49 protein-coding genes and 2 tRNA genes (1 of these 51 only partly in view) are annotated in these 56631 nt (G+C 72.1%); 33 read left to right on the forward strand and 18 right to left on the reverse strand.

What is annotated here, in order from left to right; genetic code table 11:
• Both AB0F15_RS03935 and AB0F15_RS03940 read left to right on the forward strand, forming a co-directional pair.
• On the forward strand, positions 1-7005 hold a 7005-nt coding region (locus tag AB0F15_RS03935; RefSeq protein ID WP_360264780.1), incomplete at its 5' end, for an SDR family NAD(P)-dependent oxidoreductase.
• Between the two features lie 108 nt (positions 7006-7113).
• A complete protein-coding gene (locus AB0F15_RS03940; RefSeq protein WP_360264783.1) occupies positions 7114-8682 on the forward strand; it encodes a carbohydrate-binding protein in 1569 nt (522 codons plus the stop codon).
• 17 nt (positions 8683-8699) lie between these two features.
• Here AB0F15_RS03940 and AB0F15_RS03945 read toward each other — a convergent pair whose 3' ends face one another.
• Positions 8700-9065: a helix-turn-helix domain-containing protein gene (locus AB0F15_RS03945; protein WP_360264785.1), complete on the reverse strand. Its 366-nt coding sequence runs from the start codon at positions 9063-9065 to the stop codon at positions 8700-8702.
• A 66-nt stretch (positions 9066-9131) separates the two neighbouring features.
• Here AB0F15_RS03945 and AB0F15_RS03950 point away from each other — a divergent pair, with 66 nt between their 5' ends.
• Complete coding sequence (locus tag AB0F15_RS03950) at positions 9132-9929, forward strand: NAD(P)H-binding protein (RefSeq protein WP_360264788.1); 798 nt, start codon at positions 9132-9134, stop codon at positions 9927-9929.
• Entirely contained in the window at positions 9926-10984 is a 1059-nt protein-coding gene (locus tag AB0F15_RS03955) for a hypothetical protein (protein ID WP_360264790.1), read from the forward strand. Before AB0F15_RS03950 ends, AB0F15_RS03955 begins: the two co-directional genes overlap by 4 nt.
• 1141 nt (positions 10985-12125) lie before the next feature.
• Here AB0F15_RS03955 and AB0F15_RS03960 read toward each other — a convergent pair.
• A tRNA-Pro gene (locus tag AB0F15_RS03960) sits at positions 12126-12199 on the reverse strand.
• A 78-nt stretch (positions 12200-12277) separates the two neighbouring features.
• Here AB0F15_RS03960 and AB0F15_RS03965 point away from each other — a divergent pair.
• Positions 12278-12351, forward strand: a tRNA-Gly gene (locus AB0F15_RS03965).
• On the opposite strand, the gene AB0F15_RS03970 is transcribed toward AB0F15_RS03965, so the two are convergent.
• The gene (locus AB0F15_RS03970; protein ID WP_360265562.1) at positions 12303-16988 is read right to left on the reverse strand and encodes a HAMP domain-containing protein; all 4686 of its coding nucleotides are present in this window, start codon (positions 16986-16988) and stop codon (positions 12303-12305) included. The two genes, AB0F15_RS03965 and AB0F15_RS03970, sit on opposite strands and share 49 nt — an antisense overlap.
• A 138-nt stretch (positions 16989-17126) precedes the next feature.
• On the opposite strand from AB0F15_RS03970, the gene AB0F15_RS03975 reads away from it, so the two are divergent.
• The 3 genes from AB0F15_RS03975 to AB0F15_RS03985 all read left to right on the forward strand — a co-directional run bounded on the left by AB0F15_RS03975 (position 17127) and on the right by AB0F15_RS03985 (position 19643).
• The gene (locus AB0F15_RS03975; RefSeq protein ID WP_360264793.1) at positions 17127-18710 is read left to right on the forward strand and encodes a SpoIIE family protein phosphatase; all 1584 of its coding nucleotides are present in this window, start codon (positions 17127-17129) and stop codon (positions 18708-18710) included.
• A gap of 86 nt (positions 18711-18796) precedes the next feature.
• Positions 18797-19339, forward strand: coding sequence for a type 1 glutamine amidotransferase domain-containing protein (locus AB0F15_RS03980; protein ID WP_360264796.1), 543 nt, complete (start codon positions 18797-18799; stop codon positions 19337-19339).
• Between the two features lie 139 nt (positions 19340-19478).
• A complete protein-coding gene (locus tag AB0F15_RS03985) occupies positions 19479-19643 on the forward strand; it encodes a hypothetical protein (protein ID WP_360264799.1) in 165 nt (54 codons plus the stop codon).
• A gap of 234 nt (positions 19644-19877) precedes the next feature.
• On the opposite strand, the gene AB0F15_RS03990 is transcribed toward AB0F15_RS03985, so the two are convergent.
• A complete protein-coding gene (locus AB0F15_RS03990; protein WP_360264801.1) occupies positions 19878-20288 on the reverse strand; it encodes a hypothetical protein in 411 nt (136 codons plus the stop codon).
• A 155-nt stretch (positions 20289-20443) separates the two neighbouring features.
• Between AB0F15_RS03990 and AB0F15_RS03995 the strand changes: the two genes are divergently transcribed.
• From AB0F15_RS03995 to AB0F15_RS04015, 5 genes are all read left to right on the forward strand, one after another.
• Complete coding sequence (locus AB0F15_RS03995; RefSeq protein WP_360264804.1) at positions 20444-20869, forward strand: helix-turn-helix domain-containing protein; 426 nt, start codon at positions 20444-20446, stop codon at positions 20867-20869.
• A complete protein-coding gene (locus tag AB0F15_RS04000) occupies positions 20866-21720 on the forward strand; it encodes an alpha/beta fold hydrolase (RefSeq protein WP_360264807.1) in 855 nt (284 codons plus the stop codon). Before AB0F15_RS03995 ends, AB0F15_RS04000 begins: the two co-directional genes overlap by 4 nt.
• Entirely contained in the window at positions 21717-22079 is a 363-nt protein-coding gene (locus AB0F15_RS04005) for a DUF4180 domain-containing protein (RefSeq protein WP_360264810.1), read from the forward strand. Before AB0F15_RS04000 ends, AB0F15_RS04005 begins: the two co-directional genes overlap by 4 nt.
• 58 nt (positions 22080-22137) lie before the next feature.
• Positions 22138-23244, forward strand: a complete 1107-nt coding sequence (locus AB0F15_RS04010) for a hypothetical protein (protein ID WP_360264813.1) — start codon at positions 22138-22140, stop codon at positions 23242-23244.
• A 140-nt stretch (positions 23245-23384) separates the two neighbouring features.
• Positions 23385-24224: an SAM-dependent methyltransferase gene (locus AB0F15_RS04015; RefSeq protein ID WP_360264816.1), complete on the forward strand. Its 840-nt coding sequence runs from the start codon at positions 23385-23387 to the stop codon at positions 24222-24224.
• A 39-nt stretch (positions 24225-24263) separates the two neighbouring features.
• Here AB0F15_RS04015 and AB0F15_RS04020 read toward each other — a convergent pair whose 3' ends face one another.
• On the reverse strand, positions 24264-25097 hold the full coding sequence (locus AB0F15_RS04020) for an aldo/keto reductase (protein WP_360264819.1): 834 nt from the start codon (positions 25095-25097) through the stop codon (positions 24264-24266).
• A gap of 447 nt (positions 25098-25544) precedes the next feature.
• Here AB0F15_RS04020 and AB0F15_RS04025 point away from each other — a divergent pair, with 447 nt between their 5' ends.
• Genes AB0F15_RS04025 through AB0F15_RS04055 form a run of 7 tightly spaced genes read left to right on the forward strand, consistent with a single transcriptional unit; the run spans position 25545 to position 32201 of the window.
• A complete protein-coding gene (locus AB0F15_RS04025) occupies positions 25545-26666 on the forward strand; it encodes an inositol-3-phosphate synthase (protein WP_360264821.1) in 1122 nt (373 codons plus the stop codon).
• A complete protein-coding gene (locus AB0F15_RS04030; RefSeq protein ID WP_360265565.1) occupies positions 26663-27490 on the forward strand; it encodes an SCO3242 family prenyltransferase in 828 nt (275 codons plus the stop codon). Before AB0F15_RS04025 ends, AB0F15_RS04030 begins: the two co-directional genes overlap by 4 nt.
• Entirely contained in the window at positions 27487-28308 is an 822-nt protein-coding gene (locus AB0F15_RS04035) for a sugar phosphate isomerase/epimerase family protein (RefSeq protein WP_360264824.1), read from the forward strand. Before AB0F15_RS04030 ends, AB0F15_RS04035 begins: the two co-directional genes overlap by 4 nt.
• Complete coding sequence (locus tag AB0F15_RS04040) at positions 28305-28850, forward strand: EboA domain-containing protein (RefSeq protein ID WP_360264827.1); 546 nt, start codon at positions 28305-28307, stop codon at positions 28848-28850. Before AB0F15_RS04035 ends, AB0F15_RS04040 begins: the two co-directional genes overlap by 4 nt.
• Positions 28850-29701, forward strand: coding sequence for a TatD family hydrolase (locus AB0F15_RS04045; protein WP_360264830.1), 852 nt, complete (start codon positions 28850-28852; stop codon positions 29699-29701). The genes AB0F15_RS04040 and AB0F15_RS04045 overlap by 1 nt, the downstream gene beginning before the upstream one ends.
• The gene (gene eboE / locus AB0F15_RS04050) at positions 29698-30825 is read left to right on the forward strand and encodes a metabolite traffic protein EboE (RefSeq protein ID WP_360264833.1); all 1128 of its coding nucleotides are present in this window, start codon (positions 29698-29700) and stop codon (positions 30823-30825) included. Before AB0F15_RS04045 ends, eboE begins: the two co-directional genes overlap by 4 nt.
• A complete protein-coding gene (locus AB0F15_RS04055; protein ID WP_360264836.1) occupies positions 30822-32201 on the forward strand; it encodes a nucleotide pyrophosphatase/phosphodiesterase family protein in 1380 nt (459 codons plus the stop codon). The genes eboE and AB0F15_RS04055 overlap by 4 nt, the downstream gene beginning before the upstream one ends.
• Before the next feature lie 57 nt (positions 32202-32258).
• On the opposite strand, the gene xylA is transcribed toward AB0F15_RS04055, so the two are convergent.
• Positions 32259-33407: a xylose isomerase gene (gene xylA, locus AB0F15_RS04060; RefSeq protein WP_360264839.1), complete on the reverse strand. Its 1149-nt coding sequence runs from the start codon at positions 33405-33407 to the stop codon at positions 32259-32261.
• Positions 33408-33506: 99 nt separating this feature from the next.
• Between xylA and AB0F15_RS04065 the strand changes: the two genes are divergently transcribed.
• Positions 33507-34664: an ROK family transcriptional regulator gene (locus AB0F15_RS04065; protein WP_360264842.1), complete on the forward strand. Its 1158-nt coding sequence runs from the start codon at positions 33507-33509 to the stop codon at positions 34662-34664.
• A 76-nt stretch (positions 34665-34740) separates the two neighbouring features.
• Here the strand turns inward: AB0F15_RS04065 and AB0F15_RS04070 are convergent, their stop codons facing one another.
• Complete coding sequence (locus AB0F15_RS04070) at positions 34741-37974, reverse strand: S8 family serine peptidase (RefSeq protein ID WP_360264845.1); 3234 nt, start codon at positions 37972-37974, stop codon at positions 34741-34743.
• Positions 37975-38512: 538 nt separating this feature from the next.
• Here AB0F15_RS04070 and AB0F15_RS04075 point away from each other — a divergent pair.
• Positions 38513-39961 (forward strand): amidohydrolase family protein, encoded by a 1449-nt coding sequence (locus tag AB0F15_RS04075; RefSeq protein ID WP_360264848.1) that lies wholly within the window; start codon positions 38513-38515, stop codon positions 39959-39961.
• On the opposite strand, the gene AB0F15_RS04080 is transcribed toward AB0F15_RS04075, so the two are convergent.
• Positions 39945-40412: a MarR family transcriptional regulator gene (locus tag AB0F15_RS04080; RefSeq protein WP_360264850.1), complete on the reverse strand. Its 468-nt coding sequence runs from the start codon at positions 40410-40412 to the stop codon at positions 39945-39947. The two genes, AB0F15_RS04075 and AB0F15_RS04080, sit on opposite strands and share 17 nt — an antisense overlap.
• A gap of 63 nt (positions 40413-40475) precedes the next feature.
• Between AB0F15_RS04080 and AB0F15_RS04085 the strand changes: the two genes are divergently transcribed.
• The 4 genes from AB0F15_RS04085 to AB0F15_RS04100 all read left to right on the forward strand — a co-directional run bounded on the left by AB0F15_RS04085 (position 40476) and on the right by AB0F15_RS04100 (position 42892).
• Positions 40476-40844, forward strand: a complete 369-nt coding sequence (locus tag AB0F15_RS04085; protein ID WP_360264853.1) for a VOC family protein — start codon at positions 40476-40478, stop codon at positions 40842-40844.
• An 86-nt stretch (positions 40845-40930) separates the two neighbouring features.
• Positions 40931-41410, forward strand: a complete 480-nt coding sequence (locus AB0F15_RS04090; RefSeq protein WP_360264855.1) for a DUF2127 domain-containing protein — start codon at positions 40931-40933, stop codon at positions 41408-41410.
• Positions 41411-41462: 52 nt separating this feature from the next.
• Positions 41463-42443, forward strand: a complete 981-nt coding sequence (locus AB0F15_RS04095; protein ID WP_360264857.1) for a helix-turn-helix domain-containing protein — start codon at positions 41463-41465, stop codon at positions 42441-42443.
• The gene (locus AB0F15_RS04100; RefSeq protein ID WP_360264859.1) at positions 42431-42892 is read left to right on the forward strand and encodes a cupin domain-containing protein; all 462 of its coding nucleotides are present in this window, start codon (positions 42431-42433) and stop codon (positions 42890-42892) included. Before AB0F15_RS04095 ends, AB0F15_RS04100 begins: the two co-directional genes overlap by 13 nt.
• 341 nt (positions 42893-43233) lie before the next feature.
• On the opposite strand, the gene AB0F15_RS04105 is transcribed toward AB0F15_RS04100, so the two are convergent.
• Entirely contained in the window at positions 43234-43977 is a 744-nt protein-coding gene (locus AB0F15_RS04105; RefSeq protein ID WP_360264862.1) for a serine/threonine protein phosphatase, read from the reverse strand.
• A gap of 111 nt (positions 43978-44088) precedes the next feature.
• Here AB0F15_RS04105 and AB0F15_RS04110 point away from each other — a divergent pair, with 111 nt between their 5' ends.
• The gene (locus AB0F15_RS04110) at positions 44089-44823 is read left to right on the forward strand and encodes an AfsR/SARP family transcriptional regulator (RefSeq protein ID WP_360264865.1); all 735 of its coding nucleotides are present in this window, start codon (positions 44089-44091) and stop codon (positions 44821-44823) included.
• Here AB0F15_RS04110 and AB0F15_RS04115 read toward each other — a convergent pair.
• A complete protein-coding gene (locus AB0F15_RS04115; RefSeq protein ID WP_360264868.1) occupies positions 44811-45584 on the reverse strand; it encodes a hypothetical protein in 774 nt (257 codons plus the stop codon). The two genes, AB0F15_RS04110 and AB0F15_RS04115, sit on opposite strands and share 13 nt — an antisense overlap.
• Positions 45585-45749: 165 nt before the next feature.
• On the reverse strand, positions 45750-46469 hold the full coding sequence (locus tag AB0F15_RS04120; RefSeq protein WP_360264871.1) for a FadR/GntR family transcriptional regulator: 720 nt from the start codon (positions 46467-46469) through the stop codon (positions 45750-45752).
• 81 nt (positions 46470-46550) lie between these two features.
• On the opposite strand from AB0F15_RS04120, the gene AB0F15_RS04125 reads away from it, so the two are divergent.
• Genes AB0F15_RS04125 through AB0F15_RS04135 form a run of 3 tightly spaced genes read left to right on the forward strand, consistent with a single transcriptional unit; the run spans position 46551 to position 48729 of the window.
• A complete protein-coding gene (locus AB0F15_RS04125; RefSeq protein WP_360264874.1) occupies positions 46551-46901 on the forward strand; it encodes an L-rhamnose mutarotase in 351 nt (116 codons plus the stop codon).
• A 5-nt stretch (positions 46902-46906) separates the two neighbouring features.
• Entirely contained in the window at positions 46907-47875 is a 969-nt protein-coding gene (locus AB0F15_RS04130; protein WP_360264876.1) for an aldo/keto reductase, read from the forward strand.
• Entirely contained in the window at positions 47872-48729 is an 858-nt protein-coding gene (locus AB0F15_RS04135) for an amidohydrolase family protein (RefSeq protein WP_360264879.1), read from the forward strand. The genes AB0F15_RS04130 and AB0F15_RS04135 overlap by 4 nt, the downstream gene beginning before the upstream one ends.
• A 34-nt stretch (positions 48730-48763) precedes the next feature.
• Here the strand turns inward: AB0F15_RS04135 and shbA are convergent, their stop codons facing one another.
• The 4 genes from shbA to AB0F15_RS04155 form a co-directional block, all read right to left on the reverse strand.
• Entirely contained in the window at positions 48764-49417 is a 654-nt protein-coding gene (gene shbA / locus AB0F15_RS04140; RefSeq protein ID WP_360264882.1) for an RNA polymerase sigma factor ShbA, read from the reverse strand.
• A gap of 253 nt (positions 49418-49670) precedes the next feature.
• Positions 49671-49967, reverse strand: coding sequence for a DUF202 domain-containing protein (locus AB0F15_RS04145; RefSeq protein ID WP_360264885.1), 297 nt, complete (start codon positions 49965-49967; stop codon positions 49671-49673).
• Between the two features lie 172 nt (positions 49968-50139).
• Positions 50140-50493, reverse strand: a complete 354-nt coding sequence (locus AB0F15_RS04150; protein ID WP_360264888.1) for a DUF202 domain-containing protein — start codon at positions 50491-50493, stop codon at positions 50140-50142.
• A gap of 11 nt (positions 50494-50504) precedes the next feature.
• Positions 50505-50984: a GtrA family protein gene (locus AB0F15_RS04155; protein WP_360264891.1), complete on the reverse strand. Its 480-nt coding sequence runs from the start codon at positions 50982-50984 to the stop codon at positions 50505-50507.
• 148 nt (positions 50985-51132) lie between these two features.
• Between AB0F15_RS04155 and AB0F15_RS04160 the strand changes: the two genes are divergently transcribed.
• Positions 51133-51543, forward strand: coding sequence for a hypothetical protein (locus AB0F15_RS04160; protein WP_360264894.1), 411 nt, complete (start codon positions 51133-51135; stop codon positions 51541-51543).
• Positions 51544-51624: 81 nt separating this feature from the next.
• Entirely contained in the window at positions 51625-51918 is a 294-nt protein-coding gene (locus AB0F15_RS04165; RefSeq protein WP_360264897.1) for an iron-sulfur cluster biosynthesis family protein, read from the forward strand.
• A gap of 275 nt (positions 51919-52193) precedes the next feature.
• Here AB0F15_RS04165 and AB0F15_RS04170 read toward each other — a convergent pair whose 3' ends face one another.
• From AB0F15_RS04170 to AB0F15_RS04180, 3 genes are read right to left on the reverse strand one after another with little or no spacing between them, the layout of a single operon-like run.
• The gene (locus AB0F15_RS04170) at positions 52194-53318 is read right to left on the reverse strand and encodes a glycerate kinase (protein WP_360264900.1); all 1125 of its coding nucleotides are present in this window, start codon (positions 53316-53318) and stop codon (positions 52194-52196) included.
• Positions 53315-54259 carry a D-glycerate dehydrogenase gene (locus AB0F15_RS04175; protein WP_360264903.1) on the reverse strand — a complete coding sequence of 315 codons (945 nt, stop codon included), beginning with the start codon at positions 54257-54259 and terminating at the stop codon, positions 53315-53317. The genes AB0F15_RS04170 and AB0F15_RS04175 overlap by 4 nt, the downstream gene beginning before the upstream one ends.
• Positions 54260-54289: 30 nt before the next feature.
• The gene (locus AB0F15_RS04180) at positions 54290-56380 is read right to left on the reverse strand and encodes an alpha-galactosidase (RefSeq protein ID WP_360264906.1); all 2091 of its coding nucleotides are present in this window, start codon (positions 56378-56380) and stop codon (positions 54290-54292) included.
• Positions 56381-56604: 224 nt separating this feature from the next.
• Here AB0F15_RS04180 and AB0F15_RS04185 point away from each other — a divergent pair, with 224 nt between their 5' ends.
• Positions 56605-56631: the start of an SRPBCC family protein gene (locus AB0F15_RS04185; RefSeq protein ID WP_360264909.1), read on the forward strand. Its footprint extends 432 nt past the window's final position; 27 of the gene's 459 nt are visible here — the first part of the coding sequence; it begins with the start codon at positions 56605-56607; the stop codon falls past the right edge of the window.

Here is a 56631-nt window from a genome sequence, read left to right on the forward strand (position 1 = left end):
GGCGGCCTGCGCGCGCAGAGCTTCGGGCGACCGGGCCGACAGCACCCAGGGCACGACCCGGCCGGGCTCGCGGCGCTGGCCGGGGACGTCCCGGCGGCCGCCGTCGTCAAGGGGACGGCCGCCGCGGGCAAGGTCGCGATGGTGTTCCCCGGGCAGGGTTCGCAGTGGGCCGGCATGGCCGTGGACCTCCTCGCCGAGGCCCCGGTCTTCGCCGGGCGGATGGCCGAGTGCGCGGTGGCTTTGTCGTCCTTTGTGGACTGGTCGCTGACCGACGTCCTCCGCGACGCCGCGATGCTGGAGCGCGTCGACGTCGTGCAGCCCGCGCTGTTCGCGGTGATGGTCTCCCTCGCGGAGCTCTGGCGGTCGTACGGGGTCGAGCCCGCCGCGGTCGTCGGGCACTCGCAAGGCGAGATCGCCGCGGCCGTCGTGTCGGGTGCCCTGTCGCTCGAGGACGGTGCCCGGGTCGTTGCCCTGCGCAGCCAGGCGATTCTGGCGCTGGCGGGCCAAGGCGGCATGGTCTCGATCGCCGAATCCGCCGATGCGGCGGCGATCCGGATCGCGCCATGGGGCGAGCGGCTGGCGATCGCCGCGATCAACGGCCCGGCCGCGGTGGTCGTCTCCGGGACACCGGACGCGCTCGACGAGCTGGTGGCGGCGTGCACCGATGTCCGCGCGAAGCGGGTCCCGGTCGACTACGCCTCGCACTCCCCGCAGGTGGAACGGATCCGCGAACGCCTCCTCGACGTCCTGGCCCCGGTCCGGCCCCGGGCCGCCACCACCGGCTTCTTCTCCACCGTCACCGGGACCTGGATCGACGGCACCGAACTGGACGCCGGGTACTGGTACACCAACCTCCGCCGTCCGGTCCGGCTCGACACCGCCGTGGCCGCCCTGACCGGCCAGGGCTTCCGCACCTTCGTCGAGGCGTCGCCGCACCCCGTGCTCACCATGGCGATCGGCGGCGGCGAGGTGACCGCCCTCGGCTCGCTGCGCCGCGACGAAGGCGGTCTCGCCCGGTTCCACACCTCCCTGGCCGAAGCCTGGGTGCACGGCGTCGACGTCCGGTGGACCGACGCGTTTCCCGGCGCCCGCACCACCGAGCTGCCCACCTACGCGTTCCAGCGCGCACCCTACTGGCCGCGCCTGGTCGCCGTCGGCGACGCGGGCGGCCTCGGCCTGGCCGCGGCCGAGCACCCGCTGCTCGGTGCCGTCGTCGCACTGGCCGATTCGGGCGGCACGGTGCTCACCGGCAAGCTCTCGCTGACCGGCCTGCCGTGGCTGGCCGACCACCGCGTCGGCGGGGAAGTCCTGCTGCCGGGCACGGCGTTCGTCGAGCTCGCGCTGCGCGCCGGTGACCAGGCGGGCCGCCGCACCCTGGACGAACTCACGCTCGAGACGCCGTTGGTGCTCCCGCCCACGGGCGGGGTGCAGCTCCAGGTTTCGGTGGCCGCCGGCGGTGACCTCGCCATCCACTCGCGTCCGGACGAGTTCACCCCGTGGACCCGCCACGCGACCGGCCTCCTGACCGAAGCGCCGCTTTCACGTGAAAGCTACGGTCCCGAGTGGCCGCCCGCGGGGGCCGAGCGTGCCTCGCTGGACGGCTTTTACCCCGCCATGGCGGCGACTGGTGTCGACTACGGTCCCGCGTTCCGCGGCCTGCGCGCGGTGTGGACCCGGGGGAGCGAAGTCTTCGCCGAGGTCGAGCTGCCCGCGGCCCTGCGTGCCGAGGCGCCCCGGTTCGGCCTGCACCCGGCGCTGCTCGACGCGGCGCTGCACGCGGCCGGGTTCGGTGCCCCGGCACCGGCGGAGGCCGGACCGAAGCTGCCGTTCGCCTGGAGCGGCGTCTCCGTCACCGCGTCCGGCGCGACCGTGCTTCGGGCGGCGTTGACGCGGGCGTCCGGGGACGCCGTCGCGCTGACCTTGGCCGACGAAACGGGCGCCCCGGTCGGCGTGGTCCGGTCGCTGACGCTGCGGACGCCCGCCAAGACCGGGCCCACGCGTGACGCGCTCTTCGCCGTCACCTGGCCCGAGCTGACCGTCACCGACGTGACCACCGGCTTCACGGTGTTCCGGGTGCCGGACGGTTCGGTGCGGGAAACGACCGCGGCGGTCCTGGCGCGCCTTCAGGAATCGCTCGCTTCCGACGAGCTCCTGGTCGTCGTGACGTCGGGGGCGGTCTCGGTCGGCGGCGAGGACGTGCCGAACCTCGCCGCCGCGGCCGTGACCGGCCTGGTGCGGTCGGCCCAGGCCGAAAACCCCGGCCGGTTCGTGCTCCTGGACGCCGGCGACGTCCCGGCGGAACTGCCGGCCGCGGAACCCCAGCTCGCCCTGCGGGCCGGGAAGTGGCACGCACCCCGGCTGGTGCGGGCGTCCACTTCGGACAGCCCACCCGCGTGGGGTACCGGCGCGGTGCTGATCACCGGCGCCTCCGGCCTGCTCGGTGGCCTGGTCGCCCGGCACCTCGTCACCCACCACGGCGTCCGGCGGCTCCTCCTGCTGTCCCGCCGCGGACCCGCGCCCGAGCTCATCGCCGAACTCGCCGAGCTCGGCGCCACGGCGACAGCGGTGGCCTGCGACGCCGCCGACCGCGCGCAGCTGGCGGTGGTCCTCGCCGAGCACGACGTCTCGGCCGTCGTGCACGCGGCCGGCGTCCTCGACGACGGCGTCGTCGAGTCCCTCACCCCGGACCGCCTGGACACCGTCCTGCGGCCGAAAGCCGACGCGGCGCTCAACCTGCACGAACTCACCTCGGACCTGGCGGCGTTCGTCCTGTTCTCCTCCTTCGCCGCCACCATGGGCGGCGCGGGCCAGGCCAACTACGCCGCGGCGAACGCCTACCTCGACGCGCTCGCCCAGCACCGCCGCGCGCGGGGCCTGCCCGCCGTCTCGCTGGCGTGGGGGCTCTGGGCCGAGGCCAGCGCGATGACCGGGCACCTCGCCGAGGCCGACCGGCACCGCATGGCCGGCGCGGGCATGACCCCGCTGGCCACCGAACTCGGCCTGGCGCTGTTCGACCGGGCCGTCGCCGCGGACCAGGCCGTGCTCGCGCCGGTCCGGCTGGACCTCGCGGCCCTGCGACGGCAGCCGGTGACGCCCGCGCTGCTCCACGGCCTGCTGCCCCCGCCGCGTCGGCAGGCCGGTGTCGCCGTCGCCCCGGCTTCGTTCGCCCACCGCCTGGCCGCGCTCGGTGCGGACGACCGCGCCCGGCAGGTCCTCGAGCTCGTCCGGGGGCTCGTCGCGGGGGTGCTCGGGTACGCGTCGGGAGCCGCCGTCGAACCGGCACGCGCGTTCCGAGACCTCGGCTTCGACTCGCTGACCGCCCTCGAACTGCGCAACCGGCTCGCCGCCGAGACCGGGCTGCGGCTGCCGGCGACGCTGGTCTTCGACCACCCGACGCCGCAGGCGCTCACCGGGTACGTGGTCGAGCGGGTTTCCGGGGAGCGGGCGCCGGTGGTGGTGCGGGAGCGCCGGGTGGACGGTGACCCGATCGTCGTCGTCGGCATCGGCTGCCGCTACCCCGGCGGGGTCCGGAGCCCGGAAGACCTCTGGGGCCTGGTCGCCGCGGGCCGCGACGCGATCGCCGGTCTCCCGGACGACCGCGGCTGGGACGCCGACGCGCTGTACGACCCCGACCCGGACCACCCCGGCACCAGCTACGCCAACGAAGGCGGGTTCCTCTACGACGCCGCCGACTTCGACGCGGGCTTCTTCGGCATCGCACCCCGCGAGGCCCTCGCCATGGACCCCCAGCAGCGGCTGCTGCTGGAGACGTCCTGGGAGGCACTGGAACGCGCGGGCATCGACCCGGAGTCGCTGCGCGGCAGCCGGACCGGTGTCTTCGCCGGCGTCATGTACTCCGACTACGCGTCCCGGCCGCTCGCGGTGCCCGAGGGCGTCGAGGGCTTCCTCGGCACCGGCAGCTCGGCGAGCGTGGTGTCCGGCCGCATCGCGTACGCGTTCGGCCTGGAAGGCCCGGCGATCACCGTGGACACGGCGTGCTCGTCGTCGCTGGTCGCGTTGCACCTGGCGAGCCAGGCGCTGCGGCAGGGCGAGTGCGACCTCGCGCTGGCGGGCGGTGTGACGGTGCTTTCGACGCCGGGTGTGTTCCTCGACTTCAGCCGGCAGCGCGGCCTCGCCGCCGACGGCCGGTGCAAGTCGTTCGCCGACGCGGCGGACGGCACCGGCTGGGGCGAAGGAGCCGGGATCCTCGCGGTGGAACGGCTTTCCGACGCCCGGCGGCTCGGGCACCCGGTGCTCGCGGTGGTCCGCGGCACGGCGGTCAACTCGGACGGCGCGTCGAACGGCCTGACCGCCCCGAACGGCCCGGCCCAGCAGCGGGTGATCCGCGCCGCGCTGGCCGCGGCCGGGCTGGAACCGTCCGAAGTGGACGTCGTGGAGGGGCACGGCACCGGCACGACCCTGGGCGACCCGATCGAGGCGCAGGCGATCCTGGCGACCTACGGCCAGGACCGGCCGGCCCCGTTGTGGCTCGGCTCGCTGAAGTCGAACATCGGCCACACGCAGGCCGCGGCCGGGGTGGCGGGCGTCATCAAGATGATCATGGCCATGCGCCACGGCGTCCTGCCGCCGACGTTGCACGTCGACGAGCCGTCGTCCCATGTGGACTGGTCGGCCGGGTCGGTCGAGCTGCTGACCGAGGCTCGGGAGTGGGCTTCCGGCCGGCCGCGGCGGACCGGTGTCTCGTCGTTCGGCGTCAGCGGGACCAACGCGCACGCGATCCTCGAACAAGCCCCGCCGGTGCCGTCGGTCGTCGCCGAGCGTGGCGAAACCGGCGTGCTGCCGTGGGTGCTGTCCGGCCGCAGCGAAGCGGCGCTGCGGGCGCAGGCCGCTCGGTTGCGGGACGTCACCGGGCACCCGGCCGACATCGGGTTGTCCCTGGTTTCCTCGCGGAGCCGGTTCGCGCACCGTGCCGTCGTCCACGGTGGCACCGACGGCGAATTGCTGAGCGGGCTCGCCGCACTGGCGGACGGGCGCTCCGCGCCGAACGTGGTCGCCGGCCGCGAACGGCCCGGCCGGCTCGCGGCGCTGTTCACCGGTCAAGGGGCGCAGCGCGTGGGGATGGGCCGGGAGCTGTCCGCGCGGTTCCCGGTGTACGCCTCGGCCTTCGATGCGGTGCTCGCGCACTTCGGCCCGGAACTGCGCACGGCCTTCGACGACGCCGAACTGCTGAACCGCACGGAGTTCACCCAGCCCGCCTTGTTCGCGATCGAGGTCGCGCTGTTCCGCCTCGTCGCCTCCTTCGGCGTCCGCCCGGACTTCGTGGCAGGCCACTCGATCGGGGAGATCGCGGCTGCGCACGTGGCCGGGGTGTTGTCGCTCGAGGACGCTTGCCGTCTCGTGTCGGCCCGGGCCTCGCTGATGCAGGCCCTGCCGCCGGGCGGGGCGATGGTCTCGATCGCCGCTCCGGAGACCGAGATCGTCCTGACCGGAGGCGTGTCGCTCGCGGCGGTCAACGGCCCGGAGTCGGTGGTCGTCTCCGGCGCCGAGGCCGAGGTACTGGCGATCGCGGCCCGGTTCCCCAAGACCAAGCGGCTGAAGGTGAGTCACGCCTTCCACTCGCCGCTGATGGACCCGATGCTCGAGGACTTCCGCGCGGTCGCCGAGACCTTGACCTACCACCCGGCGGAAATCCCGGTGCTCTCCAACGTGAGCGGTGCTCTCGCCGAGCCGTTCACCGCGGACTACTGGGTGCGGCACGTGCGGGAGGCCGTCCGGTTCGCCGACGCCGTGCGCACCCTCGAAGCCGAGGACGTGACCACGTTCCTGGAGCTGGGCCCCGACGGCGTGCTCAGCGCGATGGCCGAGGAAACCTTCGGCGGGCACTGCGTCGCCGTCCCGGTGCTGCGGCGTGACCGCGGCGAAGAGAGAGCACTGCTCTCCGCGTTGAGCACTGTTCACGTCCACGGCACCGACGTCGGCTGGGCGCCGTTCTTCCCCGGCGCCACCCGCGTCGACCTGCCCACCTACGCCTTCCAGCGGAGCCGCTACTGGCTCGACGCCGTGCTGCCGGAAACGGTGGCACCCGAGGCGAGTGCGGCGCCGGAGGCCGAGCCGATCACCGGGCGGCTGGCGGCCCTCCCGGCCGCCGACCGCCCCGCGTGGCTCCTCGAGTGGGTCCGCGCGGAGGTCGCGGCCACCCTGGGGCATCCGTCGGTCGAGGCGGTCGAGGCGGAGTCGGCCTTCGCCGGACTGGGGTTCACCTCCCTCGGCGTCGTCGAACTGCGCACCCGGATCAGCGCCGCGACCGGGCTCGACCTGCCCGCCGCGCTGGTCTGGGACTACCCGACGGTCGCCGAGCTGACCGAGCACCTCCTGGCGTCGGTCTCCCTGGCGCCGTCGGATCCGGGCGGCGCGCTGGGGACGCTGCTCCGCACGGCCCGGGAAACCGGCCGCACGGCCGAGTTCCGGACGTTCCTGAGCACCGCCGCGCAGTTCCTGCCCGCGTCCCCGTGGACGCCCCGGCTCCGGCGGGCGACGACGGGCGCGTCCCGGCCGCTGCTGTTCGCGTTCGGCACGCTCACCGGCTCGACCCGGTGGTGCGAAGACGTCACCGCGCGGTTCGACGGCGTCCGCGAGACGTGGCTGGTACCCGCGCCGGGCTTCGACGGGGAGACCCCCGCTCCCACCGACCTGGACACGCTGGTCGCGACGGCGGCCGCGGCGATCCGCGCCCGGTCGGACGGTGCGCCGTTCGTCGTGCTGGGGGCGGGCTCGGGCGCGCTGCTCGCCGGCGCGGTGGCGGACGCCGCCGGCGCGACCGGGGTGGTGCTCGCCGACCCGGTGGCCGTGGAGTTCGACGAGCTGCCCGACACCGTCCCGGACGCCGAGCTGACGGCCGTCGGCGCTTACCTGCGGCTGTTCGGCACGCCGCCCGCCGAGCCGCGGGTGCCGGTCCTGGCCCTGAAGACGGGGGAGGACGTGGCGGACGCGGCCCGGCAGATCCACACGTGGCTGGTGGAAGAACTGCCCGCACCGTGCCGGTGACCGGGATGATCCGGCCTCATATCTGATGTTTGATGCAGCAAACCTTGACGCGCCGATTGGAAGGATCTTTTACTAACGGGGTCGCCCACCTCACCCCCGGGAGCAAGCATGTCCTCACTCCGGCGCCTCGCGAGCGCGGCTGCCGCGCTCGCGATCACGGCCAGCGGTCTCGTCTTCGGCTCGCCCCCGGCGTCGGCCCTCGAGAACGGCCTGCTGCGCACCCCGCCGATGGGCTTCAACAACTGGAACTCGACGCAGTGCCGCGCCGAGTTCACCGAAGCGATGATTAAGGGCATCGCGGACATCTTCGTCGGCAAGGGCCTCAAGGACGCCGGCTACACCTACGTCAACATCGACGACTGCTGGGCGCTGCCGTCCCGCAACTCGGCGGGGAACCTGGTGCCCGACCCGGCGCGTTTTCCCAGCGGCATCAAGGCTCTCGCCGACTACGTGCACGCCAAGGGGCTGAAGTTCGGCATCTACACCAGCGCCGGCACGAAGACGTGCAACAAGGCCGGGTTCCCCGGCGCGCTGGACCACGAGCAGCAGGACGCGAACCTGTTCGCCTCCTGGGGCGTCGACTACCTCAAGTACGACAACTGCAACAACCAGGGCGTCGACGCGCAGCAGCGGTACAAGGCGATGCGGGACGCGCTCGCGAAGTCCGGCCGCCCCATCGCGTACTCGATCTGCGAGTGGGGCCAGAACCAGCCGTGGACGTGGGCCGCGCCGGTCGGGAACCTGTGGCGCACCACCGGTGACATCTCCGACAAGTGGTCGAGCATGATCGGCAAGGCGCAGGCCAACCGCAGCCTCGCGCAGTACGCGGGCCCCGGGCACTGGAACGACCCGGACATGCTCGAGGTCGGCAACGGCGGCATGACCGCGACGGAGTACCGCACGCACTTCGGCCTCTGGGCGATGATGGCGGCGCCGCTGCTGATCGGCAGCGACCTGCGCAAGGTGTCGGACGACGACTTCGCGATCCTGAAGAACACCGACGTCATCGCCATCGACCAGGACCCGCTGGGCCGGCAGGCGACGGTGCTGAGTGCGAACGCGGGCCTGGTCGTCTACAGCAAGGTGCTGGCGAACGGCGACCGCGCGGTGGCGCTGTCCAACGAAACGGCGGCGACGGCGACGATCGGCACGACCGCGTCCGCCACGGGGATCGGCGGCGCGTCGTCGTACACGCTGAAAGACCTGTGGAGCAAGGCGACCCGGACGACCACCGGCACGATCAGCGCGTCGGTGCCCTCGCACGCGACGGTGCTGTACCGCGTGTCCCGTGCCGGCGGCTCGACGCGCTACGAAGCGGAGTCGGCTGCGCTTTCGGCGGGCGGCACGATCGACGCGAACCACGCCGGGTACTCGGGAACCGGCTTCGCGAACGGCGCCAACGCCGTCGGCAGCTACGTCGAATGGCAGGTGACGGGCCCGGCGTCGGCACTGACGTTCGGCTACGCGAACGGCACGGCGACGGGCCGCCCGGTGGACATCTCGGTCGACGGCACGGTGGTGGCGACGGCGGTACCGTTCCCGGCGACCGGCGCCTGGACGACGTGGAGCACGGTCGTCCGCCCGATCAGCCTGACCGCCGGTGCGCACACGGTCCGCGTGACCGCGACGACCGCCGACGGCCCGGCGAACCTCGACTACCTGGACGTCTCGCCGTAAGGCTCTGTGCCCGGGGACTACCTGACCGCATCGCGTTCGTCGTAGGCGTGCCTCGCCTCTTCGACCTTGCCGAGGTTGCCCGACCATTCGGCGAGCGTCGCGAACAGCGGGCCGAGGCTGCGGCCCAGCTCGCTGATCTCGTACTCCACCCGCGGCGGCACCTCGGCGTGGTAGGTCCGCACGACGAGGCCGTCGCGCTCCAGCTGCCGCAGCCGCTGGGTGAGCACCTTCGGCGTGATCGTGGCGATGCGGCGCTGCAGTTCGACGAACCGCTGCCGGCCGTATTCGTGGAGCGTCCACAGGATCGGTGTCGTCCACCGGCTGAAGACGATGTCGACCACCGGGGCGATCGGGCAGGCCAGCTCGGGTGTGGTCTCGGTCACTTCAGCGCCTCCGGCCAATACTTTCCTCTAGGTACCTACTATGGATCCGAATGTACCGTCGTCCGCATGATCATGGTTGTGGGAGCGACGGGAAATGTCGGAGCACCGCTGGTGCGGATGCTGGCGGCGGCAGGTGAAGAGGTGACGGCGGTGTCCCGCCGGATCACCGAGGTGCCACCGGGAGTGGTGGCCCGCCAGGGAGATCTGGCGTCACTCGACTTCGCCGGAGTGTCGGCGGTGTTCTTGATGACACCGCCGGGATTTCCGGGCTCGGTGGAGGCGGTGCTGGGCCGGGCGCGCGCGGCGGGTGTCGAGCGGGTGGTGCTGCTGTCGTCCCAGGGCGTCGGGACGGGCCGTCACCCGGCGGTGGCCGAGGAGGCGGTGCGGTCCTCGGGTCTGAAGTGGACAATCCTGCGCCCGGCGGGGTTCGCGTCGAACGCGTTGCAGTGGGCGGAAAGCGTACGCACCGCACGCGAGGTCGCGGCCCCGTTCGGCGACGTGGCCCTTCCGGTGGTCGACCCGGAGGACATCGCTTCGGTGGCGGCGGCGGCGCTGCTTTCGCCGTCACACGAGGGCCAGGTGTACGTCCTGACGGGTCCGTCCCTGGTGTCTCCTCGAGATCAGGCGGCGGCGATCGGCGAGGCGGTGGGGGAGCCGGTGCGATTCGTCCCGCGGACTCGGGAGGAGGCGCTTGCGGTGCTGCTGGGTTTCATGCCACCGGAGGTAGCGGACTCGACGCTGGCCATCCTCGGCACGCCGACGCCCGAGGAGCAGCGGGTGAGCCCGGACGTCCCGCGGGTACTGGGCCGCCCGTCAACCCCGTTCACCGCGTGGGCGTCCCGGTTCGCGGGGGCGTTCAAGTGACGGTCCTGGCCTGGCGGGAGACCGGAGTTCCACCGGCGGGCGCGGAGCTGTTCGCTTCCCTCGATGTGGTGGGCCGCCGGGAGAAGGCGGGTCACCACACGCCGGAGGCGGTCGTCCGAGCCGGCCGGCAGGGGCGTGAGATGATCAGCCGACCGGGAATGTTGCTCAGCGTGGCCGGCGCCGCCGTCGCACTGGTCCTAGTCCTCACCGTGGTGCTGGTACTCGGTGACGAGAAGTCGCCGAAGCCTGGACCACCCGCCCTGGGGGCCGGGTTGGATTCCCTGGTGACGGACTTCACGTCCGGCCTGTCCGTGGATCAGCAGTACCGCCCCCCGTCATCCGACGAACGTCGGATGACGGCGACCGGGTTCGCGGCGATTCTGGACCGCCGGGGCACGGCGGAGTTCGAGAAGCTGGGTTTTTCGATGCGCGACGGCGTCGACCCGGCGACCGGGCGGCCGTACACGATCGCGGTCAACGAGCCCGGCACCGAGCGAGCATGGGGGATGTACGTGATCGACCGGTCGGCGCCACCGACGCTCGTGGTCGAGGTGCCGCACCCGGCATTCGACCTGCAGACAGAGCTGTTCGGCGTCGACCTGTTCCGCCGGGTGCCTGGCGCGGTGCTACTGGTGGCGGGCGCGCACCGGAAGGCCGACGACAGCAAAGCCGACGTCGCGCACGAAGAGAATTCGGTGTTCCACATCGTCGCCACGGCGCTGGCCGGGCGGGGCTTGACGCAGGTCCAGCTCCACGGCTTTCACGACCAGAACCTGCCGTCGACCGACATCGTGCTGTCGTCAGGGGCGACGGTGGCCGGTGATGCGGCCCGGCGGGCGGCTGCGCGGCTGGTTGCGGGCGGGTTCGCCGTGTGCCGCGGATGGGACGAGCGGTGCAAGGGCCTGGAGGGGACGACGAACGTCCAGGGCAAGCTGGCCGCATCCGATGACACGGTCTTCTTGCACGTGGAGATGAGCCGGACAGTCCGCGAGTCCCCGGAGCGCCGGGCGGACGTCGTCCGGGCGCTGGCCGAAGCCGATCTTCGGAAGCCCTAGCACCACAGGGCCATGGTCGATGACGTGGTCGTCGTTGCCGATGAGCATCGACAGGGTGCTGTGCCGGTACCAGGCGTGGTGGAGACGGACCTGGTAGTTGTCCAGCCCTGCTTCGTTTTTGGCCGCTTCCAACCATTCTGCCGGGCGGGCACGCGTACGACATCACGGCCGACGGTGACCCCGTCGCGCAATGAGTGCCCGAGACATGGCGCTACGGCGCGGCCCCTACGCGATGGACGGCATGACTCAACTGTCAGCACAGCCGCGGGCACACTGCTGCCCACGGCCTGCGTCGTCAGTCCGGCTGCGCTGACGAATTCCCGGGCGTCGGCAGCCGCGACGCGGTGCGCACGTTCCTTGGCTTCATTACCGCACCCAAAGGTATCTCTGGCGAGCAGTGGGCCGACGCGAAGCGCAGCGCGACGGAAGTCGGCACGGGCTACGGATTCACGAAACCAGGGCCGCGGACAAACAAGCCGCCCACATTCGGTTTCGAATTGCGGGATCAGTGAGGAGCAACACTGACCCTGTCGTCTGGCACGACCAGGGTCATTTCCATCAAAACGGGCTGCCACCTGACCGCCGAGGCAAAGGCACGAATCGGCGCAAGTGCAACCACGCAGCGGTAGCAAGAAGGCCGATGGTGGCGAGCCACGAACCCCAGCCGGGACAAGAGACGGAACGAAAGTTCGCAGGCACCGAGCGGCATGACGGCGCTGGGCGTTCACCCAGCCCACCGGTCGGCCGATCGACCCCGCGCCGACCACACACCGAGTGGAGGACGCTGCGGGCAGAGGCCAACGTCCGTGACGCCCGGCTCCATGACGCGGCGACAATGCTGCTGGTCCTGAAGGCCCCGCTACCCGCGATCACGGAAGGGCCGGAGTAACGCGGCGCTCGCGAAGCGCTACGACACGTGCCCACCGAAGCCGCGGAGCGAGGTGACGCCGGAGGCGTCATCCGAGCTGGCTGGCAGCGGCACGAGATCGATCGTCGCGAAGTCCCCAAGACCAAGCCCCGGCAGACCTCCCAACCGGCGGCAACCGCACCGTGGGGGTCCGGGGGCTCGGCCCCCGGGTACAACAACGAAGATGAAGGGGGAGGGGCGAGCGCGCCAGCGCGAGCCCACCCCCGAATCGCGTCGGGATGACAGGATTTGAACCTGCGACCCTCCGCTCCCAAAGCGGATGCGCTACCAAGCTGCGCCACATCCCGGGTCCACCCCGGGGGGTGTGTGGTCAGCCTAGCGGGTCACGCTAAGCTTGCGTTGCACCCGGGTACCTCCGGGGGCACGCGGGTGTAGCTCAATGGTAGAGCCCTAGTCTTCCAAACTAGCTACGCGGGTTCGATTCCCGTCACCCGCTCCATTGCCGGCCGGGTCGGCGTCGCGGGTCGAGGCGGCGTCGGCTTCGAGCTTGGCTGCTATCACGTCCAGTAGTTTGTCCGTGTCCACCGGCTTGGTGATGTAGTCGTCCGCGCCGCTGGCGAGGGTGCGGGCGCGGTCCTCGGCGGTGGCCTTGGCTGTGACCGCGATCACCGGGAGGTCGGCGTTGGCCGCCTCGGCGCGGATGGCGGCGATCGTGGCGTTCCCGTCGAGCTCCGGCATCATCACGTCCATCAGGACCAGGGCCGTGTCCTCGTTGCGTTCCAGGGCCCGGATGCCGTCGACGCCCGTCTCCGCGTAGATCACGTCCAGGCCGGCCTGCTCCAGGACCGCCGCCAGGGCGAACACGTTCCTCAGGTCGTCGTCGACGATCAGGACCTTTTCGCCGTGGAAGCGCTTGGGGGTGACGTCCGGGGCCGCCACCAGGACCGTGCTCGGGACCGAGGGCAGGCGGCGGGACGTCAGGGCCGTCAGTGCCGGGTCGACCAGGTTGGCCGCGGCCACCGGGAGGTACAGCGTGAACGTGCTGCCGGTTCCCGGTTCGCTCATCACGCGCAGCTCGCCGCCCAGGAGTTCCGTCAGCTGCTGGCTGATGTTCAAGCCGAGGCCGGTGCCGCCGTACTTGCGGCTCGTCGTGCCGTCCGCCTGGCGGAACGCCTCGAAGATGACCGCCAGTTTCTCCTCGGGGATTCCTATTCCGGTGTCCTCGACGGCGAACGCGATGATGCCGGGTGCGTTCCGGAGCGCCTCCTGCTCGACTTCGGCCGGGTCGGCAGCGCGGATGTGGAGCCGGACGCTGCCCTCGTCGGTGAACTTCGCCGCGTTCGACAGCAGGTTCCGGAGGATCTGCTGGAGCCGGTGCTCGTCCGTGTGGACGCTGCCCGGCACCGGCGGGTCGATGTGGACGGCGAACTCGAGGCCCTTGTCCGCGGTCAGTGGCCGGCACAGCGACTCGACGTAGTCCACCAGTTCCGGGAGCGTGATGTCGGACATCTGCATGTCCAGCCGGCCCGCCTCGACCTTGGCCAGGTCGAGGATGTCGTTGATCAGCTGCTGCAGGTCCGAGCACGCCGCGTAGATCGTCTTCGCGAACTGGATCTGCTTCTCGGTGAGGTTGCCCTCGGGGTTCTCCGACAGCAGCTTCGCCAGGATCAACGCGCTGTTCAGCGGCGTCCGCAGCTCGTGGGACATGTTCGCCATGAACTCGGTCTTGTACTGCGAGGCGACCGTCAGCTGGCCGGCCCGTTCCTCGAGCTCCTGGCGGGCCTGCTCGATCTCGCTGTTCTTGACCTCGATGTCGCGGTTCTGCTGGGCCAGCAGCGCGGCCTTCTCGGCGAGTTCGGTGTTGGACCGCCGCAGCTCGCCCTGCTGCGCCTGCAGCTGCTCGGACCGGGCCCGCAGCTCCTGGGCCAGCCGCTGCGACTCGGTCAGCAGCGCTTCGGTCCGGGAGTTCGACAGGATCGTGTTGACGTTGACGCCGATCGTGTGCCGCAGCTGCTCCAGCAGGTCCTGGTGCACGGTGCTGAACTCGTTGACCGAAGCCAGCTCCAGCACCCCGAGCACCTCGCCCTGGAACAGCACCGGCAGCACGATCAGGTTCACCGGCGCGGCCGAGCCGAGCCCGGACGAGATCAGCGCGTATTCCGGCGGCGCGTGGTGGACCAGGACCGTGCGCTGGTCGACGGCGGCCTGGCCGATCAGGGACTCGCTCATCGCGAACCGCAGCCCCGCGCGGGACTGCGCGAGCCCGTACGCGGCGATGCACTCGAGCACCGTGCCGGCGCGGTCGTCGTCGCGGGCCAGGAAGAACGCGCCCTGCTGCGCCCGGACCAGCGGCGCCAGCTCGGACAGGATCAGCGCGGCGACCGACGCGAGGTCGCGGTGTCCCTGCATCCGACCCGACAGCCGCGCGAGGTTGGTCTTCAGCCAGTCCTGCTCGCGGTTGGTCCTCGTCGTCTCCTTGAGGTTCGCGATCATCTGGTTGATGTTGTCCTTGAGGTCGGCGACCTCGCCGGACGCGTCGACCGTGATGTGCCGGGTCAGGTCGCCCGCCGTCACCGCCGTCGCCACCTGCGCGATCGCCCGGACCTGCGTGGTCAGGTTCCCGGCCAGCTGGTTCACGCTCTCGGTGAGCCGCTGCCAGGTGCCGGACACGCCGTCGACCTCGGCCTGGCCGCCCAACTTGCCCTCGGTGCCGACCTCGCGCGCCACGCGCGTGACCTCGGAAGCGAACGCCGAGAGCTGGTCGACCATCGTGTTCATCGTCGTCTTGAGCTCGAGGATCTCGCCCCGGGCGTCGACGTCGATCTTCTTGGTCAGGTCGCCCTTCGCGACCGCGGTGGTGACCTGGGAGATGTTGCGCACCTGGCTGGTCAGGTTGTGCGCCATGAAGTTGACGTTCTCGGTCAGGTCCTTCCAGGTCCCGGCGACCCCGGGGACGCGGGCCTGGCCGCCGAGGATGCCTTCGGTGCCGACTTCGCGGGCGACGCGGGTGACCTCGTCGGCGAACGCGCGCAGCGTCTCGACCATGCCGTTCAGCGTCTCGGCCAGCGCCGCGACCTCGCCCTGGGCCTCGATGCGGATCTTCTTCGACAGGTCGCCGTTGGCCACCGCGCTCGCCACGGTGGCGATGTTGCGCACCTGATCGGTCAGGTTGTCGGCCATGACGTTGACGTTGTCGGTGAGGTCCTTCCACGTGCCCGCGACGCCGCGGACGCGGGCCTGGCCGCCGAGGATGCCTTCGGTGCCGACTTCACGTGCCACCCGGGTGACCTCGTCCGCGAACGCCGACAGCTGATCCACCATCGTGTTCAAGGTCGTCTTGAGCTCGAGGATTTCGCCGCGGGCGTCGACGGTGATCTTCTGCGTCAGGTCGCCCTTCGCGACCGCCGCCGTCACCTGCGCGATGTTCCGGACCTGATCGGTCAGGTTGTTCGCCATCGAGTTGACGTTGTCGGTGAGGTCCTTCCAGGTCCCGGCGACGCCGGGTACGGCCGCCTGGCCGCCGAGCTTGCCTTCGGTGCCGACCTCGCGGGCGACGCGGGTGACTTCGTCAGCGAAGGCCGAGAGCTGGTCGACCATGGTGTTCAGCGTGTTCTTGAGTTCCAGGATCTCGCCGCGGGCGTCCACCGCGATCTTCTGGGTCAGGTCGCCGCGCGCGACGGCGGTGGCGACCTGGGCGATGTTGCGCACCTGGGTGGTCAGGTTGTTGGCCATGAAGTTGACCGAGCCGGTGAGGTCGCGCCACGTGCCGGCGACGCCGGGGACCTGCGCCTGCCCGCCCAGCTGGCCCTCGGTGCCGACCTCGCGCGCCACCCGGGTGACTTCGTCGGCGAACGCGGACAGCTGGTCCACCATGGTGTTCATGGTCGTCTTGAGCTCGAAGAACTCGCCGCGGGCGTCGACGGTGATCTTCTGGGTCAGGTCGCCCTTCGCCACCGCCGTGGTGACGTGCGAGATGTTCCGGACCTGGTCGGTGAGGTTGTCGGCCATCTGGTTGACCGAGTCGGTGAGGCTGCGCCACGTCCCGGCCGCGCCGGGCACCTCCGCCTGGCCGCCCAGCTTGCCCTCGCTGCCGACCTCGCGCGCCACCCGGGTGACTTCGCCGGCGAACGCCGAGAGCTGGTCGACCATCGTGTTCAGCGTGTTCTTCAGCTGCAGGATCTCGCCGCGGGCGTCGACGTCGATCTTCTTGGTCAGGTCGCCGGTGGCCACCGCGGTCGCGACCTGCGAGATCCCGCGGACCTGGTCGGTCAGGTTGTCGGCCATCAGGTTGACGGAGTCGGTGAGGTCGCGCCACGTCCCGGCGACGCCCGGCACCTTGGCCTGGCCGCCGAGCTTGCCGTCCGAGCCGACCTCGCGGGAGACGCGGGTGACCTCGTCGGCGAAGGCCGAGAGCTGGTCGACCATGGTGTTGATGGTGTTCTTGAGCTCGAGGATCTCGCCGCGGGCGTCGACGTTGATCTTCTGGGTCAGGTCGCCGCGCGCGACGGCGGTGGTGACCTGGGCGATGTTGCGGACCTGCTCGGTGAGGTTGTCGGCCATGAAGTTGACCGAGTCGGTCAGGTCGCGCCAGGTGCCCGACACGCCCGGGACGACGGCCTGGCCGCCGAGACGTCCCTCACCCGCGATCTCGCGGGAGAGCCTCGTCACTTCGGCGGCGAACCTCGACAGCTGGGCGATGAGGCTGTTGACCGTTTTCGCCAGCGTGGCGTACGCGCCCCGCAGCGGGCGGCCGTCGAGGGTGAGCGTCATCGGCTGGGAGAGGTCGCCGTCGGCGACCCCGCCGAGCACGCGTTCCAGTTCGATCGCCGGCCGGGTGAGATCCTCGACCAGGCCGTTGACGGCGTCGACGGCGGTGGTCCAGCCGCCGGGGCCGACCTGGCCTTCGAGCCGCTCGCTGAGCCTGCCTTCCTGCCCGACGGCCGCGCGGACCCGCAGCAGCTCGCTGACCAGCCGCTGGTTGCGCTCGGCGATGTCGTTGAACGCGACGGCGAGCTGCGCCGAGATGCCGTCGCCGTGCGGGACGAGCCGCCGGCGGAAGTTGCCGTCCCCGAGATCCCGCACCGCAACGAGCACCCGCTCCAGCGCGGCCGCTTCGCTCTGGGATTCCGTTGTCATGTGTGCCGACCCTCTCCACGACCATGCGCCGGCCATGGTCGTCGACCCAGCGTGCCACGCTTCGTCCTACACTTCGAGCCAGCCCGCCCGCTCACGCGGTAGCCGTGCGACAGCAGTCCGGAGGCAGGAGGTCCGTGCATGGTGTCACGTCCGGCCCCGGCTTCGACGGCCCTGCCGCCGATGACCGGTGACGGCGGGCCGCCGGGCTTCGACGCGTTCGCCCGTGCCGTCCTCGAAGACGTGCGCGACGCGGTGTTCCTGCAGGACAGCGCCGGTGTGGTCCGCTGGGCGAACCCCGCGGGGCGGCTGCTGACCGGCGGCGCCGAGCCGCGGCTCCACCCGGCCACCGAGACCTCGGCACAGCCGGTCGAAGGCCACGTCGAAGTGGCCGGCCACCACCGCCCGGCCCGGATCCGCGCCCTGCCCGGTGGCTGGCACGCCTGGACCGTCACCGGCCACGGGGAGGACGGCACGGTGACCGCCCGGCGGCACGTCGGCGACTTCCTGGCCGAGGCCGGCCCCCGGCTGGCCGTCGCGCACGGGCGGCACGGCACCGCCAGGGTGATCGCCGAGCTGGCCGCGTCCGCGCTGGCCGAAACCGTCTTCGTGCTGCTGCCGACCACCCGCGGCCGGTGGGAGTGGTGGAGCTGCGAGCGGCCGGCCGCGCAGGGGCACGGCCGGATCCGGCGGGTGCCTGCCCAGCTCGCGCCGGTGCTGGCGGCGACGTTCGGCGCCGCCGGGCGCCCCCGGCTGGCCCCGGTGCCCGCGGCCGAGGTCGCCGCGCTGCCGTCGGTCGTCGCCGACCGGTTCGCCGGGTCCGCCGACGTCTCGGTCGTCTCGCTCGGGCCGGGTGCGAGCGCCGAGGTCACCGGCGCCCTGCTGCTGGGGCGCGGGGGCGACCCCGAGTTCGGTGCCGAGCAGGCCCGTGCGGTGGTCGAGTTCGCCGCGGCGGCGGGGACGGCCTTGGCCAACGCCCAGCGCTACGCCCGCCAGGAAGAGGCGACCCGCGGCCTGGAAACGACCCTGCGCCCGATCGACCCGCCGGAGCTCGACGGCGCCCGGTTCGAGACCTGGTACGAGCCGGCGGGCGGCGTCCTCTCCGTCGGCGGCGACTTCTTCGACGTCCTCGCCCACGAGGACGGCAGCGCCTTCCTGGTGCTCGGCGACGTCTGCGGCAAGGGACCCGAGGCCGCGGCGCTGACCGGCCGGGTCCGGCACGCGCTGACCGCGCTGGCCATGGTCGAACGCGACGGCCGGACCCTGCTGCGGCTGCTCAACGAACTGCTCATCGCCGGCGGCAGCAGCCGGTTCGCCACCCTGGTGCTCGGCACCGCCCGGCCCTCGGCCGGTGGCGTCGGCCTGACCCTGGCCTCCGGCGGCCACCCCGCGCCGCTGATCGTCCGCCGGTCGGGTGTGGTGGAGGAGGTCACCGTCCCGGGCACGCTGGTCGGCATCTCGCCGCAGGCCCGGTTCGCCGAGGCGGAGGTGCGGCTCGAGCGCGGCGACGTCTGCCTGCTCTACACCGACGGCATCACCGAGGCCCGCAACCGCCACGACCCGACGGAGCTCTTCGGCGACGACCGGCTGCGCGCGGTGCTCACGGCCGCGGCGGGCGAACCGGCCCGCGAGGTGGTGCGGCGGCTGCGCCAGGCCGTGCGCGACTGGCTCGGCAGCTCGGCTCACGACGACATCGCCGTGCTCGCCGTGGAATGTGTCGACTGAGCTCACTGTCCTTTGTGGACCGCGTTTGGCCCGCCGTGGAGGGGGTAACTACCCCGGTGCACCCAGTTCCCGACGGAGGAGCCCCTATGGCGAACGCATTGCAAGGACGCCGGGTCGCGATCCTGGCCGCGGACGGCGTCGAACAGGTCGAGCTCGAAAAGCCGCGCCAGGCCGTCCTCGACGAGGGCGCGACGGTCGAGCTGGTGTCGCTGGACACCGGTGAGATCCAGGCGATGAACGGCGACATCGACAAGGGCGACCGGTTCGCGGTGGACCGGAAGGTCGCCGACGTCGAAATCGGCGATTTCGACGCCCTGCTGCTGCCCGGCGGCACGATGAACCCCGACAACCTGCGCACGGACCCCGCCGCGGTCAAGTTCGTCGGCGACTTCGTGCGCGCCGGCAAGCCGGTCGGGGTGATCTGCCACGGTCCGTGGACGCTCGTCGAAGCGGATGTCGTCCGTGGTCGCACGCTGACGTCGTACCCGAGCATCCGGACCGACATCCGTAACGCCGGCGGCACGGTCGTCGACGAAGAGGTTGTAGTGGACAACGGACTGGTTTCCAGCCGGAACCCGGACGACCTGCCGGCCTTCTGCCGGACGGTCGTGAAGGAGTTCGCGGGCTGAAGCCCCGGATGTCACAGGTCCTCTGTGGACGTTCACCCGACCGTGTGTTAAGTCCCGCTTAAATCTGTTGGCTTTCGGCGCCGCAGCGGAGCACGCTGAGAGGGTGACCGGAATCGCCCGTGGAGAGGAGGTGGACGCGATGACTGTGCACGCAAGGCGCTACGGCCGCTGGTGCCGTGAACACTTCGACGCGATCGCCGCCGAGGGCGTTCCCGCACCCCGGGGTGGCGAACCCGCCGGCCAGGCCCTGCCCGAACCCGAGCCGGAGCCCGTCCAGCCGGGTGCCGACCAGCCCCCGCGCTGACGGACCCACAAAGCTGACAGACCCACGAAGAAGGCCTCCCCGGCTCCGAGCCGGGGAGGACTCCGGCAAAGTCGGTCGCTGTGGCGCGCCGCCGGTGCAGCCAACTCGCCGCCGGGAACGGCCAACTCATCGGGAGCCCGGGCGAGTTGGCCGCGGCGGGCGGTCAGTTGGCCGGACGCGACCGTGAAAGAAGGCCTCCCCGGATCGGGGAGGCCTTCTTTCGCGCCGGGGAGGTCAGCGGTAGCTGCGCCGGTACCAGACCCGCCGGGGGCCGGGCACGCCGATGCGGGTGATGACGTCGGTCAGGATGGCGCCGATGACGAGCCAGAGGACGGCGGCGAGGCCGTCGTTGAGGAACGTCCGCAGCCCCTCCGAGTCCGGTGTGAAGAGGTTGCGGAGGCCGAGCGACACGCCCGCCGACCACTCCGAAATCAGGTGCGCGAAGCCGTTCGCCGAGTTCGCCGAGCCCAGCACCAGCACGATGTGCACGGCCAGGACCAGCGCGAACACCGCGCAGACGAGGTGGATGAGGGCGTTGATGGTGCGCACGACCCGGATGCGCGGGTGGGTGCGCTCCACGATCTCTTCGGCCGGTGCGGGCTCGTACGGCGTTCCGTACGGCTCCGGGGGCGGGGGATACGGCATCGTCGGCGCCGTCCTTTCGACTGTCCGATATGGACGTATCTGGCAAGCGGAAACAACACTCTGGAATACCCGTCACCCGCCTGAGCGAACCGCTTACTCCGTAAACTTCCTCGTGATGGGCATGATAGGGTAGTTTGGGGAATGCAAGGAGGGTCATGGCGCAGGACGTCTACTCCGTCGAACAGGTGGCCGCGAAGCTCGGCCTGCACGTCCGGACGGTGCGGAACTACGTGCGGGACGGGCGGCTGAAGGCGGTCCGGATCGGCAAGCAGTACCGGATCACGGCCGAGGACCTCGCGGCCTTCACCGGGCTGCCGGTCGCCGAGCGGGCCGCGGCGCCGACCGCCGAGCTGTCGGGGGTCGCCGAGATCGGCGGCGTCGACCGGGCGGCGGCCGACCGGATCGCCACCATGGTCGTGGCCTCGGTGAACGGGCCGCGGGACGGCGGTGAGCGGCCCCTGCGCGTCGAAACCATCTACGACGGGGAGCGCTCCACCATGAAGATCATCGTGCTCGGCGACCTGGCCGCCGGCGCCGACCTGCTGCGCTGGGTCGCTTCCGTCACCGAGAACCTGACGTGACCGCGATCTACCGGTCGGCGGCCGGGGCGGCGGCGGTCCGCGACCGCTACGACACGCTCTTGGACCGCTGGCCGGTGCCGTCCGGGCGGCGCACGGTGCGCACCCGGCTCGGCGCCACCTTCGCCGTGGTGTCCGGGCCGGTGGACGCGCCGCCGGTCGTCGCGCTCCAGGGTTCCGGCGGGACCGCCGCGCACTGGCTGCCGGACATCGCCACACTGGCCGGGCGGCTGCGGGTGTACGCCGTCGACGCGCCCGGCGAGCCGGGCCGGACGGCCGAGGCGCGGCCCCCGCTCACCTCGCCCGCTTACGCCGAATGGCTCGACGACGTCCTCGACGCGCTCGAACTGCCGCGCGCCGCCTTCCTCGGCACCTCGCTGGGCGGCTGGTGGGCGCTGGACCACGCGCTGCGGCGTCCCGCCCGGGTCACCGCGCTGGCACTGGTCAACCCGGCCGGGATCGGCCGGCGCCGGATCGCGCCGCTGCTGAAGTTCGCCGGGTACCGCCTCTTCGGCGCCTGGGGACGGCGCCGGTCGCTCGCCATGGTCGCGAAGGGCAGCCCCGCCGACCCGGGGCGGCGCGCGGTCGGCGAGTTCACGTTCGCGACGTTCGAGCACTTCAAACCGCGGCTGGAGGCGATCCCGGTGGTCCCGGTCGAGCGCCTCCGCACCCTCGCCATGCCGACGCAGGCCCACTTCGGCGCGCACGACGTCCTGCTGGACCAGCGGGACGCGGCGGCGAAGCTGCGGGAAGCCGTGCCGCACGCCGACGTCCGGCTGGCCGAGGACGCCGGGCACTTCCTGCCGGGCTGGGCCGGCTCCGTGGTCACGTTCCTGGAAGGAGAGCGCTCGTGATCGAGCAGCGCCACGGCACCGGGGTGTGGTTCGAGCCCGCCGGGGGGCCGGAGCTGGCCACCGAGCAGGACGCCGTCGACCTGATCGGCGCCACCTACGGCCGAGGCGCCGACGTCTTGGTCGTGCCGGTCGAGCGGTTCCCCGCCCGGTTCTTCGACATGCACGAAAAGCTCATCGGGCACTTCTTCTCGAAGATCGTCCAGTACGGCTACCGGCTGGTGCTCCTCGGCGACGTCCGCCGGCACGTCGAGGCGAGCACCGCGTTCCGCGACGTCGTCCGCGAATCGAACCGTGGCAAGGACGTCTGGTTCGTAGCCGACTTGGCGGAGCTGGACGCCCGGCTGGCCGCACCGCGCTGAGCCGCGCGGCCGAACTCCGCGCGGGGTGGGCAACCCCCGCCCCGCGCGGGACGTCCAGGTGATCATGAGAATCCCCCGGCGCTGTGCGCTGCTGGTGTCCGTCCTCGCCCTCCTGGCGGCCTTCGCTTCGCCCGCGACGGCGGCCGCACCGGTGTTCCCGCAGGGATTCCAGCCCGCCTCGACGAGCTGGACCGGCCCGGAGACCGGGTACCTCCTGGGGTACTCGCCGTGCGCGAAGACGTGGTGTCCGGCGTTGCTGGGCACCACCGACACCGGACGGCACTGGCGGCGGCTGGGCACACCGCCGGTCCCGCTGCCGGACAACCACAACCACGTCGCGCTGACGGCCGCCGGCGGCCGTGTCCTGTACGTCAGCGACGGCGTCCACGTGCGCACGACCCGCGACGGCGGCGCCACCTGGCACCCGGTCACCCTCATCGGCGCGCGAGAGCCGTACTACCTGGCGAAGATCGCCGAAACCGGCGGCCGCGTCTTCGCCATGCTGACCGCGTACGGCGAGGGCCGCGGCTCGACCCGGCTGTACTCGGCGACCGCCGGCTCGCCGGTGCTGGCCCCGGTGCCCGGGTTCGCGGTCACCGGCGGGCTCACCTACGGCGACCTGGCCGTCGGCGGCGGCCTGCAGGTCGCGCTCGGCGCGGACTACGGCATCGAGAAGTACTGGACCTCCCGCGACGGCGTCCGGTTCAGCCCGGCCGATCCGCCGTGCCCGGAGGGGGAGGTCGCCTCGCTCGCCGGGGTCCGCGAACGGCAGGTCGTGGCGTTGTGCAGCAGCAGTCCCGGCTCCCCGCAGCCCGGTTCGACCGAGCGGCAGCTGCGGCACGCGCCGCAGCTCGGCGCGCGGTTCGGCGGGGACGGCGCCGCGCCGTTCACCGGCATCAACCAGGGCTTCGACGCGGCCTCGCCGACGTCCGCGACGGTCGCGGCCGTGGGTGGCGGCGTCGGGTTCCTGCACAGCACGGCCGACGGTGGCCGCACCTGGACGACGCTCGCGCTGCCCGATCGCGGCTTCGCGCTGACCGATCTCGACTTCCCCGGCGGCGGGACCGGAGTCGTCGTCGACGGTCAGCCGGACGCCTACGGTGGCTCCGCCGTGTACCGGACCACGGATGGGGGACGCAGCTGGCGGGAACTGCGTTTCGAGTAGTTATCGCTGGCAGGCAAGGCCCTTGTGCCCGGTTCACTTGGTGAACCGCATGTCGTAATCTGAGCACTGTCCGTCGCCGGACACGGTGAGCGAGCCCGGGCAGGGGCGCCGTCGCCACGCGCAGAGTGGGAGAACAGCCGATGACGCCTGGCGACCTGCGGTCCGGAACCGAGGGCGGTGCGGCGGCCCTCGATTTCAGCAAGGCGAGCCTGGCCCGGCTGTCCGACGCGCTGCTCGGCGGCCACGACCACTACGAGGTCGACCGCGAAGCGATGCGGCGGCTGCTGGCCATCGCGCCCGGCGCCCGCGCGATGGCCAAGGAGCACCGGGACTGGCTGGTGCGCGCGGTGCGGTTCCTCGCCGGCAAACGCGGCATCGACCAGTTCCTCGACCTCGGGTCCGGCATGCCGACCGCGGAGAACACCCACGAGGTGGCCCAGCGGTACAACCCGGACGCGCAGGTGGTGTACGTCGACAACGACCCGGTGGTGCAGGTGCACGGGCGGGCGCTGCTCGAGGAGAACTACCTGACCCACGTCACCGGCGCCGACCTGACGCGGCCCGCCGAAACCCTCGCCGACGAGGTCGTCAACGAGTACCTCGACTTCTCGCGGCCGGTGGCGCTGATCCTCACGTCGATCGTCCACCACATCGACGACTACGACCGCGCGAAGGCGATCGTCGCGGAGTACGTCGACGCGCTCGCGCCCGGGTCGTTCCTGCTGCTCACGCACAACTTCGACCCGGAGGAGGACTCCCCGCGCCAGGAGCTGGCGCGGCTGCTGGAGACCAGTTTCCAGGGCACCGGGCTGGGCAGCGTCCACCGCACGCGCGAGCAGATCGCCGGGTTCTTCGAGGGCACCGAGCTGTTGCGGCCCGGGCTGGTCTACCTGCACGAATGGTGGCCGGACGGCCCCCGGCTGCACCCGCTGGGCGAGCTGAACTTCCTCACACTGGGCGGGGTTGCCCGCAAGCAGTGACCCCCGCCCCCGGCCGTGCCGGAGACGGGGGCGCGTGCCTCAGGCGGCGTTGAAGGTGTCCGGGTCGGGGCCGGTGCGCTCGCTGCGGTCCAGCGGGGTCAGCGACTCCAGCTCCTCCTCCGTGAGGGTGAACCCGAACAGGTCGAAGTTCTCCTCGATCCGGGACGGCGTGACCGACTTCGGAATCACGACGTTGCCCAGCTGCAGGTGCCAGCGCAGCACGATCTGCGCGGGCGTGCAGCTGTGCTGGACCGCCAGTTCGGCGACCACCGGGTCGCCGAGCAGGCTGCCGCCCTTGGCGAGCGGGCTCCACGCCTCGGTCGCGATGCCGTGCTTCGCGTCGAACTCGCGCAGTTCACGCTGCTGCAGGTAGGGGTGCAGCTCGACCTGGTTGACCGCCGGGGGGACGTCGGCGGCGTCGAGCAGGCGTTCGAGGTGCGCGGGCTGGAAGTTGGACACGCCGATCGCGCGGACCCGGCCGTCGGCGTGGAGCTTCTCGAACGCCTTCCACGTGTCGAGGTACTTGTCGCGGGCGGGCGTCGGCCAGTGGATCAGGTACAGGTCCAGCTGCTCCAGGCCCAGCTTGGCCATGCTGGAGTCGAACGCCTTGAGCGTCGAGTCGTAGCCCTGGGCGGAGTTCCACAGCTTCGTGGTGATGAAAAGCTCGTCGCGCGGGATGCCGGACTCGGCGATCGCCTGGCCGACGCCCTTTTCGTTGCCGTAGACGGCGGCGGTGTCGATGCTGCGGTAGCCCGTCTCGAGGGCGGCCTTCACGGCGGTGGCGGTCTCGTCGTCCGGGACCTGGAACACGCCGTAGCCGAGCTGCGGCATCCGCACGCCGTTGTTGAGTTCGATCGCGGGCACGCTGGTCACGAGGGTTCCTTTCGGTGAGGGATTCATCGGGTGGGTACCCGTTCCCCGCCCACGAAACTAGCCGGGGTGCGGCGGTCCGGCAGGCGGGAGAGCAGCGCCGCGGCACCGACCCCGGAGGGGCGGCCGGTGGGCCGGGCCCTGCCGCTGTCCCGCACTCAGCAAGAAGGGACATGTCGCGGCCCGTTCCACGGGGCAGACTGCCACGAAGCACGAGTTTCTGCCGGTATCGTCGAACCGGGGGCGAACATGGGGAAGACCGTCGGAGCAGGCCTGGCCACGCATGCGTTCCCCGGCGCGGTGCACCCCGGCCCGGCCTCGCGAGGGACCGAGGGAAACGCCGGCCCGGATCCGGCGATGTAGATCAAGTGCGCAACCCGCTCGCCGTCCTCACCGCGGCCGGGAGAGCGCTCGCGGCGAGCAGCTGAACTGGGGAAACTGGAGGAAATCATGGGGAGAATCGGTGTCTGGCTGATCGGTGCCCGCGGATCGGTGGCCACCACGGCCGTCGCCGGGGCCGCCGCCATGCGCGCGGGACTGGCCGCACGGACCGGCTGCGTGACCGAACTGCCGGACTTCGCCGGGGCCGAGCTGCCCGGCTTGGAGGACCTGGTCTTCGGGGGCCACGACGTGGTCGACACGCCGCTGGTCAAGCGGGCCGAACACCTCGCGGCGGCCGGCGTGCTGCCGCCGGCGCTGCCCGGCGCGGTCGCGGCCGAACTGGACGCGGCGGAGGCCCGGCTGCGCCCGGCGCCGTCCGGGGGCGGCCGCGCGGCGATCGACCGGATCGTCGCGGACCTGGCCGAATTCCGGGAGGGGCTGGACGCCGTCGTCGTCCTCAACGTCGCTTCCACCGAACCGCCGTGCCCGCCGCACCCGGCGCACGCTTCCCTGGTCGCCCTCGAAGCCGCGCTGGAGGCGGGGGAGGACGTGCTGCCGGCGAGCGCGCTGTACGCCTACGCCGCCTTCCGTGCCGGTTGTGGCTTTGTCGACTTCACGCCGTCCACCGGGGCACGCCTGCCCGCGCTCGACGAGCTGGCCCGCACCACGGGACAGCCGTACGCGGGCCGCGACGGCAAGACCGGCGAGACGCTGCTGCGGTCGGTGCTCGCGCCGATGTTCGCCCAGCGCGGCCTGAACGTCCTGTCCTGGTCGGGCACGAACCTGCTCGGCGGCGGCGACGGGGCCACGCTGGCCGACCCCGGCGCGGCGTCGAGCAAGAACGCGTCCAAGCAGCAGGTGCTCTCGCAGAACCTCGGCCGGGACGTCGACGGCGAGGTGCACATCGACTACGTGCCGGCGCTCGGCGACTGGAAGACCGCCTGGGACCACGTGCTGTTCGAAGGGTTCCTCGGTGCGCGCATGACGCTGCAGCTCACCTGGCAGGGCTGCGACTCGGCGCTCGCCGCGCCGCTGGTGCTCGACCTCGCCCGGCTGACCGGCAAGGCGTGCCGCGACGGCGTGGCCGGCCCGGTGGCCGAGTTCGGGTTCTTCTTCAAGGACCCCGCCGGCGCCGGCCCGCACGACCTCGCTTCGCAGTACACGGCCCTGCGCGAGTGGGCGCACCGGTGAAGGCGCTCGTCGAACTCGTCCGTGCCCCCGCCGCGCTGACCGTGCCCGGTGACGTCGTGGCCGGTGCCGCGGCCTCGGGCTGGCCGTTCGGCCGCCGCACCCTCGCCCTGACCGGCGCTTCGGTCTGCCTCTACTGGGCGGGCATGGCGCTCAACGACTACGCCGACCGCGAGCTCGACGCGGTCGAACGGCCGGAGCGGCCGATCCCGTCGGGCCGCGTCACACCGGGGACGGCGCTCGCCGTCGCCACCGGGCTGACCGCGGGCGGGCTGGGCATCGCCGCGGCCGCCGGGGGACGGCGGGCGCTGCGCGTCGCCCTGCCGCTCGCCGCGACCGTGTGGGCGTACGACTTCGTGCTCAAGAACACCGTGCTCGGCCCGGCCGCGATGGCCGCGACCCGGACCCTCGACGTCCTGCTCGGCGCGGGCGGGGCGAAGCCCGCGCTGCCTGCCGCGCTGACGGTGGGGGCGCACACCTACGCCGTGACAACGCTGTCACGGTCCGAAGTGGGCGGTGCGAAGCCGTTGCTGCCCGCGGCCACCCTGGCCGCGACGGCCGGCGTGGGTGTCGCGGCCGGCCGTGGCGGGCTGCTGGCCTCGGCGTTGCTCGGAACGTACGCCGTGACCACCGGCGGGGCCCAGTACGACGCCGTCCGCGACCCCGCCGCGGCGAAGATCCGGCGGGCGGTCGGCGCCGGGATCCACGGCATGATCCCGCTCCAGGCCGGGCTGATCGCGCGGACCGGCGCGTGGCGTTCGGCACTGGCCGTGGCCGCCGCGTTCCCCGTCGCGCGGGCGCTGAGCCGGAAGGTGTCGCCCACATGAGATTCGGCTACGGCACCAACGGTTTCGCCAACCACCGGCTCGGGGACGCGCTGCGCGTGCTGGCCGACCTCGGGTACGACGGCGTTGCGCTCACCCTCGACCACCAGCACCTCGACCCGTTCGGCCCGGACCTCGCCCGCCGCGTCGCCGAAGTCGCCGCCGACCTCGACCGGCTCGGCCTCGCCGTGGTGATCGAGACGGGCGCGCGGTTCCTGCTGGACCCGTGGCGCAAGCACTCGCCGACGTTCCTCGACCCCGACCGGGCCGGCCGGATCGGGTTCCTGACCCGGGCCGTCGAGATCGGGGCCGACCTCGGGGCGGAAGCCGTGTCCTTCTGGAGCGGCACCAAGCCCGCGGACCTCCCCGCCGAGGAAGCCTGGGCGCACCTGGTCGACGGCTGTGCGGACGTGCTCAAGGCCGCCGACGAACACGACGTCCGGCTGGGGTTCGAGCCGGAGCCCGGAATGCTGGTCGAGGACCTCGACGGGTATTTCGCGCTCTCGAGAAGGCTCGGCGACCCGGAGCGGTTCGGGCTGACGCTGGACATCGGGCACTGCCGCTGCAATGAGTCCGCATCCGTGCCCGACTGCGTCCGCCGCGCCCTGCCGCGGCTGGTCAACGTCCAGATCGACGACATGCGCCGCGGCACGCACGAGCACCTGGAGTTCGGCCGGGGCGAGATCGACTTCCCGCCGGTGCTGGCCGCGCTGGCGCCGTACTCCGGGCTCGTGGCCGTCGAGCTGCCGCGGGACAGCCACGCGGCCCCGCGGATCGCCCGGGAGTCGCTGGAATTCCTGCGGAAGGCGGTGGCCGCGTGACCGGCTGGCTGGAAAATGCCCTGTCCGACGTGGCCGCCGACGCAACGGCGTTGCGCACGGTCTTCCCCGCCGTCGGCCGCCGGGTCGGCCGGGGTCCGTCGGACGTGCCGGGCCGGACGGTCGACGACGTGGCCCGCGTCCGGCTCCTCGAAGCGGCCCCCGGTGCCGCGGCGGAGCTGCCCGGCCTCTACCGCTACGGCGACGCGGCGGAGAAGCGGGCCGTCCTGTACGGACTGTCCGTCGTGGACACCGGTGACGCCGGGGTGGAACTGGTCGCCGACGCCCTCCGCACCAACGACACCCGGCTCGTCACCGCGGCGATGGGCGAGTACGCCGCCACGCACCTCGAGGACGCCGCGTACCGGCACGGCGTCCTCAAGTGCGTCTTCATGGGCATCCCGCTGGCCGAGGTGGCCGGCCTGGACCGCCGGACCGACGGGGAACTGCTGTGCATGCTGCGGTCGTTCGCCGCCGAGCGCGCCGCCGCCGGCCGCGAAATCCCCGCCGACCTCCGGACGCTGCTGAACGAACAGGACGCCTGATGCGCATCTTCGATCCCCACATCCACATGAGCTCCCGGACCACCGACGACTACGCGGCCATGCACGCCGCCGGCGTCCGCGCGCTGGTCGAACCGGCGTTCTGGCTGGGCCAGCCGCGCACGAGCGTCGGCAGCTTCACCGACTACTTCGACGCCCTCGTCGGCTGGGAGCCGTTCCGGGCGAGCCAGTTCGGCATCGCCCACCACTGCACGATCGCGCTCAACCCCAAGGAGGCCAACGACCCGCGCTGCGTGCCGGTCCTGGAGCTGCTGCCGCGCTACCTCGAGAAGGACGGCGTGGTCGCTGTCGGCGAGATCGGCTACGACTCGATGACCGCGGAAGAGGACAAGGCGTTCGCCGCGCAGCTCGCCCTGGCGATCGACCACGACCTGCCCGCGCTCGTGCACACCCCGCACCGCGACAAGGCGGCCGGGACCGAGCGGAGCATCGCCGTCGTCCGCGAGTCGGGGATCGCGCCGGAACGCGTCGTCCTCGACCACCTCAACGAGCTGACCGTGCGGATGGTCAAGGAATCCGGCTGCTGGCTGGGCTTCTCCATCTACCCGGACACGAAGATGGACGAGGACCGGATGGTCGCGATCCTGCGGGAGCACGGCACCGAGCGCGTCCTGGTGAACTCCGCCGCCGACTGGGGCAAGAGCGACCCGCTCAAGACCCGCAAGACCGGCGACGCGATGCTGGCCGCCGGCTTCAGCGAGGACGACGTCGACCAGGTGCTGTGGCGCAACCCGGTGGCGTTCTACGGCCAGAGCGGGCGGCTCGCGCTGGAATCGGACCCTGCCGCCGCCGAGTTCGCGGGCAACTCGATCCTGCGGGGGGCACGCAAGTGAGGTTCCGGCACCGCGACGGCACGCTCGTGCACCTCGCGTACTGCACCAACGTGCACCAGGCCGAGGACCTCGACGGCGTGCTGGCCCAGCTCGCCCGCTTCGGCGAGCCGGTCCGCGACCGGCTGGGGGTGGACCGGCTCGGGCTCGGCCTCTGGCTGGCCCGGCCGGTGGCGAGCGAACTGGCCGCCGACCCCGCCGCGGTGGCCCGGCTGCGCGGCGAACTGGCCGCGCGCGGCCTGGAGGTCGTGACCTTGAACGGCTTCCCGTACCAGGGCTTCCACGACCCGGTCGTCAAGCACAAGGTCTACCGGCCGGACTGGTCGACGCCCGAACGGACGCGCTACACCCTGGATCTGGCGCGCTTGCTCGCCGAGCTGATGCCGGCCGACGTCGTGCGCGGCAGCGTCTCGACCCTGCCGCTCGGCTGGCGCACGGAATGGCGTGGCGACGACGGCCGGCTCGAGCTGCTCGCCAAGGGACTGGCGGCGCAGGAGCGCCCGGTGCGGGTGGCGTTCGAGCCGGAGCCGGGCTGCGTCATCGAAACCACCGCGCAGGCGGCGGCTTTGCTGTCCGAAGTGGACAAGGACTGGCTCGGTGTCTGCCTCGACACGTGTCACCTCGCGGTCGGTTTCGAGGACCCGGCGGCCGCGCTGGGCCGCCTCGACGCCGCCGGCCTCGACGTCGTCAAGCTCCAGGCTTCGGCGGCACTGGAGGCGCCGAACCCGGCCGATCCGGCGACACGGCGGGCCCTGCAGTCCTTTGTGGAACCCAGGTTCCTGCACCAGAGCAACGAAGGCGCCCCGCCCGGGGTCGACGACCTCGATGCCGCCCTCGCCGGTGGCCTGCCGGGCGCGTCGCCGTGGCGGGTGCACTTCCACGTCCCGCTGCACGCCGACCCGGCACCGCCGCTGACGTCGACCCGGCCGGTGCTGGCCGCGACACTGGCCGAACTGTTCGGCGGCGGCACCGCGCGTACCGACCACGTCGAGGTCGAGACCTACACCTGGCAGGTGCTCCCGGACGCACCCGCCGACGACGCCGGGCTGGTCGCGGGGATCGCGGCCGAGCTGGACTGGACCCGGCACGAACTGATCACCCTGGGCCTGGAAGAGGTTTCCCGATGAGTTTGCTGGTTCTCGACGTCGTGGGGCTGACGCCGCGGCTGCTCCCGCACATGCCGAACCTGCGCAAGATGGCTGAACCCGGCTTCACCGCGCAGCTCGACACGGTGTTCCCGGCGGTGACGTGCTCGGTGCAGTCGACGTTCCTCACCGGGCTGCAGCCGGCCGGCCACGGCATCGTCGGCAACGGCTGGTACTTCCGCGACCTCGGCGAAATCTTCCTCTGGCGCCAGCACAACAAGCTCGTGCAGGGGGACAAGTTCTGGGACGCCGCCCGCCGCGCGCAGGCCGGGCACCGGGTCGCCAACGTCTGCTGGTGGTACGCGATGGGCATGGACGTCGACCTGACGGTCACCCCGCGGCCGATCTACCACGCCGACGGCAAGAAGTCCCCGGACGCCTACACCCACCCGCCGCAGCTGCACGACCGGCTGGTCGGCGACCTCGGCGAGTTCCCGCTGTTCACCTACTGGGGCCCGACGGCCGCCATCACGTCGTCGAAGTGGATCATCGCCGCGGCGCGGAAGATCATGGCCGAGGACCGGCCCGACACCACGCTCGTCTACCTCCCGCACCTGGACTACGACCTCCAGCGGTTCGGCCCGGACGCGCCGCAGGCCGCGGCCGCGGCGCGGGAACTCGACACGGCTTTGCAGCCCCTGCTGGACTTCGCGGCCGCGGGCGGGCACACGGTCGTCGCGCTCTCGGAGTACGGCATCACGAACGCGAGCCGGCCGGTCGACATCAACCGCGCGCTGCGCCGTGCGGGCCTGCTCAACGTGTACGTCCAGGCGGGCATGGAGTACCTGGACCCGTGGACGTCGCGGGCGTTCGCGGTGGCCGACCACCAGGTCGCGCACGTCTACGTCGCCGACCCCGCCGACATCCCGCGGGTGCGGGACATCGTGGCCGGACTGTCCGGAGTGGACGTCGTCCTCGACCGTCCGGGGCAGGCGAGCATCGGGATCGACCACGAACGGGCCGGGGAACTGGTGGCGATCGCCGAGCCGGACGCCTGGTTCACCTACTATTACTGGCTGAGCGACGACCGCGCGCCGGACTTCGCGAAGACCGTCGAAATCCACCGCAAGCCCGGCTACGACCCGGCCGAGCTGTTCTTCGACCCGAACGATCCGGCGGTGAAGCTCAAGGCCGCGTCCGCGCTGGCCCGCAAGAAGCTCGGCCTGCGGTATTCGATGCAGGTCGTCCCGCTCGACCCCGCACCGGTGCGCGGCAGCCACGGGCGGCTGCCCGACTCGGCCGAGGACGGGCCGGTGTTCCTGTGCTCGGACCCGGCGTTCGCGCGCGAACGAATCCACGCCACCGAAGTGAAGGACCTCCTGCTGGCGGCTGCCGGGCTCACGCAGGCCGTCGAGTAAAGCCGTGAATGACCCATTCACGGACTAAGAAGCCGTGAATGGGTCATTCACGGACTTTCAGCGGACGCCGAAGAGGTGCTCCAGGGCGAGCTGGTTCAGTCGGGTGAAGTGGTAGCCGCGCTGGGCCGCCGCGTCGAGGTCGAAGTCGTCGTTCAGGATGTCGTCGAGCGTCTCGCCCGGCGCCAGCGTCGGCGTCGAGAGGTCCGGGACGCGCGACGCCGCCAGGGCTTCGGCGACCTCGGGGTCCTCGCGGAACTTGCGCGCCTTCTCCTTGAGGATCAGGTACGTCCGCATGTTCGCCGCCGCCGACACCCACACGTCCGCCGGGTCTTCGGTGCGCATCGGCTTGTAGTCGAAGTGGCGGGGGCCCTCGTAGCCGGCGTTCTCCAGCAGGTCGACCAGGAAGAACGCGCTCTTCACGTCGCCGTGGCCGAAGATCAGGTCCTGGTCGAACTTCGGGCCGTGCTGGCCGTTGAGGTCGATGTGGAACAGCTTGCCCTGCCACAGTGCCTGGGAGATGCCGTGCACGAAGTTGAGCCCGGCCATCTGCTCGTGCCCGACCTCCGGGTTCAGCCCGAACATCTCCGGCCGCGCGAGCTGCGAGATGAAGCCCAGCGCGTGCCCGATCGTCGGCAGCAGGATGTCGCCGCGCGGCTCGTTCGGCTTCGGCTCGAGCGCGAACCGCAGCGAGTAGCCCTTCTCGACGACGTAGTCGGCGAGCAGGTCGAGGCCCTCCTTGTAGCGGTCCAGCGCCGCGCGGACGTCCTTCGCGGCGTCGGACTCGGCGCCTTCGCGGCCGCCCCAGACGACGTAGGTCTCGGCGCCGAGCTCGGCCGCGAGGTCGAGGTTCCGGCGCACCTTCCCCAGCGCGTACCGCCGGATGTCGCGGTCGTTGCTGGTCAGGCCACCGTCCTTGAAGACAGGGTGGTTGAACAGGTTCGTCGTCGCCATCGGCACCTTCAGGCCCGTTTCGGCCAGCGCCTTGCGGAAGCGTTCGATCGCCTTGTCGCGGTCCGGCTCGGTGGCCAGCAGGTCGTCGTCGTGGAAGGTCACGCCGTAGGCGCCCAGCTCCGCGAGCCGGTGCACGCTCTCGACCGGGTCGAGCGGCGCCCGCGTCGCGACCCCGAACGGGTCGTTCGCCGGCCAGCCGACGGTCCAGAGGCCGAAGGTGAACTTGTCGGCCGGCTGGGGAGCGTAGTCGCTCATGACTGTCCCTTCATTTAGTTCACGTTGTAGACTAAATATGCGCCGCGGCGGTCCCCGGCGTCAAGAGGCCCGGTTAGAGTGCTTCGCGGGAGGGACACGATGACGCAGGCCGTGCGGCACGAAGAGATGCGCGCCCGCAACCTCGAGGTCGTGCTGGGTGCGGTCAGCCGCGGGGGCCCGCTCACCCGGGCCGCGCTCGCCGAGGTCACCGGGCTCACCAAGTCCACGGTTTCCAAGCTCGTCGGTGACCTGGTGGACGCGGGACTGCTCGCCGAAACCGGCCCCGCGCGGGCGGGTGAACGCGGCCGGCCGGGGGTGGCGGTCGTGCTCAGCGGGGCCCGCGTGGCGTCGCTGGGGCTGGAGATCAACGTCGACTACCTCGCGGTGCGCGTGCTCGACCTCACCGGCGGTGTCCGGTTCGCCGCCCGCCGTGACCGCGACAACCGCGGCTCCCGGCCGAAGAAGGTGCTGGGGGAGCTGCAGGCACTGGCCACGGACGCCCTCACCGAGTCTCACCGGCTCGGGCTGGAGGTGGCGGGTGCGGTGCTGGCGGTGTCCGGCCCGGTCGGCGACGGCGTCCTGTTCAGCGCCCCCAACCTCGGCTGGCAGGACGTCCGCCCGGCCGACCTGCTGCGGCTGCCCGTCCCGGTCGAGCTGGACAACGAAGCGAACCTCGCGGCGCTCGGCGAGCTCTGGTACGGCGACGGCGAACGCGACTTCCTCTACGTGTCCGGCGAAATCGGCATCGGCGCCGGCCTGGTCGTGAACGGCACGCTGTTCTCCGGTGCGACCGGCCTGGCCGGCGAGCTGGGGCACGTCGTCGTGGCCCCGGAGGGCGCGCTGTGCCGCTGTGGCGGCAGCGGGTGCCTGGAGACCTACGCCGGGCAGGAGGCGTTGCTGGCGGCGGGAAACGTGCCGTCGGTGCCGGCTTTGCTGGCCGCCCTCGAGCGGGGCGACGAGACGGCGCTGGCGGCGTGCGCGGCGGCCGGGCGCGCCCTCGGCATCGCGCTGACGTCGGCGGTGAACCTGCTGGACCTGGACCGCATCGTGCTGGGCGGGGTGTTCACCCAGCTGTACCCGTGGCTGTCCGGGCCGGTCTCGGAGGTGCTGGCGACGCGTCTCGGCGGCCTCCGCGGCACGCCCCCTGTCCTGTCAGCCTCCCGCCTGGGCGGCGACGCGGCCACGCTCGGCGCGGCCGGCCGGGTGGTCCACCGGGTCCTCGCCGATCCGGCGCCGTTCCTCACCCGGGCGTCGTGAGTGGTAATGAGGGTTAGAACCCTCATTACCACTCACGACAGCTTGCACCGAGCCAAAGCCGCGCTAACTCACCGGCCTAACTCACCGCGAGGATCTGCACCAGCGAGGAGCCGACCGTGACGCCGGTGTCGGTCTGCACGGTCAGCTGACCGCGCAGGATCCGGCCCGACGCGGGGGCGACCAGGGGGGTCACCGTCGCCGGCACCGTCCACGAACTGCCCGACGCGCGCAGGGCGTTCGCGTCGGTCACCGCGACCGAACCGAACGCCGGGTTGCTGAACACGTCGAGGTAGTCGTAGGCGGTGGTGCCGCCCGGCACCGCGTACCCGTCGACGAGCGCGACCCACACACCGGGCGCCGGGTTGGGCACGGTCACCGACTCCTCGGAGTCGCCGTCCGCGCTGACGCCCGCCTGCACGCAGGACCCGGTCGTGCAGTTGTAGAGCACCAGGTCGAGGTCCGTGCCCACGACGGCGGGGCTGCCGATCGTGGCGGTCAGCGACGTCGAACCCGGCGTCACCGCGATCTGGTACTGCTGCTGCGTGCCTTCGGTGATCGTCGGCCGCTGCGTCTTGGCACTGCCCAGCGTGGTGCCGGTCAGCTTGCCGGTGAACGCGCCGAGCGTGTTCTGCACGGTGTAGGACCGCGCGATCGGCGTGCCCGGCGTGGCCGAGGGGATGGTGTCCGGGTTCGGCGAGATCGCCGTGCCCAGCACCGAAGCCGACAGCTTGTACGGCGCTTCGTCCACATCGGACGTCCGCCGCGCTTCGACGACGATCTCCCACACACCCGGCAGCGGGTTGGCGATGGTCCGGCTGGTCGGCGTGCCGCCGGCGCAGCCCGCACCCGCGTCGGGCAGGTAGCACGCGGTCGTCGCGGTGCTGGCCTCGGCCGGGACCCCGGTCGGGTCGTACCGCAGGAACCGCACCTGGCCCTTGCCCGCGGCGCCGCCGCCGGCGTCCAGGTCCACCTTCAGCGCGCTGGCGCCCTGGGGCACCCGCACGAAGTAGCTGGTCGCCTGGTTGCGGGCGGCCTTGCCCGCGACGTCGACCTGGAAACCCTTGCCGGCGACGAACTCCTGCGGCGCGAAGACCGTGTTGAGGGTCTGCACGTCGATGCCGATGGTCAGCGGGTTGTCCAGGTAGAGCAGGGCCGAGTGGACCCCTGCGCTCTTCGGGTTGATCTTCACGTCGAACTTCACCGGCGTGTTCAGCGGCAGCACCACGGTGCCACCGGAGTTGAACGTGCCGTCGTTGCCGACCCACCGCACGAAGTACGGCACCGGGTGCGCCGAACCCGTGGTGCGGGTGATCGTGTAGGTCCGGGTGTAGGCCTTGCCCGTGGCCACGCCCTCGCGGTCGTGGATGCCCACGCCCGTGTTCGGCGTGGCCAGCAGGCCCGACTGGACGGTGTGCACCTCGACCGACGTCGAAACCGTGTCCGGCTTCGGGTTGAGCGAAAGCGCGACGAAGGCGGCGGGGACGTTGAACAGCCCCGCGCCCTGGGCGTACGCGCCGATGCCCGGCACGAACCGTGCGGTCGACTTGATCGCCGCGCGCAGCTGCGCCACCGGCGGCCGCTGGCCGTTGTGCGTCGCCTTGTACGCGCTCACCAGCAGCGCCGCCGCGCCGGTCGCCTGCGGCGCCGCCATCGACGTGCCCTGCAGCATCGCGTAGCCGGCGGGCAGGGTGTAGGTGCCGGGAACCGGGCTCGGCGCCGTCCACCGCGGGACGGTGGCGATGGCCGCGCCGGGCGCGATGATGTCCGGCTTGAAACCGCCGTCCTCACGCGGGCCGCGCGAGGAGAACGGGTGCATCGACTCGGGGTTCTTGGTGACCGAGCCGTAGTCCGCCAGCCAGGTCTCCTTGGTGATGTACGAGCCGACCGAGATCGCGTCCGTGGCCACCGACGGGTCGCCGACGGTGTTCGCCCCGGCGCCGCTGTTGCCCGCCGAGATGAAGATCTGGACGTTGTACTCGGCGATCGTGCGGTTGTAGAGCTCCGCGCGGGCGTTGTTGCCGTCGTTGAGGGCCGGCAGGCCGCCGATCGAGATGTTGATGACGTCGGCGCCGTGGCTGGCCGCGTAGACGACCCCGTCGATCAGGCCGGACGAGGTGCAGCCGGCGCTGGTGAGGCAGACCTTGACGGCCAGGACCTTCGCGCCCGGAGCGGCGCCGTCCATCTTGCCGCCGAACAGGTCGTTGCCGGTGGCGATGCCCGCGACGTGCGAACCGTGCTCCGCGCCGGCGATGCCGATGCCGACGAAGCCCGGCTTGTCGGTCTGGACCACGAAGGCCATCCGCTCGGCGATGTCGGTCGCCGGGTTGTCGGTGCCGAAGAAGCCGACGTCGTACTTCTTGTTGTAGTCGGTCATCGGCTTTTCGTCGGTGAAGTCACCGTTGCCGTTGAGGTCGACCCGGACCTCCTTGGTCGCCGGGTCGAGCAGCACGCCCCACGAGTCGGCGCGGTCGCCGTCGCGGTTGATGTCACCGCCGGTCTCGCTGTCCGCGGCGCCGAGGTCGCCCGCGGTCTCGCCGAACACGCCGAACGTGTACGGGCCGCCGGTCGCGGGGGCCGTCCAGGTCTTGCCGTTCGCGGTGAAGGTGCCGGTGTAGGTCTGGGTGGACTGCTTGACCCAGGTGCCGTCGCCGGAGTTGGTGGCGTTGGCGTTGTACCAGTCGACGATCTTGCGTTCGCCGTGGCTGGTGGTGGCCAGCGCGGGGGAGTCGAGGTCGACACCGGAGTCGAGCACGGCGACCGTGGCGTCCTTGCCGTCCCAGTTGGGCAGGACCTGGCCGAACTGGGCCGCGTAGGTGTCCCCGGTCGGCAGGTACGGGTTGACGCGCGGGGTGTTCTTGCCCGGGGCCGGCTGCGGCAGCGGGGTGGTGGCGCCCTCGGGCTTCGGGTCGTCGCGCACGATGAGCCCGTCGACGTCGACGGCGTTCACCGACTTGAGCTTCGCGGCCTTCTCCGCCTTGCCGGTCGGGATGCTGACCTTGACGTAGTCGAGCTTGGTGTCGGTGGACTGGACGACGCCGCCGAGGGCCTCGAGCTCGTTCACGGCGGTGCCGGTCTGCCCCTTTTCCGCGGCGATCAGCAGCGTGACGTCGGGTTTCCCGGCCTTCTCGGCTTCGGCGACGAGCGCGCGGTCGTGTTCGTCGAGGGTCTTGCCGTCGGCCGCGCCGTTGGTCGGCGGGGCCTGCTGGGCGGAGGCCACCGGGACCGCGACGCCGAGGACGGAGGCACCGAGTGCGGTGGCGAGGATGGTGATCCCGGCCCGCCGTCTCCAGCGCGATCTGTGCTGTTCCACTGAAACGACCCTTCGTGAAGATGTGCGTCCGAGCAGTACACAGGGTGAGATCTCCGGCAGCAATCAGACAGTTAGCCCATAGACCGCAATTGGTTGCGAGCCAAATGGCCTAATGCGCTGACCGGTTGAGCGGTCACCGGAAGCGCCCGTTTCCCGTGAAATCGGCGCCTTTATGGCCGCCCGGCGCCGCGACACCGCCATCCGGCTGGTCTGGTAACGCGGTGGGGGGAACCTGCGAACGGGACCACGGCCGGGGTTCGGGGAACCGCTCCCGGCGGGGGCTGGGGTTCGACCCACCAGGAGACACCGCGAGGCGAGGCCGGTACGCGCATTCCGCGTACCGGCCTCGCCCCGGGATTCGTGCGCGGCAACCGAGGGAGTCGAACCCTGCGCGGCTTGTGAAGGCGGCGCCCATGGACCGGCCCTGACCCTTCGGCGGGCGACGGCTGCCAGTGGTGACAACGGTAGTGGATACCCGGTTATTTCCCATCTCACGCTGTGCTTCACCCGGACGGGCGGGGCTGGCAAGGTGGTTCGCATGGATGATCTCCTGCTGCGCCGGGTTCGGCCGGGGCTCGGCGGCGGCCTCGCCGACGTCCGGGTGAACGACGGCCGGGTCACGTCGATCACCGAACCGGGCTCCGCGGGGTTCGCCGCGCGCGTGGTCGACGGTCACGGCGGGACGCTGCTGCCGGGGCTGGTCGACGCGCACGTCCACCTCCTGCAGTGGGCGACGTTCCGGCGGCGCATCCCGCTGGACGCGGCCCGGTCGGCGGCGGAGGCGATCGAGCTGCTGCTCGCGCACCTGCTGGCGACGCCCGCGCCGCAGGCGGAACTCGTCGTGGGCGCGGGATTCCGCGACGGGTTGTGGCCGGACAAGCCGCACAAGGACCTGCTGCAGCGGGCGTTGCCCGGGCGCGCGGTCGCGTTGTTCAGCGCGGACCTGCACACCCTGTGGCTGAGTCCGGCGGCGCTGAAGCTGATCGGCCGCGAGCACCCGACGGGCGTGCTCCTGGAGGGCGACTGCATGAGCGCGACGGCCCAGCTGCCGACCGCGGCGATCGACGTCCAGGACCGGTGGGTGGCGGAAGCGGTTTCCGCGGCGGCCGCGCGGGGCGTGACGCAGATCGTCGACTACGAGTACACGGACACGGTGGCGGACTGGACGCGCCGGGGCGCTCCGGCCGCGCGGATCTCTTGCGTGATCGCGAAGCACCTCCTGGACCAGACCATCGAGCGCGGCCACCGCACGGGCGACGTGCTGCCGGACTCCGGCGGGCTGCTCACGGTCGGGCCGTTCAAGCTCTTCGTCGACGGGTCCCTCAACACCCGCACGGCCTACTGCCACGACCCGTATCCGGGCGGGGATTCCCCGGGATCGCTGGAACTGCCGCCGTCCGCGCTGGTTCCGTTGCTGCGGCGGGCTTTCGACCACGGACTGCTCCCGGCGGTCCACGCGATCGGCGACCGGGCGAACACGATCGCCTTGGACGCGTTCGAGGAGGTCGGCTGTCCCGGCCGCATCGAGCACGCTCAGCTGCTTTCCCCGGACGACGTCCCGCGGTTCGCTTCGCTGGGGGTGATCGCGGGCGTCCAGCCGGCGCACCAGCCGGACGACCGCGATGTCGCCGACCGGCACTGGCACGGGCGCACTTCGCGGGCGTTCCCCTACCGGTCGCTGCTGGAGACCGGGGCGCGTCTGGAGTTCGGCTCGGATGCCCCGGTGGCCCCGCTGGACCCGTGGGACGGAATGGCCTCGGCGATTTCCCGCACGGACGACGACCGTCCGCCGTGGCACCCGGAGCAGGCGATCCCGTTCACGGAAGCACTGGCGGCCTCGTCCGGCGGCCGGCGCGGGGTGGTGGTGGGGGACATCGCGGACCTCGTGGTGACGGCGGCGGACCCGTCGGCGCTCTCGCCGGCGGACCTGCGCGCCCTCCCGGTGACGGCGACGATCCTCGGCGGGCACGTCACGCACCAGGTTTGAGCGGGCCGTCCTCGCCGTCGCGCAGGGAGCGGATCATGCTCTGCAGGATCCGGAACGCGGCCGACTGCTCGGTCCCGGTCAGGCCGGCCAGCATCCTGACCTCGACGGACCGGACCGCCACGGTCGCCTTCTCGAGGCTCCGCCTGCCGCGGGGCGTGAGCCGCGTGGGAAGGGCCTTCCCGACGGGTGCCTCCGCGGGCCTGGTCACGTAGCCCTCGCGTTCCAGGGTCTGGAGCAGCACGTTCATCGACTGCCGGGTCACGAACGCGCCGCGCGCGAGCTCGGAGTTCGACAGGCCCGGTCGTTGGGCCAGCAGTTCGAGGCAGGAGTAGCGCGGCACGTTCATCCCGAGCGGCCGCAGCACCTCCTCCATGGCCGCGCGGAGTGCGCTCGACGCCTCCTTCAGCAGGTAGCCCAGTGACGTCTGCAGGTCGACACCGTCTTGACTCATGTCAGGATTCTGACATAGAGTCGCCCGTGTCAGAACACTGACACGGAAAGAAGGAGCAGCACCATGCCCGTCACCGGCCCCGACTTCATCTCGCTCCAAGCGCGCGACCTCGACGCTTCGCAGGCGTTCTACGAGCGGTACCTCGGCCTCGTCCGCTCGCCGGCCGGACCTCCGCACGCGGTCGTCTTCGAGACGAAGCCGATCGCGTTCGCCCTCCGCGACGTCGTTCCCGGCACCGATCTCGCATCCGTCGCCCAGCCCGGCATCGGTGCCGCGATCTGGCTCCACGCCACCGACGTCCAGGTCATTCACGACGCTCTCGCCGCCGACGGTCACCCCATCGTCTCGGCGCCGATCGACGGGCCCTTCGGCCGGACCTTCACCTTCGCCGACCCCGACGGCTACCAGGTCACCCTCCACGACCGCGCCTGACCGGGCCCTCGGCGAAGCTCGGCGTGATGATCACCCGGCGGGGGCCTCCCCGTGCGCCACTCCGCCGTATCTGCTGAGCTGGAGGCATGTCCGACCAAAAACCGACGGCGACCGAGCGCTTCTTCCGCATCGCGATCGCACTCAAGGGCCTCGACGGCGCACTGCAGGTCGTCGGGGCGCTGGTCCTCGCGTTCGTCCCGGCGGCGGCCGTCAGCGGATTCACCCACGCCGTGATCACCCGCGACCTGCTCGGCGACCCCTCGGGCACGCTCGCGCGCCACCTCGAGTCGGCGACGGAGAACTTCCTCCACGGCGACACGAAGACGTTCGCCGTCGCGTACCTGCTCGCCCACGGGCTGATCAAGCTCGGTCTCGTGTGGGCACTGGCGCGCAAGATCGTCCGCGCCTACCCCGTGGCGGCGGTCGTCCTCGCCGCGTTCGTCGTCTACGAGATCTTCCGCGCGGTGCACACCCACTCGATCGCGTTGCCGTTCTTCGCCGCGCTCGACGTCGTGATCATCGTCCTGGTGCTGCGGGAGTACCGGCAGCTGAAGCGCGCCGCCTAGGTGATCGTCGATCATGGTGCCTGAGCAGAAGTGTCGCCGTTATCGTTGACCGGTGATCGGCAACCTTGAGACATTCCAGGACGAGCTGGCCGCCAGCGGGTTTCCGCCGCTGGTCAACAAGCTGGCCGGGGCCGGCTTCCGGGGCCGGATCGCCACCCGCGACCTCGGGCCGCTGCGGCTGGTCTCCCTCGAGACGCCAGAGAGCGCCTGTTTCGGGCGGGAGCGCGACGCCTCCGACGGCGAGAACCTGGCGGTCAAGGTGATGACCTGGGGCCGGACGCGGATCGAGCAAGGGCGCGGCGAAGCCGAACTCGGGCCGACCGACCTGGTGCTGCTCGATCCCACGCGTACGGTCCGGTTCGAGAGCACCGCCGCGGCGCACGTCACCATCCTGGTTCCGCGCCGGGAGCTTCGGATCCGGCCCGCGCAGATCGACCGGCTCATCGGCGTACGCATCGACGGCAGCCACGGCCCGGGTGCTCTCGTCTCCGTGCTGGCCCGGGAGTCGGCGCGGTCGGCGACCGGGTTCCGCCAGGCGGAGGCGCTGCGGTCGGCGGCGGCCGTCGTCGAGCTGATCGCGGTCGCACTGGAGGCCCGGCTCGGCGACGGACAACCGGCCCCGGACGAGCGGCTGCGGGATCGGATCACCGGCTACATCGAGGCCCGGCTGGCCGATCCCGATCTGTCCCCGCCCAGCATCGCCGCCGCCCACCACATCTCGGTACGCCGGCTGCACAAGCTGTTCGAGGACCAGCCGCTCACCGTCGCGGCCCTGATCCGCCGTCGCCGCCTGGAGCGCTGCCGAGCCGAGCTCACCGGAAGCGGACGTACTGTCACCGCCGTGGCCGCCCGGTGGGGATTCTCCGATCCCACCCATTTCAGCAAGCTCTTCAAGGCGACGTACGGCTACAACGCCCGCGCACTGGTAACCAGCAACCGTGCACCGACGACCAAGACGCGCACGGTCGGCCCGGGAAAGGATGGTGGTGACCAAGGCAGGCAACAGCAAGAGGAGAAGTCGTGGCGAAGGTGAACATCGTCCGCCCCGGTGAGGGCGAGATCCTCGGCAGCGGGGCACAGCAGATCCGCATCCTGGAGAACGGCGAGCACACCGGCCACCGGCTGGGGTTCGCCGAGGTCACCATTCCGCCGGGCACCCCGAGCCCGTTGCAGCATCGGCACGCCCAGCACGACGAGGGCTTCTACGTGCTGGCGGGAACTTTCCGGTTCACCGTCGGCGAGGACCACTACGACGCCGGGCCGGGCACCTGGGTCATCGTGCCGACCGGGGCACCGCACACGTTCGCCAACGTCGGCGACGAGAACGCGGTCATGCTGAACACCTTCACGCCGGACCTGTATGTGCAGTACTTCCGTGACTTCAAGGCCATGATCGATTCCGGGCAGCCGGTCAACGCCGAGACCATGAAACCGCTCTGGAAGAACTACGCCACCGAGATCTCGAACGAATACGCCTCGTAAAGCGCCTTCAATACGACCGCTACGGCGGCCCGGAGGTGATGCGGCTCGCCGAGTTCGAGCCACCACGCCCGGGTCCGGGTGAGGTCCTCGTCCGCGTCCGAGCGGCGGCTTCCAACCCGTTGGACTGGAAGCTGCGCAACGGCGAGCTGAAGCTGATGACCGGCCGCTCCTTTCCCCGGGCGATGGGGCACGGCTTCGCCGGAGTCGTCGAGGCGGTACTCGGCGCGGCTCGGTTCCGGCAGGCGGGGGCGTTCGCCGAGATGGTGACGGCCCCGGAGAAGGCGGTCGTGCTCAAACCGGTGGACACACCGGTGACCGGGTTACGAGCCAGCCCTTGGGGTTCACGCGGCGACGGGAAACCGGACCGTGGTGCTGTCGGCCGCCTCCAGGGGCTCGGTCCTCGCGAGTTCGACCTTCAAGGGTTCGACGTAGAGGGCCGTCGCGTTGTCCGAGCCGCCGCGGGTGAGTGCGGCTTCCACGAGTTCGGCGGCGCCCGTGCCGGGCCGGCCCAGCACGGCACGGATGCCGCTGCCGGTGAGCGGCTTGTGCACGCCGTCGCTGGTCAGCAGCAGGCCCGTGCCGGTGGTCTCGGCCGTGCCGATCTCGTGCGCCTCGGCCGTGCGGACGCTGGTCGTGACCACGTGCTCCATCCGCGGTGTCACCGGCTGGTGGCGGGCGCGGAAGAACTCGGCGAGCGTGTGGTCGGTGGTCAGGCGGCTCAGCGTGGTGCCGTCCCAGGAGTACGCGCGGGCGTCGCCGACCCAGGCGATGTGGTACCCGCCGTGGGCGGCCGGCATGGCGACGACGAGCACGGCGTCGCCGAGCGTCTGCTCGCGAACCGCGCGCTGCGCGGCGAGGACGGCCTCGATCGGTCCTTTGTGGACCGGCGTGCGCGCCGCGGCCGCGGCGGCGGTGCGGGCGGCCCGCGCGGCGGCGGGATCGTCGCCGACGCCGTCGGCGAGGGCGAACGCGATGCCGGGCCCGCCGGCAGCGGCGTACGCACCGACGGCGTCGGCGTTGAGCGAGCGCGGCCCCTGCGCGCTCGCGGTGTGCCAGCGCGGGTAACCCGGACGTGTGGTGCTCATCGCGGCCTCCTCATCCCCTCGTGTCCATGATCCGCGCCGAACCTGTGGGCGGTCTGAGACTTTCCTGTGCCGTCGGTGTCGATCCGCGTACGGTGGGAACGGGGTGGGTGCATGGAGTTCCGGATACTCGGGCCGCTGGCGGTGTCGCGCGCCGACGGCCGCCCGGCCGCGCTCGGCGGGCGCAAGCCGCGGACGCTGCTGGCGGCGTTGCTGCTGGCCCGTGGGCGGGTGGTGCCCGACGGACGGCTGATTTCGCTGCTGTGGGACGGCGTGCGGCCGTCGACGGTCGACGCGCAGGTGTGCACCTACGTCTCCCGGCTGCGGACCGCGCTCGGCCGGCCGGCGCGGCTCGTCCGGACGGGCGGCGGCTACCTGCTGACGCCCGGCGGGATCGTCGACGCCGAGGAGTTCGAACGGCTCGCCTCGTCGGGACACGACGAGCTGCGGGCGGGCTGCCCCGGCCGCGCCGCCGAGCTGTTCCGCGCCGCATTGGCGCTGTGGCGCGGTCCGGTGCTCGCCGACGTCGCCGAACCGCTCCGCGCGGGTGAAGCGGCGCGGTTCGACGAACTGCGGCTGGCCGCGCTGGAGGGCCGGATCGAAGCCGAGATCGCGTCGGGCGACCACCTGTGCGCGGTGCCCGACGCGACCGCGCTCGTCCTCGATCACCCGATGCGGGAACGCGCGCGGGCCCTGCTCATGGCGGCGCTCTGCGCGAGCGGACGGCCGGCGGACGCGATCGCGGTGTACCACCGGGGCCGCCGCCTCCTCGACGAGCGCCTCGGGATCGCCCCGGGCCCCACGCTGCGGGCGGCGTACCAGCGGGTGCTGGACGCTCAGGCGGGGTAGGGCGCCGACTGGAAGTCCTGGTCGAGTTCGGCGGACGAGCGCGGCAGCCAGTACCGGGCCAGCGCGCGCACCTGATCGCGCGGCAGGCCGGGGTTGGCGTGCCGGTGGTCGGGTTTCGCGATGGACTGCAGCGCCCACCCGAAGCCGACCAGGGGGTGGATCCGCGCCCACCGGTGCCGGTCGATGCCCAGGACCATCTGCGCGCGCAGGATGGAGTGCCAGAAGTGGTAGCCGCCCGGTGGGTTGCCGTTCATGGTGTGCACTTCCGACTCTTCCGGCGCCCGCCGCGGGTCGAAGAGGATGCCCTGCCCGAAGGCGGCGAAGGCCTTGACCAGACCGGCTTCGTCACCGCGGTAGAAGCGGTCGAAATTGTCGAGCTGCAGCGTCGAGAGCGTCCGCAGCGGCTGTTCGATCGGCTTGACGAACTCGGCGTAGTTGTTCGGGTAACCCGGTTCCCGGCTCAGCTCCCGCCACTTTGCGTACAGGCCTTCCGGAGCGTTCTGCTGGATGAACGGGAAGAGCACGGCGTAGGCGTCCTGGACGTCCTGCGCCTGGTGGTACAGCGAGATTTCGTCGAGCTGGTACCAGAGTTCGTTGGCGCGGCGGTCTCCGAGCATCCCCGGGACGGGCGGCAGCCCGGTGTCCGCCGACGCGGTCCCGGTGTCCGCCATCGCGATCCCGGTCCCGGTGAGCACGGCCGTCCCCGCAACGGCAGCAGCGCCCGCGGTGAGCTTGAGCAGGTTCCGTCGATCGAGTGTCATGGTTTACCCCCTGGCCCGGCGGCCCCCTGCCGCCGGTTGCCGCCAAGGTACGGAAGATTTCTATACTTTCTCTGTACGACCGTTCCGGCTGCAAAGGGGTCGTGAGTGGTAATTCGGGTTAGAACCCGAATTACCACTCACGACGGCAGGGAGGTGAGTGTGCGGCTACGAGGCTTCGGCGGTCAGGTCGGGGGTCGTCGGGTCGTCCGCGGTGCCCAGCGCGTTGCGCAGCCACTGCTCCACGCCCGCGACGTGCACGGTCGCCCACGAGCGCGCCAGTTCCGGCTCGCGCGCGGCGATGGCCTCGTAGATCGCCGAGTGCTGTTCGCGGGTCTTCGCGACCGCGCCCTCCTGGGTGAGGCCGCGCCAGATCCGGGCGCGCGCGGTCGGCCCGGAGAGGCTGTCGAGCAGCGAACAGAGCACGGGGTTGCCGGAGCCGTCGGCGATCTTGCGGTGGAACTGCAGGTCGTTGGCGACCAGCGCCTCGACGGTCGGGGAGTCCTCCAGCTCCCCGAGCAGCGCGCCCAGGTCCGCGATGTCCTCGTCGCTCATGTGCAACGCGGCCAGCCCGGTCGCGGCGGGTTCCAGGATCCGCCGCACGGCCAGGAAGTCGAGGACGGTGTCGTCGCGGTGGAAGTCGACCACGAACGTCATCGCGTCGAGCAGCAGGTTGGGCTCGAGACTGGTGACGTACGTGCCGTCGCCCTGGCGGACGTCGAGCACCCGGATCAGGCACAACGCCTTCACGGCCTCCCGCAGGGAGCTGCGCGAAAGCCCGAGCCGCTGGGCCAGCTCGGCCTCCTTGGGCAGCCGGTCACCCGGTGCCAGCTCGCCGGAGATGATCATGTCCTTGATCTTGTCGATCGCGACATCGGTGACGGGCATCGTGTCCGCCCTTCCCTGCAACAGACCTCGGATGTTTGAGTGTTACTCCCCAGCGTGCCATGTCCCGGCGAAGGAGGGGTCATGACCCACCAGGCCACACCACCCGGTGGCTACGAAAGAGTGGCTCTCCACACCAGGCTGAAGCCCGGCAAAGAGGCCGAGTACGAGTCCGTCCACGCCGTCATCCCACCCGGGCTCGACGCCGCCCTCCGCGAAGCCGGCGTCCACTCCTGGCGGATCTGGCGTGACGGGCTCGACCTGTTCCACGTCCTCGAAGTCGACGACTACAAGGCGATGCGCGCGGCGCTGCGGGAGCACCCCGCGAACGTGCCCTGGCAGGCCAGGATGGCCGAGCTGCTGGCCGTCGAGGACGACTACTCCGGCGGCGACACCGGCCTCGGGCTGGTCTGGGAACTGCCGGTGAAGGAGTGACGGCGTTGGAACTGTCCCTGTCCCCGCTGGGGCTCGGCTGCGCGCAGCTGGGCAACCTCTACCACGCGATCAGCGACGAGACCGCGGAGGCGACGGTCCGGCGCGCGTGGGACGAGGGCATCCGCTACTTCGACACCGCCCCCCACTACGGCCTCGGCCTGTCGGAGAACCGGCTCGGCACGGTGCTGCGCTCGTTCCCGCGCGACGAGTACGTGCTCTCGACGAAGGTCGGCCGCGTGCTGGAGCCGAACCCGGACGGCGCCGGCAAGCGGGACGACCAGGGCTTCGCCGTGCCTGCCGCGTACAAGCGCCGGTGGGACTTCAGCCGCGACGGCGTCCTGCGGTCGTTCGAGGAGAGCCTGACCAGGCTGGGGCTCGACCGCATCGACATCGTGTACGTCCACGACCCCGACGACCACTTCGAGGACGCTCTGCGCGGAGCGTTCCCGGCGCTGCGCGAGCTGCGGGACCAGGGCGTGATCCGCGCGTTCGGGGCGGGGATGAACCAGGCGCCGATGCTGGCCGAGTTCGTCCGCCGCACCGATCCGGACGTCGTGCTGGTGGCCGGCCGCTACACGCTGCTCGACCAGCCGGCCCTGGACGAGCTGTTCCCGCTGTGCACCGAGCGCGGCGTCGCGGTGGTCGCCGGCGGCGCGTTCAACGCCGGGATACTGGCGACGGCCGAGCCGGGCCGCGTCTACGACTACGCCGAGGCGCCGCCGGAGCTGGTCGAGCGGGCCGGCCGGATCGCGGAGATCTGCGCGCGGCACGGCGTCGAGCTGCCGGAAGCGGCGCTGGCGCTGCCGATGGCGCATCCGGCGGTGGCGTCGGTGGTCGTCGGCGCGCATGATCCGGAGCAGGTCGGCGTCAACGCGCGGCGGGCGCGGGCCGTCGTGCCACCGGCGCTGTGGACCGAGCTGGTCGACGCGGGACTGCTGCGCGCCGACGTCGTCATCGCCGAAGGAGTCACATGATCGACGCCCACCACCACCTGTGGGACCCGTCCCGGCGCGAGTACCCGTGGATGGCGGGGGAGGCGCTGGATCCGATCCGCCACCCCTACACGGTCGAAGACCTGCGCGCGGTGACGAAGGCGGCGGGGGTGCACGCGACCGTCCTGGTCCAGACGGATTCCTCGGCCGAGGAGACCGAGGAGTTCCTCGCGACGGCGGCGGCGGAGCCGGTGATCGCGGGCGTGGTCGGCTGGGTGGACCTGACGGCCCCGGACGTCGCGGACCGGCTGGCGGAGCTGGCCGAGCGGGGCCCGCTGGTCGGGATCCGGCACCAGGCGGAGACCGAGCCGGACGAGGACTGGCTGCTGCGCCCCGCGGTGATGGCCGGGTTGAGCACGGTGGCGGCCTCGGGTCTGGTGTTCGACCTGCTGGTCCGCTCGCCCCAGCTGCCGGCGGCGACCGAAGTGGCGTTGCGGCTGCCGGAGCTGCGCCTGGTCCTGGACCACGCGGCGAAGCCCCCCATCGCGGTGGGGGAGTGGGAGCCGTGGGCGTCGGGCGTGGCCGCGCTGGCCGGGCGCGAGAACGTCGTGTGCAAGCTGTCCGGGCTGGTCACGGAGGCGGACTGGTCGGGATGGGAGGTCGCGCACCTGCGCCGGTACGTGGACCACGTGCTCGAGGTGTTCGGCCCGTCGCGCCTGCTGTTCGGCTCGGACTGGCCGGTCTGCGAACTGGCGGCGTCCTACGAGCTGGTCCTGGACGCGGCGATCGCCCTGACGGGCTCGCTGTCGGACGCGGAGCGCCTGGCCGTCTTCGAGCACAACGCCCGCGCGACCTACGGCTTGGATGCGGGCGGGGCCACCTCCTCCAGGGGGTAGAAGAGGTGACCCCGCCCGCCGCTGGAGTGGTCCGTCAGAACTCGTCGTCGCGGATCAGGCCGCGCAGCCGGGTCAGGGCGCGGTGCTGGGTGACGCGGACGTTGCCCGGGGAGATCCCGAGCGCTTCGGCGGTTTCGGTCGCCGAGAAGCCGACCGCGATGCGCAGGGTCAGGATCTCCTGCTGCACGCGCGGCAGGGTGGCGAGCAGCCGGCCGAGGCGGGCGCCGAGGTCGAGGTGCAGGGCGTGGGTCTCGGGTTCGTTGCCGACCAGCGGGCGCTCGGGGAGCTCGGGAACGGGCTCGGAGCGGTCGCGGGCGACGGCGCGGTAGGCGTCGGCGACCTTGTTCGCGGCGATCGCGTGCACCAGGTAGAGGAAGGAGCCGCCGCGGTCCTGGTAGTCGGGCAGCGCCTTGAGCACAGCGAGGCAGACTTCCTGGGCGACGTCGTCGGCCGACAGGTAGGAGAGATCGCGGCCCCCCATGCGGGCCCGGCAGTAGCGGACCACCACCGGCTCGATCATCTGGATCAGGGAGTGGATGGCGGCCGGATTGCCCGCGCCCGCGTCCTTCACGAGAGGATCGAGATCCTCCTTGGTGAGCCGCCCGCCGGGGCGGGGCAATGACTCGGGAGTTCGATAATCGCGAAGTGCGGAAGCGGTGACTTCGGTGGTCCTCGGCGGTGCTGTCATGGTCGTCTCCCCGGCCGACCCTCGACCGTCGCTGCCGGGGGTTCAACACTCCGTAACTGATCTATCGCAGATGCTCCAGGAGTTGGGGGCTCATCTGCGCTCCGTGCGACGCTGGGTAATCGTAAGCACCTCCGGGTGGGTCAGTCCAGATTTCAACCACCAATACCCCGTTAGCAGGAGCGACCGTGATGTTCCCGCGACCCGGCCGCGCACATTGCGATTAATCGGTTTCAGGATGTGCCGAGTTCACTCGTCAGTGGAAGATGACCACGGAAGCGGCCGTCGCGGTCACGGCGAGCGACGCGATCGCGGGCAGCAGGCGGCTCGGCGGTCCCGGTTCGGTGGCGCGCAAGGCCCGTTCGCGGCGCATCCCGATGCCTGCGAGCAGCACGGATGCCCCGGCGGCGAGCAAAACCGGGACCAGGGTGAGACCCCAATGGCGCTGGGCGGCGGAGTGCAGGAGCAGTACGGTGCAGGCGGCGGACGCCAAGGCGGTCCGCCGCCAGGCGAGCCCCGTACGCTCGGCCTGGGCGCCGGCGGGGGTGGTCACGGCCGGGCTTGCGGGCGGATGGCGGTACTTTTGACGTCGCGATAATCGCGAACCGGCGGTATTCGCGACCGAAGCGGGCCCTCGCCGGCGCCGGGCCGGGTGGCCGGCCGGGGATCCCCGGCCGCCGGAGCGATTTTTCCGGCCGTCACCGTCCGTTGTCCTGCGGTGTCACTCACGAGACCACCAGCAGCACGGCCGCGGCGACGATGAGCACCAGCAGCCCGCCGGTCAGTGCCACGATCATCCAGCTCCGCGGCAGTGGTTCCCCGGCCCGCATGGCGATCTGCACCCGCCGCCAGCGCGGGTACGCGGTTGCGGCGAGGACAGCGGCCAGCAGGACGCACAGCCCGGCGAGCACCGAGCTCGCCGCGGTCGGCGACGGCACCAGCTGGTGCACCGCCACGCCGCCGGCGAGGAGGCCGAGCGCGGTGCGGAGCCAGGCGAGGAAGGTGCGTTCGTTGGCCAGCGTGAAGCGGTAATCCGGTTCGGTGCCGCCCGCGTGGGGCTTGATGTCGTCCGACGCCACGTGCGCAGACGCTAGCCGGTCTGCGCGGCCCCGGCCGGTTCGGTGCGGTGCGCGAAAACCCACCAGCGCAGCACGGCGAACCGCACGAACCCGCCGACCACGCTGGCCAGCAGCAGTGTGCCGGTTTCTTCCCACGACGTGGGCCGGTCGACGACGGCGTCGAGAACGGCCAGCACGGCCGAGCCGTACCCGGCGTAGAAGGCGAAGGTGAGCAGGTCCTGCAGGTGGCGTTTCCCGGCGTTGCTGCGCCGGCCGGCGAAGGTGACGCGGCGGTGGAACTCGGTGTTCCCGACCGTGGTGAGCCCGATCGCGACCAGGTTCGCCACCTGCGACCCGAGCTCGTCGCGCAGCAGGAGGAACAGGACGGCCTGGACGCCGGTCGTCACCGCGCCGGCGACGGCGTACCACGCCGCGTGCGTGCCGAGCTCGTGGTGGCGGTCCGGGTCGGTGGCGAGCAGCCGGTGTTCCGGTGCGCACCTGGTGGTGGCCATGATCCCAACCTACCTTGCGTTCACAAAATTGTGAATGTGTTAAACCAGTTGAAGAAATGTGATCCCGGTGACACCGCGGGGTTTCGGTGCCCCGCCGGCCGGGGTAGGTCACCGGCGATGACACTTCCGACGCGCCAGGAGACAGCCCGTGAGTGACCGTGACTCGGCCGAACCGCAAAGCCTGAGCCCCAGCGAGGCGCTGGACGAGGACGAGCTGCGCGTGGACCCGCTCGAAGAGGGCATCGAGCCACCTGAGCACTGGAGTGCCGCGAACCGCTACGGCACCACGCCCCGCGAGATCCGCGAAGGCGAGCCGATGGACCAGCGGCTGTCCGAAGAAGTGCCCGACGCCGAGCCGGAGCCGGTTCCGGAACGCCCGCTCGCGGCGACGCCGGCGGCGGAGCTCGACGAGACGATCGAAGACGCGCCACCGGACTTCGAGCCGGTGGCCCCGGAGGAAACGATCGCCCGCCGGCATTCCAGCCCGGGCGTGGGAGCCCGGCCGGACTACGCCGGCGAATCGGTGGCCGACGCCATTCGCGCGGCCCGCCAGAGCTGAACCGCTCAGACTGCGCGTCCGATCGGGCGCCCCTAGCGTGGGGCACCAGTGCATCGGACCGCGACGAAGGGAAGGCCGAAGATGCTGACCGTGACCGAAGCCGCCGCCGAGGCGATCACCGCGCTGACCAGCCAGGGAGAGGGCGAAGCGGGGCTGCGCCTGGCAGTCCACAACGCCGACGGCGAAAGCGCCCAGCTGGCGCTGTCGGTCGCCCCCGAACCGGCGGAGGGCGACAGCGTCCTGGGTGCGGACGAGGGCCCGAAGGTGTTCCTCGAGCCCCAGGCAGCGGCACTGCTCGACGACAAGGTGCTCGACGTCCAGGAGGACGAAACCGGCGGAGTGGCGTTCGCCGTGCTGCCCCAGCACACGAGCTGACCGCGGCGGACGGGCCTTTCGCCTTCGGGTGCGGAAGGTCCGTTCGTCGGGCGGTTCGCGGGGCTCGACCAGCTCCGCGGCTGCGCCCGTTCGCTTAGCGGCCCCATCAGGCGTGAGCCAGCTTCGCGGGTTGCCGCCTGTTGTCGGCGGCCAGCTCGGGCGCGGCGAAGCAAGTGCCCCGCCTAGCGGCCCTCTCGGCGCGAACCAGTTCTCGCACCGAGTGTCCTCAGCGCTGCCGCCCACTTCGGTTCCTGCCGAAGCGGGCGCCGGTTCGCCTACCGGGCCCACCAAGCGCGAACCAGCTCCGCGGCACGAGCCCGCAACAGTTCCGCCGCATGCTTCCGAGCGTGCTCCAGCGACGGCGCATGATCGATCAGCGCACTGCTCCCCACCACCCCCAGCCGGGCCAGCCCCTCGGGGCCGAGTTCGATCCGCCCCGCCAACGCGATCAGCGGCACCCCCCGCGGCCGCGCCCGGTCGGCGATCCCCGCCGGGGCCTTGCCGTTCAAGCTCTGCTCGTCCAGCGACCCCTCGCCGGTGATGACGAGATCGGCGCCGTCCAGCGCCTCGTCGACCCCGGTCAGCCCGGCGATGAGATCGAACCCGGACTCCACCGCCGCCCCCAGCCCGGCGATCGCGCCGGCCGCCACGCCGCCGCCGGCTCCCGCGCCCGGCACCCGCGTGACGTCCGGGGCGCCGCCGACCTGCAGCGCGTGCGCCCACCGTCCCAAGGCCTCGTCGAGCAACGCCACCTCCGCCGGCCCCGCCCCCTTCTGCGGCCCGAACACCGCCGCCGCGCCTTCCGGGCCCAGCAACGGGTTCGTCACGTCCGTCGCGACCGCCACGGGGACGCCGTCCAGCCGTTCCCGCACCGGGGCCAGCTCGGTCGACGCCACCCGCTTCAGGGTCCCGCCGCCCAGGCCGACCGGTGCGCCGAACGCGTCGAGCACGCCGGCCCCGAGTGCACTGAGCATCCCGGCCCCGCCGTCGGTGCTGGCCGTGCCGCCGACCGTGAGCACGAGCCGCTTCGCGCCGTGCACCAGCGCGTCCGCCAGGAGCTCGCCGACGCCCCAGGTGTGCGCGGCCAGTGCTGTCGCGGGGCTCGGCTCGACGAATTCGATGCCGCACGCGCGCGCCGATTCGACGTACGCGGTGCCGTCCAGCACGGCGTACCGCGCCTGGACCGGTTCCTCGAGCGGCCCGCGAACCGTCAGCCGCACGATCCGGGCGCCCGCGGCCTCGAGCACCTCGAGCGTGCCTTCCCCGCCGTCGGCGACGGGGCAGGAGACGATTTCGGCGTCCGGCAAGGCGTCTCGCACGCCGAGCGCGATCGCCTCCGCGGCCTCGACCGCGGTGAGGCTGCCCTTGAACTTGTCGGGCGCGACGACGACACGGGTCACGGCTTCACCTCCGTCAGCGGGGGACGTCCGGCGAGCACCGCCACGACGTTGCGCGCGGCCAGCACGGCCATCTCCGTGCGGGTCTCGACCGTGGCCGACCCCAGGTGCGGGCTGAGCACGACGTCGTCCCGGCCGAGCAGCCGCGGTTCGACTTCGGGCTCCTTTTCGAACACGTCGAGCGCGGCGCCGGCGATCTCCCCGGCCTCCAGTGCGTCGGCCAGCGCGGCTTCGTCGACGACCGGGCCGCGCGTGGTGTTCACCAGGTACGCGCCGGGTTTCATGGCGCGCAACGCGGCGGCGTCGATGAGGTGCCGGGTATCGGGGGTCAGCGGGCAGTGCAGCGAAACGACGTCCGCGCGGGCCAGCAGCTCGTCGAACGACACGAATTCGGCGTCGGTGTCCTGCTTCGACCGTCCTGAGTAGACGATCGACATCCCGAACGCCGAGGCGCGCTTCGCCATCGCCCGGCCGATCTGCCCGAATCCGACGATGCCGAGTGCCTTGCCCTGCAGCCCGGAGCCGAGCAGGAAGCCGAGGTGGAACGACCACGGCGTGCGCGAGCGCAGCAGCCGTTCGCCCTCGCCGAGCCGCCGCGTGACGGCGAGCAGGAGCCCGAAGGCGAGGTCGGCGGTGGCGTCGGTGAGCACGCCGGGGGTGTTGGTGACGACGATGCCGCGCCCGGCCAGCGCCGGCACGTCGACGTTGTCGTACCCCACGGCGACGTTCGCGACCACCTTCAGACCAGGCCCGGCGGCGTCGGCCAGCGCGCCGTCGAGCCGGTCGTGCAGCATCCCGACCACGGCCGACGCGCCGGCCACGAACTCGTGCAGTTCCGCGGGCGTCAACGGCCGGTCCGCCGGTGACACGACGACCTCACCCGCCTCGGCGAGGAGTTTCACCGCGTCGTCGGGAATCCATCGGGTCACCGCGATCTTGGTCACCTCGACAGCCTAGGGCACCCCACCGACGATTCAGCCCACGCGCGTCAGCCGCACCACCGCGCTCGCGTACCCGCTGCCGGGGAGGTCGACGTCGAGCCCGTGGCTCAGCAACACGGCCCCGTGGTGCTCGACGCCGTCCTGGTCGCGGTAGCGCCCGGCCGGCACCAGCCCGGCCGGCCGCGGCGGGGTGACCGGCCGCGCGAACTCCGTGGGCCGCCGCCAGAAGAACACGACCACTTCGTCGCCCAGCACGTACTGGACCGCCGTCAGCGCCGAAACCGCGGGATCCGCCAGCCGGTACATGGTGCCGTGCTGCACGACGGGCCGGATCTCCTTGTACAGCGCCACGAGCGTCGCCGCCTCGGCGAGTTCCCCGGGACTCCAGCGCGGCAGGTCACCGCCGAGGCCCAGCACGCCGGCCATCGCCACGTGGAACCGGAAGGTCAGCGGCGCCTCCCGGTGCGTGGCCGGGTTCGGGCTGTCGGTCACCCAGGCCGACATCGTGCCCGCGGGGTAGAGCTGCCCGTAGCCGTGCTGGATGGTGATCCGGTCGGCGGCGTCGGTGTTGTCCGACGCCCAGATCTCGTCGGTGCGCGCGAGTATCCCGAGGTCGGTGCGGCCACCGCCGCCCGCGCAGCCCTGGATCCGCAGGTCCGGGTGGTCGGCGCGCAGCCGGTCGAGGATCGCGTAGACCGCGCGGACGTGGCCGGTCCACACGCGTCCGGCATCCTCGCCCGGCCAGCCGGCCTCGGTGAACGCGCGGTTCATGTCCCACTTGAGGTAGTCGATGCCGTGCTCGCCCACCAGGCGGTCGAGCCACCGGTGGGCCCACTCCGCGACGTCGGGCCGGGCGAAGTTCAGCACGAGCTGGTTGCGCAACGTCGTGCGGGACCGGTGGGCCATGTGCAGCACCCAGTCCGGGTGCGCGCGGTAGAGGTCGCTGTCCGGGTTGACCATCTCCGGCTCGACCCACAGCCCGAACTGCATCCCGTGCCCGTGGACGGCGTCGGCCAGCGGCCGCAACCCGCGCGGGAAGCGCTGTTCGTTGGCGATCCAGTCACCGAGCCCGGCCGAGTCGCCGGTGCGGGCACCGAACCAGCCGTCGTCCATGACGAACAGTTCCGCCCCCAGGCGGGCGGCTGCCTCGGCCAGGCCGGTCTCGGTCCGCTCGTCGACGTCCCAGCCGGTCGCCTCCCAGGAGTTGTAGACGACCGGCCGCAGCTCGGCGGGGTGCGGCTGGACGAACTCGCGGACGTAGGCGTGCCAACGCCGGCTGGTGCCGCCGAAGCCCTCGGCCGCGTAGAGCCCGGCGAACACCGGCGTCTCCCACGTTTCGCCCGGCTGCAGCCGCCAGGTGACGTGCTCGTGCCCGAACCCGCCGGTCCACGTGACACGGCCGGTGTGCGTGCGTTCCACCGTGATCCGCCAGCTCCCGCTCCACGCGAGAGCACTGCTCCACACCTCGCCCGCGGTCTCGGTCGCGTCGCCCGCGTCGAGCATCACCCACGGGTTGACCTGGTGGCTGGACGTGCCGCGGCGACTGGTGAGCGTGGTTTCGCCGACCGGCAGCGGTTCGCGCAGCACGCCGTACTCGGCGCTCCACGCGCCGGACGTCCGGCTCAGCCGCGCGCCTTCGCGCCGGGGAAGCGTCCACGACGCGGAATCCGTGCGCAGCAACGAGATCGGCTCTTCGGAACCGGTGTGCCGCAGCGACGTCCAGCGCTCGACGACGTCGCCGCGGACGCGGTAGTGCAGGGAAAGGGCCAGGGGGTAGTGCCGGTCGGCCAGCCGCACGACGAGCGTGTCGTCTTCGAGTGCGAAGCCGTCGTAGCGCCACTCGAGCGCCGAAGTCCCGTCCGCGTACCGCACGGCCAGCGCCGCGACGCCGAAGAACGCGCCGCCCTCGGCGGGGAGTTCCTGCCGCTCGTCGCCGGGCTCGTCGAAGCTGCTGTCGGCCGGGTTGCGGCGCGCGGCGACCTGCGTGGCCTGGGTCAGCGTCAGCGGCGGGCCCCAGTGGACGTGCCGCGGGCGGTCGTCGGCGTCCAGCCGGAAGGCGTACGAGCTCTCGGGGGTGTGCAGCAGCCAGAGCCGGTGCGCGGGGTCGTGTTCGACGAGCGACATGTCCGACAGCGTAGGGCTGACCAGCGCAGACCCGCGGCGGCGACCTCTTCACCACGGTCCTCGCCGAACGGGCCGGTTCTCGCGTCGACGTCGCTAGCCGCACCGGGCTCTCCTCCGCCGCGGTCACGAAGGCCGCCCGGCCCCGGCCGTGCGGGTGCGGCCGCCGTCGCCGTCAGTGCCTTTCGGCACCGGCGGCGGCCGGGGGCACGCGGTACCGTCGCCGTATGCCGCGCTTCGAGGTCACCACCGGG

The sequence above is a fragment of the Amycolatopsis sp. NPDC026612 genome (assembly GCF_040638285.1).
Lineage (GTDB): Bacteria > Actinomycetota > Actinomycetes > Mycobacteriales > Pseudonocardiaceae > Amycolatopsis.

What these genes read in the sequence shown, in the direction of transcription:
- AB0F15_RS04110 (WP_360264865.1), top strand. Translation starts at nt 44,089, where the DNA reads ATGGAGTTCCGGATACTCGGGCCGCTGGCGGTGTCGCGCGCCGACGGC.
- AB0F15_RS04155 (WP_360264891.1), bottom strand. Translation starts at nt 50,984, where the DNA reads ATGGCCACCACCAGGTGCGCACCGGAACACCGGCTGCTCGCCACCGAC.
- AB0F15_RS04055 (WP_360264836.1), top strand. Translation starts at nt 30,822, where the DNA reads ATGAGTTTGCTGGTTCTCGACGTCGTGGGGCTGACGCCGCGGCTGCTC.
- AB0F15_RS03990 (WP_360264801.1), bottom strand. Translation starts at nt 20,288, where the DNA reads ATGCCGTATCCCCCGCCCCCGGAGCCGTACGGAACGCCGTACGAGCCC.
- AB0F15_RS03985 (WP_360264799.1), top strand. Translation starts at nt 19,479, where the DNA reads ATGACTGTGCACGCAAGGCGCTACGGCCGCTGGTGCCGTGAACACTTC.
- AB0F15_RS03975 (WP_360264793.1), top strand. Translation starts at nt 17,127, where the DNA reads ATGGTGTCACGTCCGGCCCCGGCTTCGACGGCCCTGCCGCCGATGACC.
- AB0F15_RS04075 (WP_360264848.1), top strand. Translation starts at nt 38,513, where the DNA reads ATGGATGATCTCCTGCTGCGCCGGGTTCGGCCGGGGCTCGGCGGCGGC.
- AB0F15_RS04015 (WP_360264816.1), top strand. Translation starts at nt 23,385, where the DNA reads ATGACGCCTGGCGACCTGCGGTCCGGAACCGAGGGCGGTGCGGCGGCC.
- AB0F15_RS04115 (WP_360264868.1), bottom strand. Translation starts at nt 45,584, where the DNA reads ATGACACTCGATCGACGGAACCTGCTCAAGCTCACCGCGGGCGCTGCT.
- AB0F15_RS04120 (WP_360264871.1), bottom strand. Translation starts at nt 46,469, where the DNA reads ATGCCCGTCACCGATGTCGCGATCGACAAGATCAAGGACATGATCATC.
- xylA (WP_360264839.1), bottom strand. Translation starts at nt 33,407, where the DNA reads ATGAGCGACTACGCTCCCCAGCCGGCCGACAAGTTCACCTTCGGCCTC.
- AB0F15_RS04090 (WP_360264855.1), top strand. Translation starts at nt 40,931, where the DNA reads ATGTCCGACCAAAAACCGACGGCGACCGAGCGCTTCTTCCGCATCGCG.
- AB0F15_RS04080 (WP_360264850.1), bottom strand. Translation starts at nt 40,412, where the DNA reads ATGAGTCAAGACGGTGTCGACCTGCAGACGTCACTGGGCTACCTGCTG.
- AB0F15_RS04045 (WP_360264830.1), top strand. Translation starts at nt 28,850, where the DNA reads ATGCGCATCTTCGATCCCCACATCCACATGAGCTCCCGGACCACCGAC.
- shbA (WP_360264882.1), bottom strand. Translation starts at nt 49,417, where the DNA reads ATGACAGCACCGCCGAGGACCACCGAAGTCACCGCTTCCGCACTTCGC.
- AB0F15_RS04180 (WP_360264906.1), bottom strand. Translation starts at nt 56,380, where the DNA reads ATGTCGCTCGTCGAACACGACCCCGCGCACCGGCTCTGGCTGCTGCAC.
- AB0F15_RS03950 (WP_360264788.1), top strand. Translation starts at nt 9,132, where the DNA reads ATGATCATGGTTGTGGGAGCGACGGGAAATGTCGGAGCACCGCTGGTG.
- AB0F15_RS04135 (WP_360264879.1), top strand. Translation starts at nt 47,872, where the DNA reads ATGATCGACGCCCACCACCACCTGTGGGACCCGTCCCGGCGCGAGTAC.
- AB0F15_RS04085 (WP_360264853.1), top strand. Translation starts at nt 40,476, where the DNA reads ATGCCCGTCACCGGCCCCGACTTCATCTCGCTCCAAGCGCGCGACCTC.
- AB0F15_RS03940 (WP_360264783.1), top strand. Translation starts at nt 7,114, where the DNA reads ATGTCCTCACTCCGGCGCCTCGCGAGCGCGGCTGCCGCGCTCGCGATC.
- AB0F15_RS04065 (WP_360264842.1), top strand. Translation starts at nt 33,507, where the DNA reads ATGACGCAGGCCGTGCGGCACGAAGAGATGCGCGCCCGCAACCTCGAG.
- AB0F15_RS04035 (WP_360264824.1), top strand. Translation starts at nt 27,487, where the DNA reads ATGAGATTCGGCTACGGCACCAACGGTTTCGCCAACCACCGGCTCGGG.
- AB0F15_RS04165 (WP_360264897.1), top strand. Translation starts at nt 51,625, where the DNA reads ATGCTGACCGTGACCGAAGCCGCCGCCGAGGCGATCACCGCGCTGACC.
- AB0F15_RS03970 (WP_360265562.1), bottom strand. Translation starts at nt 16,988, where the DNA reads ATGACAACGGAATCCCAGAGCGAAGCGGCCGCGCTGGAGCGGGTGCTC.
- AB0F15_RS03995 (WP_360264804.1), top strand. Translation starts at nt 20,444, where the DNA reads ATGGCGCAGGACGTCTACTCCGTCGAACAGGTGGCCGCGAAGCTCGGC.
- AB0F15_RS04025 (WP_360264821.1), top strand. Translation starts at nt 25,545, where the DNA reads ATGGGGAGAATCGGTGTCTGGCTGATCGGTGCCCGCGGATCGGTGGCC.
- AB0F15_RS03980 (WP_360264796.1), top strand. Translation starts at nt 18,797, where the DNA reads ATGGCGAACGCATTGCAAGGACGCCGGGTCGCGATCCTGGCCGCGGAC.
- AB0F15_RS04105 (WP_360264862.1), bottom strand. Translation starts at nt 43,977, where the DNA reads ATGAGCACCACACGTCCGGGTTACCCGCGCTGGCACACCGCGAGCGCG.
- AB0F15_RS04125 (WP_360264874.1), top strand. Translation starts at nt 46,551, where the DNA reads ATGACCCACCAGGCCACACCACCCGGTGGCTACGAAAGAGTGGCTCTC.